Raw genomic sequence first — 46769 nt, forward strand, 5'->3', positions numbered from 1 at the left:
ATTTCATTATGCCTATTATTATTTTTAATAATAATATTCTCTTTTAAACTAATTTGTTTATTAGTAAAGCCATATTTTTTTTGAATAGAAGTAGTGAGTTCTGGTAAAATACATGCTTTTGATAAATCAGAACTATAAACTTTATCAATTTTTTCTTTTATCTCTTTTTCTTCTTTTTGTTTTTCTTCGCTTGAATCTTCATTATTAGTTTCTTTTTTATTTTCCTGTTTATTATCCTCTCCGCTTCCTTTTTTTGTAAACTTTCCGTCTTTATCTCTTTCATGTTCTTCTTCTTTGAAATTAGGCGACTGCCCACCTTCGGTGCTGGTATTATATCGTTCCAAAAGTCATATTCTAATTCTTTTAAGTTCTTATTTGGGTGCGGAATTGAGGCAAAGTTCATTAATCTGTTTTTTATTTCTTCTATTGTGTTTTGGTCTTGAGTTGTTATATACGATAATGAAACATTTATCCTACTTTCTAATTCTTTTTTGAAATCAGGCTTTAAATCTTCAATTTTATATTTCTGTAAAGTTGGGGCAACTCTGAACACGCCTTTTTTTATGAATTGATTATATTCATTTTTTAATTTAGAGCGTACTTCTTTATTGACACTTTTTAATACTTTATCATAATCCTTTTTTATGCCTTTATCTATTGCCCTGATAAGTGCCTCAATTTTTGTTTTTGATAAAATATCATTAATGCTAAATAAATTATCATCGAAAAATGACTTTAATATTCTTTTTGCTGTGTCAAATAAGCTAAGCATAACTACAGTATAAATCAAACAACAAAAAAAGATTTATACGATAGTTAGTTTATTAATGAATATTTTTAATTAATTATTTTTATTTTTTATCTTTACTTATTACAAAACTATGTTAAAATAAATTATAGCTAGGATGAACTGCAGAAAATCGCGCTCGCCTGCCGTGATATTTAGTATTTACTAAATTGATACGATGGAGGGATTCGGAATATCCGGCGCGCGTCCTCCCATTCTAGCTTTTATTATGTTTTTTAATTTTTCTATTTCTAGCATTATTATCAATTATATGATAATTGATAATTTCATAGTTTTCTTTTTCTTCAGATAATTCTAATAATACTATATCGCTATGTTCATTATCTGTTCTTGTTATGAAATTGTGATATGTGGGTTTGTCTGGATTCGCCTTTAATATCAATTCTGGTTTATATAAAGCATTTCCTATTATTCTTTTAGCTTTTTCTTCAGTAATATCGGGGTGGCTTGCCTTATTTTTTTCAATTATATTCTTTTTTAATAAAATAGGCTTATCTTCTAAACCTTGTTTTTTCAAAAAAGATTTTGGAAAGTTAGGCAGAGTATTATCTTTTGTCCAGTCGATTTTTTCAAGCTGTTCAATTTTTTCTTTTATTTGTTTTTCTTCGCTTGAATCTTCATTATTAGTTTCTTCTTTATTTTCCTGTTTATTATCTTCTCCGCTTCCTTTTTTTGTAAACTTTCCATCTTTATCTCTTTCATGTTCTTCTTCTTTGAAATTAGGCGACTGCCCGCTGTAAGCGTCAGTATCTGCTTTTATACCGCTGACACTTGGCGGTTTATTAAAATTTGCCTCATCTTCACTATTATTTTTACTATAATCAAACATTGCCTCATCATCTGCCGCATCTGTTCCGCCCATCCCGTCCATTCCTTGAGGCGGAGAGTCTAATTCCATTTCATTCTTAAATATTTCGCTTTCGTTTAGCTCTTCTTGTATGTCTGCTATATTTGCCCCTAATTGCTGAGCTTTAAGTAAATTATCAAGTTTTTTAGCATTATTGTCTTGAGTAACGCTTTCAGGTTCAGGAAATAAATTGCCGTATTCAAACTTGAAGTTTTCTGCCCAGCTTCTAAATATTTCGCTGTCTGTTTTGTCCTGATATTCGCTGTATTTATAACGCATATCATCAATAAAAGCACTGTCCCAAGCCTTGAGCATGACATAATAATCAGTAAGGTTGTATAAAGGAGTGAGTTTATTTTCTCTAAAACTTTCTATTATTGATATTTCTGTTTCTTTATCTTTATCTCCCTCGCTGAATCCGTTTGAAAGACTTTTATCAAATAGTATTGAGGCAGGCGTATCATTCAAGGCTTTTGTTATATCATCTTCAAGTTTATTAATGCTTTCTATAAGTCCACTTAAATTAGAAATAGGAAAATCTTCGATTGTGCTGTCAGCTGAAATAGATTTTTTAATGTTTTTTATTTGGTAAAGAATTGATATTCATTTTATATATGTTATAATTTTTTTATAGGGTAGGATTGCCGTCCCACCCCCATTTTTTGTTTTTTAATTACTATTTAAGTAAAGCTACTAATGCAGTAGTTAAGCTCGCAATCGCTATGATGAGTTCTGTTAAAGCTTTAATCATAGCGATTTTTTCTTGCTGTTTTTTAACCATCTTATTACCTCCAATTTATTATTATATTGAAATTATAAATCAAACAATAAAAAAAGATTTATACGATAGTTAGTTTATCGATGTTTTGGAATATTAAAAAGCCGACATCATTTTTAATGACATCGGCTTGTATTTTTTATTTGCTTTATTTATTTTCTTCCATACCTATTATTTTATCAAGTACGATTTTTTTTGAATATAAGCCAACACTCATATCATTTTCCTCAGCATATTTTTTTAAAAGCTAATTTTCTTCATCGCTTATTCTAAAAAATATAACATGAGTATTTTTTTTATTTTCTTTTTTCTTTCTACCAGCACCTTCTCTAGCACCGCCGTGAGTGTTTTTTACTTCATCGCCCATTTTATCACCCATATTAAAATAGATATTGAAAATATAAATAAAGATATAGAAAAAATTATTTTAGATAAATTATTAATTTTTTCTAATGTTTTTTCTTTCATAAAAAATTGACCTCCATAATGTTTTTATTATATTATAATGCGTCTGGATTTATAATATTACCAGTTAGTTTTAGTTATTAACAGATTTTAAGTATTATGTTTATTGCTATTAATAATCAATCGATAGCTTTAATAACTTTGTTAACATTGATTAAGATATTAAGCTAATCACTTTTTTATTTTTCACCATCTTTTTATCTTTTGATTGACTTATCATAAAAACTTTGTTAAACTAAATATAGAGTTAGTATGAATGGCAGAAAATTTGTCGCCCTCGACTGCCGCTTGCTTAATTTTAAGTACTGCGATGGAGGGAACGGGCGTCCTCCCTACTAACTCTTTTTTTATTTTATAAAAGTCTACTATTTTATAATTCTCTTTCTTATCTTTAATAGATATTAAAACTATATTTTTTCACTGTTTATTTTATCTAGTAATATTTTTTTAGCATATTGTCCTATACTTAAGTTATTTTCTTTTGCTATTTGCTCTATTTGTAAATATAGATCTTTATTTACTTTGAAAGAAATAGATTTAACAGGCTTTACTTTTTCTTCATCTGGAAGTTTCTTTCTTCCTGCACCTTTTCTTGCTCCGCCTCTCGCCATGATATATTATCCTCTAATTATGAAAGATATAGATAAAATTATAACTGATAAAGATAATATGATAAAACTAGCAAATTCTATATTTTTGATTGTTTTCTTGTTCATATATTGACCTCTAATTTAATATTTAATTTGTATAAGTGTTTAATAACTTCTAACATTTTTTACTGTTTAATAATTTTATAATTATTAAATCTCATATTAAAAAAATTATCCATTTTTTGACATAAATATAATCAAAGCTATTGAAGTAATGATTTGACTTGTAGAAAGAGTTATAACAGCAATTACTAAAGCTTTTAACAAAGAATCTTTATTCATAATTTACTCCTGATATTATTGTTTATATTTTTTTATAATCATTATCAAATTTATTATGCTTAAAAGTAAAGCATAAATTGATATTGTATATGTAATAATTTTTAACATTTTTACTCCTAAACTGTAATTATATATTATTTATTAATAAAGTTAATAGCATATTTTAAAAAAATAGAATAATGTTTATATGCATATATTAATGATTCTAAAATAATTGATAGTAGTCTGTAAGTATTGACATAAGTACAGCTTGCCTTTGGTGAGAATATGATCCTTTAAATTAATATATTAAGTATTATATATATTTTTTTAATTATTTATTGAAAAATATTAAATATTTTTTATATTTACAACAAATATCAGAAAAAATATTTTACTAAAGTGTCAATTTTGTATTTTTTAAAATAATTAATAAATTTTCAAAAATTATTTACTAAAAATGCATTTTATTGTATAATACTTGCAACAAATTTTTAATAAGGAGTAATATTCATGAAGGTTGAAGAATTAAAACATGAACAGCTTAAAGCTTGGATTAAAGAAGTAGCAGATATGTGTCAGCCAAAAGATATATATGTTTGTGACGGAACTAAAGAAGAATACGATAGCTGTATGAATGGTTTAGTAGAATTAGGTTTAGCAAAACCTTTAACTAAAAGACCACATAGCCATTCTTTTAGAAGTGACCCTTCTGACGTAGCACGTGTTGAAGATAGAACTTTTATAAGTTATCCTGATAAAGAAGATGCAGGCCCTACTAATCACTGGATGGCTCCAGATGAATTAAAAGGCACTATGAAAGAATTATATAAAGGTTGTATGAAAAATAGAACTATGTACGTAATTCCTTTCTCTATGGGTCCTGTTGGTTCTCCTATAGCTAAAATAGGTGTAGAAATCACTGACAGCCCTTACGTTGTATGTAACATGCATATAATGACTAGAGTTGGTACTAAAGTATTAGAAGTATTAGGTTCTAATGGTGAGTTCATACCTTGTTTACACTCTGTAGGTGCTCCACTTGCTGACGGTGAAAAAGATACTAAATGGCCATGTGCTCCAATAGAGAAAAAATATATTTCTCATTTCCCTAATGAAAACTTAATCTGGTCTTATGGTTCAGGTTACGGCGGAAACGCTTTACTTGGTAAAAAATGTTTCGCTTTACGTATCGCTTCTGCTATGGCTAGAAGAGAAGGTTGGATGGCAGAACACATGCTTATCTTACGCCTAACTAATCCAGAAGGTAAAAGATTCCATATCGCTGCTGCATTCCCAAGTGCTTGCGGTAAAACTAACCTTGCTATGTTACAGCCAACTATCCCTGGTTGGAAATGTGAAACTATAGGTGACGATATTGCTTGGATGAAAATAAATCCTGAAGACGGCAGACTTTATGCTATCAACCCAGAAGCTGGTTTCTTTGGTGTAGCTCCAGGAACTTCTTATGATTCTAACCCTATGGCTATGGAATCAATCAAAGAAAACACTATATTCACTAACTGTGTAGAAACAGATGACGGCGATGTATGGTGGGAAGGTATGGGAGAAGCTCCTAAACATGGTATAGACTGGAAAGGTAATGACTGGACTCCAGAAAGCGGTGAAAAAGGTGCTCACCCTAATGCTAGATTCACAGCTCCTGCTAGACAATGTCCTGTAATTTGTCCAGACTGGGAAGATCCTAAAGGTGTACCTATAGATATATTCATCTTCGGAGGAAGAAGAGCTTCAGTTATGCCATTAGTACATGAATCTTATAACTGGGATCATGGTGTATTTATGGGTTCTACTGCTGCTAGTGAAACTACTGCTGCTAATATCGGTGCAGTTGGTGCATTAAGATTTGACCCATTTGCTATGCTTCCATTTGCTGGTTACAATATGGGCGACTATATGAACCACTGGCTTGAAATGGGAGATAAATTAGGTGATAAAGCTCCTAGAATCTTCTATGTAAACTGGTTCAGAAAAGATGCTAATGGTAAATGGTTATGGCCTGGATTCGGTGATAACTCAAGAGTATTAAAATGGATGTGTGAAAGAGTTGAAGGTAAAATCGAAGCTGTTGACACTCCTATCGGAAGAATGCCTAAAGAAGGCGATTTAGACCTTAAAGGTTTAGATATTCCTGAAGCTGATTTCAAAGAGCTTATGAGAGTAGATGTTGAAGCTTGGAAAGATCAAGCTAATCAAATCGAAGCTCATTATGCTAAATTCGGTTCAAGATTACCAGAAAGACTTAAAAAACAATTAGAAGAATTAAGAGTTAGATTAAGCAAATAATTTTAGTTAATAGTTTTTCTTAGAAATATAGCCAATAGTTTAATTTAATATTAAGCTATTGGCTTTTTTATTGCTTTATATTAATTTAATATTCATTTTTATTAATTATAATTTTTTGTAATATATAAGTAATTTAGTTTTATTATAATTTGTATTTAGTTTATATGATCTGATTTAAGAAATATATTTTTTATATTATTAATTTTTTATGATAAACTATAAGTTTATAACTGATGAATTAAAATAAAAAATTAGTATATACCTAAACAACTATATTTTGTCAATTTTTATACTTTGTAAATCTAAATTATAATTTTTTATAATATCAAATATTATTTCATATTTGTTGGATATGTTTTACATATAAGATAAATTATTAATTTTTGTACAATAATAAGTAATCAACCGCACGTATAGAGGACTTTCGTCAATAATAAGTGATACCGTGCGGGAAGGTGCCGCAGCTCGCGGTTGACAAACTTAAAAGTTTTCAGTATATATAAAAATAGGCTTGAATTTATTATTAAAATCCAAGCCTATTTTAATTTATATTAAATTATAAAAACTATTCTAAATAACAGTGATGGAATCTGTGGAAACCTAAAGAGTCATAATATACACCTTTAAGTTTTGGAGATACTAAAAGAGGTTCTGTATAGTAATATATTGGTATTATAGCTTCCTCTTTCATTAACATTTCTTCTGCTTTATGCATAGTTTCCATTCTGAATTTCTGATCTCCTGAAAGCATAACTTGATTTATCATATCATCATAAGCTTTATTGCTGTAAACACTATAATTGTTTGGAGAATAACTTATACATAAAGTCATAAAGTTTATAGGATCATTGAAATCTCCGTTCCAACCGCCTCTAGCCATTGTTATATTTCTGTCATATCTAGTTTGTAGAAATACTGCCCATTCTTCTTGTGTTAAAGTAACATCAATACCTAAATTCTCTTTCCACATTTGCTGAACAGCTTCAAATATTTTTACATGAAGTCCTGGATCTGCTTTAAACTCCATAACAGGGAAACCGTTTCCATTAGGATATCCAGCTTCAGCCATTAATTTTTTAGCTTCTTCTACATTAGCTTTGTATCCTTCTTTACTTACATCTATATATTCACCGCCGTTTTCTCTGAAATCGCCATCATAATCTGATATACCATAAGGAACTAAAGCACCAGCAGGTTTTTCTCCGCCTCTTGTTATTTGATCAACTATATAGTTTCTATCAATTGCAAGAGATAATGCTCTTCTTACTCTTACATCTTTTAATATATCATTTGTTAAATTCAAACAATAGTAATATGATGATATTCTAGGCTTTATTACTATAAGTCCTTCATCTTGTAATGTTTTTATATCTTGTCTAGGGAATGATCTGGCAAAATGCAAAGTTCCAGCTTTTACACCAGCTACTGAAGCAGTTTCATTTTCCATAAGAACAAATGTAATTTTATCAGGTACAATAGTTTCTACATTCCAGTAGTTTGTATTTTTTACCATTATAAGGCTTTCATCTCTGTTTCTTTCTACAAGTTTGAAAGCACCATTTCCTATATAGCTTTCAGCATTTAAAGTCCATTGATCTCCATATTTTTCAATGATATCTTTTCTTAAAGGATAGAAAGTAGGGAAGCTTAAAAGTTCCAAGAAATATGCAGTAGGAGCTTCTAATTGAACTTCTAATGTGAAATCATCTATTGCTTTTATACCCAAATTTTCTTTAGGCATATCTCCGGCTGTTATAGCTTTAGCATTTTTTACAGGTTCATGCTGATATCCGTATTGACTTCCAGTTGCTGGATTTACTACTCTTTGCCAAGAATAAACGAAATCATTTGCTGTAACTATTTGACCATCAGTCCATTTAGCATTTGTTCTTAGTTTAAATGTATATGTAAGTCCATCATCACTTATTTCCCAGCTTTCAGCAACTCCTGGTATTAATTTGCCATTATCATCTTTTTCTACTAATCCTTCAAATGTATGAGTTAAATAAAATACTGCATCTGATGTTACATTTATACTAGGATCTATGGTATTTGGTTCAGGACCAGTGTTAATAAATATTGATATTCCATCTTCTTTTTTATTGTTGTTTGAACATGATATAACAAATAAAAAGATTAAAAAAGATATAATTATTTTATTTATTTTTGTCATCTTTCCTCCTAACGTTAATTAAAGAAATAACTTTGTAAAGTATTATTTTTAATAGTATACACTTTATATGGATTAAAGTCAATTTTATATTATGTTTTATAACAGTTTTTATTCTATTAGATAAGCTCTAGAAAAATCATGCTGACCCATAGAATCGTATATTACCCCTTTTAATTTAGGACATACTAATAAAGGTTCATTATAAAAATAAATAGGTATTATAGCCATATCTTGTATTAATAATTCTTCTGCTTTATGCATAGTCATCATTCTATGTGAAGAATCAGTAATTAAAGTAGCTGTTTTAATAAAATCGTCATACCTTACATTACTATATACACTATTGTTATTAGGAGAAGAACTTAAAAATATAGATAGAAAATTTATAGGGTCATTAAAGTCTCCATTCCAACCGCCGCTTGCTATGTCTATTCTTTTTGCGAATCTTTTCTTTACTAAATCCGACCATTCTAATTCTTCCATTTCAACATTTATGCCGAGATTTTCTTTCCACATTTTTTGAATAGCTTCAAATATATATTTATGTACTCCAAGTGTAGTTGTAAAAGTCAAAGTTGGGAAGTTGTTTCCATTTGGATAACCTGATAACATCATAAGCTTTTTAGCTTCTTTAACATTCTTTTCATAATTATCTTTAGTTATATCTATATAATCTCCGCCGTTTTCTCTAAAATCACCAAAGAATCCTGGTACTCCATAAGGAACTAATGCAGCTGCAGGTTTTTCTCCGCTTTTAGTTATGTTTTCAACTATATAATTCCTATCTATGGCAAGAGATAAAGCTTTTCTGACATTAACATCTGATAAAACACTATTTGTTACATTTACAAAATAGAAATAAGATGATATTCTAGGAACATTATGTATATATCCGTCTTTTTCTAATGATGAAATTTGATCTCTTGGGAAATTTCTTGAGAAGTGAAGAATACCTTTTTTTACAGAATCAAGAGAGTATTCATTATTATTTTTTAATATGAATTCTAATCTGCTAGGTACAACTTCAGAACTATTCCAATAAAATTCATTTTTTTCCATTATGATATATTCATTGAATTTTCTTTCAACAACTTTAAAAGGTCCATTTCCTATAAAAGTTAAAGGATTGTCTGTCCAACTTTCTCCAAATTTTGATATCATATCTTCTCTTAAAGGAGAGAATGTAGGATATGCTAAAATTTCTAAAAAGTAAGTTATAGGCATTTCTAATATAATTTCCAATGTATAGTCATCAATGGCTTCAACACCTAGAAATTTAGGTTCTAATTCTCCATTAAAAATAGCTTTTGTATTTTTTATAACATTATATTGATAAGCATATTTACTTCTTGTTTGAGGATCAAATAATCTTCTGAATGAATACACAAAGTCATTTGCAGTAATTCCTTTTCCATCACTCCAATAAGCATTATCTCTAAGATTAAAAGTATATACAAGACCATCACTGCTAATACTCCAGCTTTTTGCAACAGCTGGTATTATTTTACCATCTTTATCTTTTGTAACCAAACCTTCAAATATATGTTTGAAGTATATTAATGTATCTGATGTTACATTAACACTTGGATCTATTGTGTAAGGTTCTGAACCTATATTTATTTGTAAAGCGAAATATTGATTTGTATATTTATGCGGTACAGTTTCTTCTATTTCAGAACAGGATATGTTTAAGAAACATACAAAAATAAATAATAATATATAAAATTTATTCGACATTTTATTTTACCTAATTATATTGTTTTTCTTTGATTTGAGTATATATTTTATATGCTTTAATGTCAATTAATATTTTTTAGTATTTTATTCTCTAAGTTTGAAATATTCTATTATTTTTTTCAGTTCTTTTGATTCTTCTAAAAGAGATTTAGAAGTTTCAGCTGCCTGATTGACTATTTTATAATCTTTATCTTCTGTTTTTTCTCTAGTATTATCTTGATTATGATCATTTATTTGACCTACAATTTCAGACATATCATTAGATTTGCTTGAAACTTTATTTATCTTCCTTTTTACTGTATTAAATAAATCATTCAAATATTTTGCAATGTTATTAATACCTCTGCTCATGTCTCCAATTTCATCATTTAATTTTAAATAATTTTCAGATACACTCCAAGATATATCTCCAACTGTGATCTTTGTAAGATTATCATTTAATTCATTCATAGCTGACACAACATATTTATTTATTGTAGCAGGTACTATTATTACTATTAAAATGATTATAATAGAAATTATAACACCAATCATAATCATCATTTTATAATTATTTTTTAATATAATTCTAGCAGGCATAGCTATTTCAATACCCCAATAAATATTACCAAACATTTTTATTGGTTCTATTGAATAGAAATATTTATATGAATTTTTTTTATTATATGCTTCAAATATTACACTTTCATTAGAGTGTATTTTTTGTAATATATTTTCACTGCTATGCGGCTGATGTAAATTGGTAAAGTTTTCTCCTGTACAATCTTTATCTGTATTACAGAAAATAATTGTTCCTTTATCATCAAATAGGGTAGTAGTGAGATTGGTTTGTATAAAATTCATTGAATCTAAAGCTACATCTAAACTAGCTACTCCTATAATTTGATTGTTGCTTGACATTATAGGAATAGAATATGTGTACATTGCTACATACTTGCCTTGTATAGGATAAGAATATAAAGAAGTAATATAAGGTTTTCCAGTTTGTACAGGGACATTAAAATAATCTGATTGTAAATCTGACCTTTTTAGATTTGTCATTAATATATTATTATTTGAGTCTTTGCTTATATATATTCCAAGACGTCCGTTAATTCTTTTATATATAGGATCATCTTTATATAAATCATCATCATCTATTGCTTTAGGCAGAAATAGTATAGATATAGCAAATGAATTAGTACTCATCTTTTTAGAAAAATTATACATAAAATCTTCATATATTTCTCTTTTTCTAATATTGTAATTGTATAGCTGCTCTACAGAATATTTTAAATTATTAATATAATTTAATTCTGAATCTATTAAGTTTTTCATTTTTAATGATTCATTTTTTGATATTTGAGATATAGTAAATAAAGACATTTTTTTAGTTATATTATAAGTATAAATTATATTTATAATACCAAATACTAATATTATAGTTATTATTGGTATAATAATAAACATACTAATTTTTATATTTAAACTTACCTTGTTGTCCATACTAATACCTATATATAAATGTTATATATTATTTTTTTAATTTGAAATATTCTATTATTTTTTCCAGTTCGCTTGATTCTTCTAAAAGAGATTTAGAGGTTTCATTTGCCTGATTAACTATTTTATAATCTTTATCTGTAGATTTTTTTATTGCTTCATCTTTGTTATCTTCATTTATTTGTTCTAAAATTTCTGACATATCATTAGATTTGGTTGAAACTTTATTTATTTTTCTTTTTACATTGTTAAATAAATCATTCAAATATTTTACTGTATCATTAATACCTCTGCTCATATCTCCAATTTCGTCATTTAGTTTTAAATAATTTTCAGATACACTCCAAGATACATCTCCTTCTTTGATTTTGGAAATATTATTATTTAATTCATTCATAGCTGATACGACATGTTTATTTATCGTAAAAGGTACTATTATTATTATTAATACAATAATAGCTAATATTATAATCCACATCATTATTATAATTTTGTAATTAGTTAAAAATTCTGCTTTAGCGGATACAGCTAATTCTATTCCCCAATATACATCATCAAACATATGCAAAGGCATAAAAAGGTGAATATATTTACTTAAGTTTTTTTTGTTATATGATTCTTTTAATATAGTATTATTGGAGTATATAGTTTCAAATAAATCACTGCTTCCATATACATCAGATAAATTAGTAATATTTTCACCTACGCTATATCTGTCTGTAGCACAATAAATAATATCTCCTTTATTATTAAATAAAGAAACTGAGTATCCATTTGTATCATCATAAAATATAACATTGTCTAAAGATAAATTCAAAGAAGATACAGCAATCATTTCATTATCTTTAGAAAATATAGGTATTGAGTATGTGTACATAGGTTTATATTTTCCTTGTACAGGATAATATTTTAAAGTTGTAATATAAGGTTTCTTAGTTTGTATAGTAGTATCTAAATATGAATATTCTAAATCTGATTCTTCAAGATTAATTCTTGATATATTATCTTTTTCCATATCTTTAACTAAAGATATAGCCAATCTTCCATCAATATTTTTGTAAAGAGGATTATTGATATACATACTATCATTATCAATAGCATTAGTAAAGAATATTAAAGATACAGATACAGCATTAGTACTCATTTCTTGAGCAAACCTATTCATTAAATCTTCGTATACTTCTCTTTTTCTAACATCATAATTATATAAATTTTCTACAGAATATTTTATATTATTTAGGTAATTCAATTCAACATTTATTATACCTTCTATTTCATATACTTCTTTGGCAGACATTTGAGATATTGCAAATAATGCCATTTGTTTTGTTATATTACGTGCATAAATTGTATTTATAACACCAAATATCAATATTATAATTATTATTGGTATAATAATAAAAATGCTGATTTTTATATTTAAACTTACCTTATTACTCATATTACTCCTTTATACATTAGTTTCTTAATTTGAAATATTCTATAGCATCAATTAATTCATTAGCTTCATTTAATAGAGATTGAGAAGCAGCAGTAGCCTGTTCTACTAAAGCAGCATTTTTTTGAACAGATGAATCCATTTCATTTATAGCAATATTGACCTGTTCTATACCTTTTTGCTGTTCCTGTGAAGCTATATTAATTTTATCCATAATAATAGAAGCATTATCCATTTTTTGTGCAATATCGGAAAATATATCTTTAGAATTTCTTACACTTTCAGAAGCTAAGTTAGTTTTTTCATTACTATCTGCTATTAAAGCACTAATATTTTTTACTGATTCTTGAGTATTCTGTGCTAGGTTTCTTACCTCACTTGCTACTACTGCAAAACCGCGTCCCTGATCTCCGGCTCTTGCAGCCTCAACTGAAGCATTAAGTGCAAGTATATTAGTTTGGAAAGCAATATTTTCTATAAGTTTAGTGATATCCATTATTTTAGCACTAGCCTCATGAACATCGTCCATTTTTCTAACACTTTCTTCTACTATAGAACCAGCTTTATCTAAAAACTCTTTAGCATCTGATACTATAGATGTACTTTCTGATACGCTTTCAGTTGATTCTTTTATAGTGCCAGCCATTTCATTCATAGAAGCTGCAGTTTCTTCCAGACTAGATGCCTGGGATTCTGTTCTGTTTGCTAAATCATTATTACCAGCTAAAACTTGATTTGCAGCAGCAGAAACTTGCTGAGCAGAATTTTTTACTGTTAAAACTACTTTATTTAAATTACTAAGTATTTTATTACAGCTTTTGGCTATATCACCCCATTCATCGTTCATATTTAAGAATTTTTCTGATACAGTAAATGATATATCTCCGTTTGATATTTTTAACATATCTTGAGATAAACTGGAAATAATACTTACTACTTTATTTTTGATTATTATTGGTATTAAGATAGCAGATATTATAATTATTAGAAAAGATATTAAAATCATTGTGTTTCTCATCATATCGCTGTCTTTAAATATTTCTTTACTAGCGGCCATTATTTCAAGTATCCAATATTGTCCGTCAACAACTTCTAAAGGAATAAAATAATAAGTTGCATATCCTTTATAATAACTTGTATAATCTGAAAAATATACTGTTCTGTTTGCAAAAATATTTTCAGATACTTGGTGACTTTTATATAAAGGATATATATCATAAATATTTTTTCCTAAATTAAGTGTTTCTTCAGCATCATATAATAAATTACCAAAATGATCATATAATAAACCTTCAGAATTTTCAAAAGGTTTTATTGCTTTCATAGTTTCATTTAATGTTGTTATTTTTATATCTCCTGTTATTACACCTATAGGTTTGTTTTGATACATTATAGGCACTGCCCAGGTATACATTTGTATTTTATCATTATTTCCTATATCAAATTCATATATTCCAGACAAATACTCTTTTGCTTTTCTAATAGGTTCTGTATAATAATCAGCTTCTATATCCTGACGAGGAAGTGCTCTTTCTGTAATATTGTTAGCTGAAGACCTCGATATATAATATGTTTGCTGACCTTCTGTTAAAGGATAAATATTAATATAATCTGCATCATTACCTACAATATTTGGTTCAAATGTTAACATAACACCAACAACAGTGTTAGGAAGAACATTAAAGAAAGTTTTTACAGCATCCTCATAAGCTTTTCTATCTCTAACTCCAGAACTATACATGTTTTCTACTGTATATTTTAATCCAGTTATTTGATAAAGGCCTTCTTTTATAACTGCACTTAACTTATTTCTTTCGCCTTTTGCAGCTTCTTCTAAAATTTTGTATGATAACTTACTGCTTATACTTTGAACATAAATAATGTTGATTACATTTGATATAATCATCATTATTAATAATGGTATTAATATAACTAAACTAATTTTTACTTGAAGACTAACTCTCTTAAACATAATAAAACCTTCTATATAATTAATTTTTTAATTTAAAATATTCTATAGCTTTTAATAAATCTTTTGCTTCGCTTAATAAAGATTCTGATGCAGAAGTAGCTTCTGATACTAAAGCAGCATTTTTCTGTACAGATGCATCCATATTGTCAATTGCTATATTAACTTGATCAATACCTTTTTCCTGTTCTTGCGATGCAGTATTAATCTTGTCCATTATATTAGAAACACTGTCCATTTTTTCTAATATTTCATTGAATATGGTATGTGATTCCTGTACGCTGCTTGCCGCTAATTTTATTTTGTCATTACTATCTGTTATTAAGGAAGTAATGCTTTTTACTGATTCTTGTGTATTTTGTGCTAAATTTCTAATTTCACTAGCAACTACTGCGAAACCGCGTCCCTGATCACCAGCCCTTGCAGCCTCTACTGAAGCATTAAGAGCAAGTATATTAGTTTGGAAAGCAATATTTTCTATAAGCTTAGTGATATCCATTATTTTAGCACTGGATTCATGAACCGCATCCATTTTATTAACGCTGTCTTCTATTATGCCGCCTGCTTTATTTACACATTCTTTTACATTCATTACCATAGATGTGCTTTGAGCAACACCTTCAGCTGATTCTTTTATAGCACTAGCCATTTCATTCATAGAAGCTGCAGTTTCTTCCAGTCCAGATGCTTGGGTTTCTGTTCTTTGAGATAAATCATTATTACCTATCAAAACTTCATTTGCTGCATTTGAAACTTGTTCTGCTGAATTTTTTACTGTAGAAACAACATTTCCTAAATTCTTTAAAGTATTTTGTAATCCTCTTGCTATATCTCCCCATTCATCATTCAATTTTAAAAAGCTATTTGAAATACTGAAAGATATATCTCCGTTTGATATTTTAGTAATATCTCTTGCAGTAAACCCTATTAATTTTGTTACTTTTCTTTTTATTATTAGAGGAACTATTATAGAACTTATTATTACTATTAATGCTGATATCATAAACATTATATTTCTTATAATATTTGAATCTTTTAATATAATATCATTAGGAGCAGTTATTTTTAATCCCCAATAATTTCCTTTTGACATTTCTATAGGAGTAAATGAATATGTGTAGTATTTTTTCAATGTTCCGCTGAAATTTTCAAACAGCAGATTTTCTCCGCTTTTTATTTTATTGAATACATTATGTTCATTGTAGTACGGATATATTTCATCAAGCGTTTTAGATATATACTCACTTTTATCACTATCATATATTATAGTTCCTGCATTATCAAAAAATGTAATAGTTGTTCCTTCAAATGGTTTTATTGTTGATAATAAATCGTTAATGGAATTTATAAATACTTCTAAACATATCACACCTATAACTCGATTTTCTTTTTTTATTGGTACAGCCCAAGTATAAAGCAAATCTTTATCATTAACAGGGGATTTATATATATCAGATATATATATTTCTCCAGTACTTAAAGTTTTTGTATATGCTTCATTTTGGAAAATTCTAGTATCAAAATGTGAGGCTTGAATTTTAGAGTTATTATTTTTTGATAAGTAATAAGTGAAACGTCCATTTGCAGGACCGTATTTTTCTGAATTTGTATAATCTGAATCATTGCCAATTATATTAGGCTCAAATGCTATAAGTAAACCATTAACTTTTTGAGGCAGTTCATCAAAAAAACTATATAAAAGCCTCTCATAAAATGGCCTGCTTAAAGTACCGTCATTATAAAATCCTCTTACAACTCTCTCCAGTCCTATAAGAGAATATAAATCTTCTTTCATGTACGATAATAATTTGGCCGCTTCTCCTTTTGAGTTTTCTTCTAATATTCTATATGATAAATTCTTACTGGCTGATTTTACATATACAATATTTACTGCATTTGAAATAATAAGCATTATTAATAAAGGTATTAATATTGCTAAACTAATTTTTATTTGAAGTCTAAATTTTTTAATCATAATTAAGCCTAATATAATTGCTTTTTATTTTTTCACAATATTATACATTTTTTATTTGCAATTTCAATAATTAAAAAAAAATTTATTATTAAATAATAGTTTTGTTAATTTTTTTTATATTATTTGCCTTTTAGTAAAGATATTTTTATATTTTTTCAGTTCATTATTACTGTTTTTATATAAACAAATAATGAAATGAAAAAATATATTTTATATTAATTATTTTTTAAATTGAAATATGATATAGCTTTTAATAAATCATTAGCCTCACTTAATAAAGATTCTGATGCTGAAGTAGCCTCTGATACCAAAGCAGCGTTTTTCTGTACAGATGCATCCATATTATTAATAGCTATATTAACTTGATCAATACCTTTTTCTTGTTCTTGAGCAGCAGTATTGATTTTATCCATTATTGAAGCAGCATTATCCATTTTTTCTAATATTTCATTAAATATAGTTTTTGATTCCTGTACGCTGCTAGCTGCTAATTTTATTTTATCATTACTGTCTGTTATTAAAGAAGTAATATTTTTTACTGATTCTTGTGTATTTTGTGCTAAATTTCTTATTTCACTAGCAACTACTGCGAAACCGCGTCCTTGATCGCCAGCTCTTGCTGCCTCTACTGAAGCATTAAGAGCAAGTATATTAGTTTGGAAAGCAATATTTTCTATAAGTTTAGTGATATCCATTATTTTAGCACTAGCTTCATAAACATTATCCATCTTATGAACACTGTCTTCTATTATGACTCCTGCTTTATTGATATATTCTTTTGCATCTATTACTATAGAAGTACTTTGAGCAACACCTTCAGCTGATTCTTTTATAGCACTAGCCATTTCATTCATAGAAGCTGCTGTTTCCTCCAAACTAGATGCTTGAGATTCTGTTCTTTCTGATAAATCATTATTACCTATTAAAACTTCATTTGCTGCAGTTGTAACTTGTTCTGCTGAATGTCTTACTGTATTTATTACACTATTAAAATTATCCATAGCTTTTTTCCATCCTCTAGCTATGTCCCCCCATTCATCATTTTTCTTTTCAAAGCCTTGAGATATTTCTATAGTTAAATCTCCAGTAGACATGGCCATAATATCTTTAGCTAAAAGTATTATTATATTAGATACTTTCTTTCTTATTATTATAGGTGTGATAATTACAGAAACTATCAATATAAATATTAATATCCCTATCATTATATTTCTTATATTTGTTGTTTCTGCCTGTATAACTCTGCTTGGAGTAAGAATTTCTATTCCCCAATTATATCCTTCAAACATAGTTACAGGTGATATTACATAAGTTCCAACTTCATCAAATACTGTTGTGAAATGTTCAAAATTTAGTGATTTTCCTGCTCTTACATTTTCTATTATTTGGAAATTTTTATACCAATCATATACATTATAAGCATTCTCTCCTATACCATCTGATTTTCCGGCATTATATACCAAATTTCCAGCAGTATCGAATAAAATAACTTGACTTTCAGGATAAGGTTTTATTTTTGCTATAGAGGCTGCCAAACTTTCAGGAGATACATCGGCAACAACTACACCTATATTTTTGCCATTACTATCAAATATAGGAATACTCCAAGTATATATTTCTGTTTTTGTGTTTCCTATATTGTATAAATAAATAGGTGTTATATGCGGTTTTGATGTGTTTTTAGATACAGTAAAATACTCAGCATTTAAATCTGATGCTACAAATTTTTGCTGAAAAGCATTTCCATTATTTTTTGCAAAATATACCCCAAATTGTCCTGCTATATCAGCATAAAATTCATTATTGACGTAATTTGCATCGCTATCTAATAAGTCTTTATTAAATATACAACCCATAGCAACTATATTTGAATCTTCATTTTGTACATAATTGCTTATTACGCTTGAATATGTGTTTCTATCTCTTATACCTATACCATATAAATCTTCTAATGTAGATGCTAATTCTGATAAATAAACATATTCGATTTTTAATATATTTTGGCCTCTGTAAGATTCTGCTTCAACTGATTTTTTTAGATAGTCTAAAGATTTTTTTCTGTTTACATTATTTACTAAGATTATATTTACTATACTGGACACTATAATCATAGCAAAAAATATACTAAGTATTAATAAACTAATTTTAAATTGTAACCCTACTTTTTTAAACATAATAATGACTCCATAAAATCATAATTATTAAATTGTTTTTATATATTTTAATTATCAAGATGTTTTATATAGTCTTAAAATTATTTTTTGAATAAAATACTTTATACAATTTTCAGTTCTGTTACTTGAGGTTGGCTCCTAATTTGTATATTACCGCTCTATCACACTATTTCAACAATTATAAATTATGCTAGCATTAAAAATTAAAAAAGTCAATACGAAAACTCTTTGTATAATTGTAAATAGTAATTTTTTTACTATAAATGATAATTTGATATGTATTTTTAGCTTCTATTAATGTTTGAAGATCTAATTAACTTTTTAAATGATATAGTAAACATTGTTACAGTTGTACATACAGCGAGAAAATCTGCTATAGGTTCTGCCAACAGTACAGCAAAAACTTTATCTTCAAGAAATATTGGCAATATAAATATAAGAGGTATTAATAGTATTACCTTCCTTAATATGGCTAAAAAAGCTGATATTTTGGCATTTCCCAAAGCTACAAATGTTTGCTGACATGCAGTTTGAGCTCCGAATATTAAAGAACTGGCCATATATATTCTTAAAGCCCATATACTGTAATTGATTAATTCTTCATTGCTTGTAAATATTCTTACAAAAAGATATGGGAAAAATTCGGATATTACCCACATTAAAGTAGAAAAAGAAACACAGCTTATCAATAATATTTTGAAGGTATTTTTTACTCTGTCAAGATTATTAGCTCCATAATTATAACTAATGATAGGCTGAGCACCTTGAGTAAGTCCCATTATAGGAAGGAAAGAAAATTGCATTATACTGCTTAATATTGTCATAGCACCTACAGCCAAATCACCGCCATATTTTAATAGTGAAGTATTAAAGGATACGAATAAAACGCTTTCAGTAAATTGCATTATAAAAGGGGAGAAACCTAAAGCCAAACATGGAAGTATAACACTAGGGGATATTCTTAAATTTTTGAATTTTAATTTTAAAATAGTCCTTTTAGATGTCATGAATGAAAGTATCCATATACATGATATAGCCTGTGATATAATTGTGGCAAGAGCAGCACCTCTTACATCCATGTGAAATACGAATATGAATATAGGATCTAGTATTATATTAGTAATTGCTCCTATTAGTACAGTGAACATGCTTGTTTTTGCTTTTCCTTGTGCAGTTATAAAAGTATTAAGTCCCAAAGCTAATTGAACAAATATTGTTCCTATAGAATATATTCTTAAATATCTCAAGGCATAGATTATAGTGTTTTCACTAGCACCAAAAATCATAAGCAATGGTCTTGAAAATAGTAATAATATTATAGTCAAAGTAATTGATATAATGATTAATGTCATAGCACAGTTGCCGAGTATTTCTTCTGCCTTATCATAATCCTGCTTTCCCATCATAATTGATGCACGTGGAGAGCCGCCCATACTTATAAGATATGCAAATGCCGATACTGCCATTATAACCGGCATTGTTACTCCAACCCCAGTTAAAGCCATAGCACCAATATCTTGAATATGTCCTATATACATTCTGTCTACAACATTGTACAAAACATTTATTATTTGTGCTGCTATTGCAGGAAGTGCTAATTGAAATAATAATCTTCCAACAGGTTTATTGGATAAATCATTAGCCTTGCTATTTGTATCATTTAAGATTGCTTCATTTCCCATAAAAATCCCATATAATAATTCTTTAATATTTTTTATATAATAAACTTATTTATATTTTAGTCAAACTTATTACATCTAAATATTATTGACTTTAAAAATTAATGACTATATTATTAATTTAAAACTATAATTAGGATATCAAAATGAAAAAAATAGGCTTGATCTTTATTATTCTTTTTATCATTTTATGTGTTTCATGCTCCAATAATACTAATAATGGAACAAAAGTTCTCACAATAGTACATATGAATGATACTCATTCAAAAAACAGAGAGTTTATAAAAGTATCAAAAGAAGATGGTATTACTAATAGATACGGCGGTGCGGCAAGAAGAAAAACTTTTATTGATAATATAAAAAATGATAATAAAAATGTTATAGTTATGCATGCAGGCGATACTATTACAGGAAGTGTATTTTCTATAGTTTATCAGGGAATGGACGAAGTTGAACTTATGAATGACATTGGTGTTCAGGTATCAGCACTTGGAAATCATGAATTTGATTTTGGAATAGATCAGCTGAACAATATTATAAGCAATAGAAATTTCCCAACAATAGCATGCAATGTAAAAGTAATCGCTACAGGTGAAAATTATGTTCTTCCATATATAGTAACAAATATTAATGGAGTAAATACTGCAATAGTAGGAGTTTTACAAAGCGAGAAGATGAATATTACTCAGGGGCTTGATTATGTTGATATAGAAGAAGAGGTATCATCATTAAAAAATCTTTTAAAAGAAATTCCTTTAAATACCACTAATGATGTTACCATATTATTAAGCCATGCAGGATTCGATATTGATAAAAAAATAGCACAGGAGATTCCAAATACATTTAATATTATAGTAGGAGGTCATACTCATACAGTATTAGAAAAACCGGTTATTATAGGAAAGACGTCTATAGTTCAGGCTGGACAATACGGAGAGTATATAGGTACTATAGATATAATATTTAAAAATGGAAAATATGCTTATCCTGATTATAAACTTATAAGATTAGATGAAACTATAGAAGAAGACAAAACTATATTGGCAAAAATAGATGAAATGCAAAGCCAAGTTGATAAAGAGTTTAATATAGAAATAGCTTCTTTACCTTATGCTTTAACAGATGAGAATGTGAGAAATAAGTCTACAGCTTTGGGAAATTTCGTTTCTGATATAGTAGCATCATCTCAAAACAGCATCGATATAGCATTAATAAATTCTGGTTCTTTAAGAGGACAGCTTCCGGGCGGAAAAGTTACATTAGGAAATATTTATGAGTTTTTCCCATTCGATAATTTAATAATACTTACAACTTTAAGCGGAAAAGATTTAAAAAATATATTAGAGTTATCAGCTTCAAGAAAAGGGGAGGGAGCGTTTTTACAGATATCAAAAGACTGTATTATAAATTTTGACAGTAACGGAAAACTTTTAGAATCATACATAAAAGGCAAACCTATAAATGACAATGAAAAATATGTAGTTGCCGTTGCTGACTATATATTTAACGGAGGCGAAAAGTATATAGATTCAAACGGAAAGCCTTTGTTTCAATATGGAGAAAACATTATACATACAGGACTTGATATGAGAGATTTAATAATTAAAACTTTAAAAGAATATAAAAATATTCCTGAAACTTCTATTGATGACACAGAGCGTATAATATTTAATTAAAATTTTTTTATATATAATTAAAAGGGGCTGTAAAAAACAGTCCCTTTTATTTTTAGAAATATTTTTTATTAATCTATTTCTCTGATAACCTTAAAGAAATTATCTATAGTAGCCTGAGATATTATCTTTTTTTCATAATACTCTATTATATTATTTTTGAATAAACTAGAAGCAAGTGCATCTTTATGTTTTTTATCTATTCTAAAAAATTGCTTATCCATATTATCAAATAAATCTTCTATTGTAATAAAATTAGGGTTAATATCTTTAAGCTGAGTTATTCTCAAACTTGTTTCTTCTGCCAACTCTGCAAATTGATCTGCTGAAATATCGCTGTCAATTAATAGAGTAGGATTTTTTGATAATTGACATAAAGAATCTATTATATCTTTTTTTTGTCTTTCATCATTAGGTTTTCCAACTCCATTAATAGGCATAAAAGCGGTATTTATTTCTTTGTTTTCTATATGCTCCATTAATAATTTGAAAGCTGTAAGATAATTATAATCTGTAATGCCTTCAACATATATTATTCTAGTGTCTCTTGTAATATCTATATGTTTTACACCGAATGCATTGATAATTTTTTCTAATGAATCCACTTTTCCATAAGTAGCGGAGAAGTCATTTTCTATTTTTACGCCTATGCCATCTTGTTTTGGTTCCACTATTTTTAATTCATCTAAATGATTAATATCAGCAAAATAAGGATTTTGTATAGATGTTATTATAGTAATACCATTATCTTTTGCAAACTGTTTTAAAAATTTTCTAAGCTCTTTTATTAAAGGTACTGATAAATGCTGCTCAGGCTCATCAATTATTATTATATCTCCTTTTTTTAATTCATTAGGATTTATTGTATTAAAGAACAAGCTGAAAAACCAATTAAAGCCATCGGATTCATTTTCTAAATTTGTAAGCCCGTTTTTTGTTTCAAAATATATTTTTATAAAGTCTTTTTCTAGTGCTGCTTTGAATCTATATTCATTATTTGATTTATACATCTTATTGAATTTTTTTGATATAGTGCTGTCAAAAAGTTTATTTATTTCATTTTCTGTCTGTTTTGTGAAAGCAGTATCTGATAATATATTTTCATAATTGTTTATTAAGTTATTATACATATCCATATTACCTGCAGCTTTGAATAATGAACGTAGAAAATTAGATTTAGATATAATATTTCTTGGAGGATTACATATACGATTACCATCCCTATACATATAACATTCCACTGTAAGCTCACTGCTTTTTATATTTTCTTTATGGACATATATATTTATATCTTGACATTCAATTTCCATTAATATTTTTTTAAATTCTTCTATGTAATTTTGATTAGTCACAATTACATTAAAATTGAACTCATAATATCCAGAAATTTTATTTAGTTTATAGAATCTTGCATCAAGCAAGCTAATTAATAATTTTAATTTATCTGTATTTTCATTATATTTAGATAGTATATCCGTTATTTTTGATACAGCATAATTTAATATATCTTCATAAGTATATTTCTCTTTTGATTTATTATCAACTCCATAATTATTTTTATAAACATAGTATATTTCATTATATTCATATCTAATAAAACTATTACTATTATTAGGAAGTTTAAATGCCCAGTCTATTATTTTTAATAAATAATCTTTACTTAATATGGTATCAATATTAATGTTATTTTCTTCTAATTCCCATACAAGTTTATATTTGTTTTCATTTTTTATAATTTTATATTTACCTTTATATATAAGTCCGCTGTCTACTTCTAAAAATATTTCTAATTCTGGTTTGCAGTCTTTAAAGCCGTCTATTTTGGGATTATCCCTTTTATCATCTATGCCGCCTTTAAATGCTTTTTCTACTGCTGAAAGTATATTGCTTTTACCAGTGCCGTTTGCTCCTATAATGCTAATTAATGCACCCTGTTCTACATCTCCGTTAAGATATAATCTGCCGTATTTTACTTCATCTTCTCTGACTGCTGAATTATTTTCTTTATCTTTGTTTACTATTACAGGGTTAATGTTTCTGAAGTTTTTAATTGTTAAGTATCTTTTCATAAGTTTTCTCCTTTGATTTTATGTATTTATTATTTTGGGGGCTAGCCCCCAACGCCCCCACTTCTTTTGTTGGCACAAAGAAGCAAAAAGACTGCATTTTGACTAAAAAATATTATTTATTTCCATTTTTTATAAATTTTATATTATCATAATAAATAACTATTTGTCATAAAGCCAATTATTGATAAAAAATGTTATCTACTTTTATCTTTATTTGATAATCTCATTCTAAAGCCTTGAGATTTATATAAACTCATAAGAGGCGATATAAACTCATAATCTTCATCAGATAATTTTTTGTCCGAATCAGCAGAAAGTTTTTTACACTTCATCAAATAGTCCAATATAGGGTCAAAGAAATTATCTTCTGTAAGCATATATATAAAATCTTCTTTTGTTTTATTTTCTGTTTTTAATAATGATTTTATTTTCATTCTTTTGTCCTCCTCGCTATTATTTGTATTGCTGTTTTCAATAATATTATTCATTATATAATAAATAACATTACTGTTCCCTATATTTTTACTATTTTGTATATAGTCAAATAGATTTAATATTTTTGTGTCTATTGTGCCTCTGTTTCCTTCTTCGTACATATCTATATACTTATATAAAGTGGGTCTTGATATTTTTAAATATTCTGCCAAATCTGATATTCTTAAATCAAGATCTCTTATTTTATCTCTTAGTAATTTGTTTTCCATTTTAATTTATTCGCTTTATTTTTTATGATTATGTTTTTGATATATTTATAGTATAGTATGTTTACAGAAAATGTCAATTATAAATTTACAAAAAATGTAAAATTTTTAATTACAAAAAGTGTAAAGTGTATTTTGTGTTTTAATTAGGATAAATTTTATTAAATAGATTTTATTGTTAATTTTGAAATTGCGGTATTTATCGTTTCATTATATCAATGATACAATTTACTTTTTGTTAGTTATAAGATATTTAATGGGTGAGCCAAATATATTTATTCAAAGTATAATAAATTTTGATATTATTTAAAATTTATAATTATTATTCATTAATTCCGCCTGCAGTAATATTCGATATAATTTTTTTAGACAGTATTATATAAATTATAATAGTAGGTATCAAAACTATAACAACAGTAGCAAACATTCCTGAATAATCATTAGTATACTTCATAGATTGAATCATAGAAAAAAGCCCTATTGATAATGGTCTTAAATTAGTTTTATTTGCAAATATTAATGCTGTAAAATATTCATTCCATATTGAAATAAAATTAAATATAGATACAGTTACTATTCCTGGTGATGCCAATGGAAACATTATATTCCAAAAAGCTCTGAAAGGACTGCATCCATCTATAGCGGCAGCTTCTTCAAATGTATGCGATATATTTTTAAAAAATGATATAAGAAAGAAAATTGTAAAAGGTATATGCATAGCTATATAAACTAATATTAATATGAATCTATTGTTTATTAATTTTAAAGTTGCAGCTATTCCAAAAAGCGGAATAACTATCATTATGCCGGGAACTCCCATTGCTAATACAAAAATTTTCTTTAATACATTATTTAATTTAAAATCTATTCTTGCTATTGCATAAGCAGCAGGCGAACATAATATTACCAATCCTATTACAGAAGTTGATGAATAAATAATAGAATTAATAAAATATATTCCAACTCTGTTATTAACAAAAGCTTTATAATAATTTTTGAAATTTATTCCTGAAGCTAGAATTTTTCCGTCAAATATATCTGTTGTTGTAGATAATGAAGCTAAAAATATCCAGCCTATACATATAAATATTAATAAACACCAAGTGATCATTATCATGTATTTAATTATTAAAAATAACTTATTAATTACTATTTTTTTTTCTAAACGATTTAACATAATTATTTATTATTATCCCTAAAAAATAAATTTACAAGTAAAAAAGAAATCAATGCTATAATAGATAAAATAATACATATTGAAGCCCCCAATCCTGCATTTCTATCTGAAACTATTAAATTGGAACCGAATAATTGAAAATACATATATATTTTAGGAGTAATTGTTCCAGGTTCAGGATCTAAAGGCGAGAATATTTGAGACCATACAAACATTCCGAAAGCTTCTATACTCCAGATTACTATTGCACTTTTTATTGCATTTAATGTTAAAGGCAATGTAATTTTAAAAAATTTATCAAAAGAATTTGCACCGTCTATAGATGCAGAATCATATAATGCTATTGGTATAGATTCCATAGAAGCACAAAACATTACCATAAAATATCCAACATTAGAAAAAGAATATGCAATCAGTAATGAAATGAATATATAATTAGGAGAAGCCCATTTTATATCAGCCAAATTTTGAAGCCCTATTAAAGTAAAAAATGATTTTAAAAAACCATAATCAGGCTGATAAAAATAATAAATCCACATAGTAGCCAAAGCAACAGAAGATATTATATTAGGCAGATAAATTATTGTTTTAAAAAATGATTTTAATTTCATATCTTGAGCTGTAAGTATAGATGCGAAAAAAAGAGATATAGAAAAAACTATTAATCCGCCTACAAGCCATATAATAAAAACATTTTTTAATGATTTTAAAAATAGTTTACTTTGAAATAAAAATATAAAATTATCTATTCCTACGAATTTCCAGTTCATTATGCTGTCTGATATTGTTTCAACACAAAATAAACTCATGATACCAGTTCTAATTACAGGATACAAGAATGCTATTAGAAATATAATTATTGCTGGTAATACAAATATTACAGCTGTTATTTTTCTATATTTTTTATACATAATATTATACTCTAAAATAATTGACATGCTGTATTAATTAGCATTATAAATACTAAAAATATACAGCATATCTAATTTATTTAATTAATTATTTTTTATTTTATTTTTTCATTTCAGCAATAAATTCTTCTGCTGTTATTTGACCTGACATTAATTTTATAACATTAGCATTTATTATAGGAGTTTTTTCTGTATTAACATCTATTCCTCCATCTAAAGGATAATATTTACCTAATTTAGGGAATATTTCTTTAGTATCTTCAAGCTGTTTTGTCCAATATGTACTTGTGCTTGAAACAGGAAGAGCATAAGAACGTTTTGCTATTTCTTCGTCCCATTTTCCAGTAGTAAGATGTACTATAAGATCAAAAATTTCTTTTGGATATTTAGTATCTTTATTTATTTGGAATGACTGACTTCCATAATGCATATCATAAAGTCCGTCAGTGCCGCCTTCTACTGTAGGATAAGGGAAATGTCCCCATTCAAAATCTTCGCCTGCAGTTTCCATTACAAAATTAGGAACCCAAGTACCATTTAAGAACATTGCAGCTTCTCCTCTTGCTAATTCATGTCTTCCTGCAGGGAATTTATTTCCAGCAACTTTAGGAGATATATATCCTAATTCTACCATTTCCTGCCAATCTTTAGCTGCTTTTAATACTGTAGGATCATCCCATAAACCTTCTGTAACTACTTTTTGAACGAATTCTGTTCCTTTATATTTAGCCATATGGTATCCTAATAAAGCATTAATTTCAGCATCATCATCAGTAATAGGCGGTATTCCTAATGCTTTTATTTTAGCACAAGCATCTTTAAATTCCTGCCAAGTTTCTGGTACTTTTTCTATTCCTGCCTCTCTAAATATTTTTTTGTTATAATTAAATAAGAATACAAAAGGCTGATAAGGAATAGCATATAATGAACCATCTGAAGAAAAAGATCTTCCTAAATCTAGTAATGATTTTATAATAACATCTTCATAAGGTTTTCCGCCTGTAGTATCATAAACATTAGTGATATAGTCATCTAATTTTAATGCATATTTTCCCCAGTTTTTGGTTGTTCTTTCTATATTTTCATCCCAGAAATCTATAGTTTGACCATTGTCTAATGCAGGCTGAAGTGTTTTTCTTATTTCTCGGCCATTAAAATTTATCTCTACTTCTATATCAGGATGTTTTGCCATATAATCTTCAATGGCTGCTTTCACTGCTTGACCTTGAGATTCTGTTTCATTCCACATTGACCAATAAACAATTTTTTTCTTTTCTGAACCATTTCCGCCGGAACATGATGGCAAAAATAAAATTAAAGATAAAGATAGAATAAGTAAAATTCTTTTCATAATAAAATTATCCTCCAAAAATATTTTTTATTTTTTTATTATGATTATTATTTATATAATTTTATATAAATTTCTTCTGTATGTAATAAATTAATGATTTATTATATTATTGATGTTTGTAAAATAGATGACCCATCTATTGATTAGAAAATTTGAGGGAAATGGTATTTGTAAATGAAATAGTTTTTATTGATTTTTTCAAAAATTTTCATAAAAAATACCCTTAAGATTTTATTGGTATGCATCTTAAATTATTATCATTAAAAAGTCAATTACGATATAAAAAATTATATACAAAATATTAAATAATCATTATTTATTTTTTTATGAAAATATATTTTATTATAGTTTATAATATAAAATTAAAAATATTTATATTAAAAATAGTTTATCAATATTATTTGAATTTTATAAAATTAATTGTAAAAAATATTATGTTAAGTAAAATATCCTGATTGTTTTTTATTATTTTTTAATTTATAGTTTTATAATATATTTAATATTCTGTTATTATTAAACATTATATAGGAATTTTTAAAAAATATAATTTAGAGGAAATATGTCAGAAAATAAAACAGTAAGCAAAGAGAAAATAGCCAAATCATCATTAAAAATGTCATTAGTAACTACAGTAAGTAGGGTATTCGGACTTGTAAGAGATCAAATACAGGCTGCTCTGCTTGGAACTACATTTATAGCTGATGCTTTTGCAATAGGATTTATACTTCCTAATCTTTTAAGGCGTTTATTTGCCGAAGGTAATATGGTAGCTAGTTTTATACCAGTTTTTACTGAGCTTGAAAAAGAAAAGGGTATAGAAGAATCAAAAAAGTTTTTTAGAGCAATTTTTACATTATTAGGACTAATATTAATAGTAATTGTTGCTATTGGTATCATAATTTCTCCTTTATTGGTTAATATACTTTATAAATCTGGTAAGGATAATATAGAAGCATTAAAATTAGCTACTGATTTATCAAGAATAATGTTTCCTTATCTTCTATTTATATCTTTGGCAGCACTTATGCAGGGAGTACTCAATATAAGAGGATATTACTCCATATCAGCAGCAAGTCCTATACTTTTAAATACCGTAATTATATCTATGGCTCTATTTTTTAAATTCTTTTTGCCTGATTTCTTTAATAATATGGCTTATGTATTTGCATTTGCTGTTCTTTTAGGAGGGTTTGTACAATTTATATATCAAATGCCGTTTGTACATAAGCAAGGATTTACTTTTACGCCTAATTTTAATTTTAAAGACCCTTATGTTATAAGAATGATAAAATTATTTGCTCCCGGTATTTTTGGGGCTAGCATATATCAGATAAATTTATTAGTATCCACTGCTTTTGCCGGTGCCATTGGAGAGGGTAGGGTTTCTGCTGTTACTTTTGCTACAAGAATACATGAATTTGTTTTAGGTGTTTTTGCTGTTAGTGTGGCAACTGTTATGCTTCCTACTTTAAGTAAGTTAATAGCGGATAAGAAAAAAGATGAGGCTGTTGAAACTTTGGGTTATTCTCTTAGACTTGTTGCATTGGTTACTATTCCTGCAACTTTTGGTTTTGTGGTTCTTGGAAAGGAAATTGTAAGAATGATATTTGAATATGGGGCATTTTCTTCAAAATCTACATATTTAGTATCAAGTGCTTTAAGATATTTATCTATATCTTTATTCTTTGTGGCAAGCTACAGAATACTTGTACAGTCATTTTATGCTATGAAGGATATGAAAACACCAGTTTATATAGCCTTTTTTACCTTCATTATTAATGCTGTTAGTAATTATTTATGTGTTTATGTATTTAAATTCGATATTATAGGAATATCTATATCAAGTGTTATTGCAAATATTGTATCTTTTTGTATACTATATGTATTGCTTATGAAGAGAATGACTGTGAAATCGATAGTAAATAAGAAACTTGAAGTTGTAAAAACTTTGATATCCAGTTTGTTTATGGCAGGATCTGTTTATGGTGTGAAGTATTATTTATTATCAGGAACAGGAGATTCTAGGATATTTTTTATATTTAAGGTATTTATAGTAATATTATTAGGAGTTTTATCATATTCTATTATTAATTTAATATTAAAAAATGATGATTTTCTTTCTTTTGTTAATATGTTTAAAGGAAAATTATTTAGAAAGTTTATTAAAAAATAGTATATATCTCTCTCAATAATAAATTGTAAATATCCGATAAGTTAAGCAGTAATTTTTTTATAATATAAGGTTTTTTTTATGAGTCTAAAAAATAAAGTACTTTTACTTGTTATTATTGTTGTAATTTTGGCATTATCGCCTACGATTTTTATAAATACAAAAACTAATAAGGAAGCTTTATATAATTCTGCTATGAATGTTTCGCAGAACTATTTCTATGATGTAGGCTCAACATTTGAAAATATTTTTTCATCTACAAGTGTTGGTACAGTTTCTTTGGCAGATATAGCTACTGTGTCTTATGATTTATATTCTACCGGAACTGTTACTGATGTAGCTACTAACCTTAGAAAAATTATTTACAGATTCCATAAATCTCAAACAGCATTGCATCATGTTATAGCAAACGGTATATATTTTGAGCCGGATGTTATAGATAATAATCCTTATATGAGAGGACTTTATTCATTATATCTATATGATGTAGGCAATACTGGAGATATGCATCCTAAAATTGAAAATTCTACTGATAATTATGTTGAACATGAATTCTATTCTTTAGCACTTCCAAATAACTGGAACAGAGAATCTAAAAGACCTAGAAGTATTTATTATTCTTCACCTTATTTAAAGAATATTGATAAGCCTCAAAAAGTTATTTCTTTTTCTTCTCCTATTTATTCTAGTATAAATAATAATCTTATAGGAGTATCTTTATCAGATCTTTCTTTAGATATAGCTTATGAAATGCTTACTAATATAGTAAAAACAGGTCCTTTTAATACTGTAATTTTTGATTCAAGAAATAGAAAAATAGTTTATCATGATAATCCTAATTTTATACTTAGTAATTTAAAAGAAATAGAATGGATTGATACAATAGTAAATAATACAACATTCTATACAAATACAAGAGTAAGAGAAAATTATCAGGTTGGAGATCAGAATTATACATTATTCTTTAGACAATTTGATAATGGATTCTATAATATATTTATGTCCGTTCCTACAAGTTTCTTCTATAATGTTTTAGAGACAACTAATAATACTATATTCTTTATATTGATAGTGGCAGTAATTGTTATTATAGTTGTATTGAATATAACTATACCTATATCTTTAAAACCTTTAGATAAAATATCTCAGGAATTGGAATCCGGCGTATTTGACAATAATATATTTGTAAATGTAAGTAAAATTCATTCAAGAGATTCATTAGGAGATTTAAGTACTTGGATAAGAATATTCTTTGATATGGTTCAGCATGTATTTTCAAGTGTATCAAAAACTTTAAAGGTATCGAAAGAACAAAGCAATGCTTTGAAAGACAGAATGTCAAATATTACCGAAGCTGCTGGTGCTATGACAGAAAATGTTACTATGATAATAGATAATATATCATCTCAGCAAACAGAGTTTAAGCATGTAGAAAGCAGTAATTTGGAAATATATAAAATTATAGCTTCAAGTTTGGCTGAATTAGTTTCCATTGATGATATGACTAATAATCTTCAAAGTAAGATTGATGATCAGTCTGTAAGTTTGAATCAAATAAATTCTTTAACTATGAGTATGCAGAAGGATATGCAGGAAGTATCAATTTCAGTAGGAAAGGCTAAAGAAGAATCAGAACAGGTTGTTTCTTTGGCAGAAGATAGTAAAGAGAAAATAGTAAAAACAGAAAACATTACAAAATCATTGATATCTTCTATAAGAGGTATTACAGACTTCGTAAATTCAACTATAGATATATCTCAGCAAACTAACATGTTAGCGATGAATGCCGCTATTGAGGCTGCACATGCTGGAGAGCAAGGTAAAGGATTCGCAGTAGTTGCTGAAGAAATTAGAAAATTAGCTACTACTACAAATTTGCAGTCTGAAAAAGCTTGGAAAATATTAAGAGATATAGAAAAAGAAATGAATCTAATAATGTCAAGTATGACAGAGAGAATAATCACAACAGAAGATATGCTTGCTAAAATGCAAAACTTTGTTAATACTATGAACAGAGTAAAAAAAGTTGCTGATGAGAAATATGATTCAACAAAAGAGATTAGCGTTTCTATAGAAAGTTTGTATGATGCTGTTAAAGTAATTAAAGAACAATATACAGATTTACATGGAAGAATTTCTATAGCAAAAGATGATTTAGTAAACCTTTCTGATTTCTCTAAGAAAAATGATGAAGCTATGAAGCTTGTATCACAAAATACAGATGATATAGTTTCAAAAACTCAGGATATGGGAAATCAAATAGGACATGTATTTGATCTTATAAAAGAAATAGAACAGCTTTCTAATGTAGCAAGCGATTCAGTTGATATGTTAGAAAATGAAATGTCTAATTATGTTATAAAAGACTTTGAAGAGGTTATTAAAGAGAAAATAAAAATTATCAATGAAGGTGACAGAGCTTACGGAAGACAAGCATTCGTTCAAAGTATTTATAAATTTGTTGTAGCAACTTTTGGTAAAGAAAAATTCCAAAAATTGTTGGAACAAATGCCAGATGAATGCAGATATATATTTAAAGATATTACTAAAACTAAATTTAGAAAAAAATATCCTTTATCATCTTCATGTTTCATACCTATGACTTCTATAATGGACGAATTCTATGAAGGTTCAAGAGAGGGTATAAGAGAGAAAGCTAGATATGACTTTAAAAGATTTTCTTTCTTTACAAAATTACTTATTAAAGTTTCAAAAAGAAATACTTTAGCTGATATATTTATTAATTTCAATAAGAAGATGTTTAAAAATATTCATATAGAACCAGTTAAGGCTGAAAAGAAACGTATAATTTATCATTTACATTATTTCCCTAACTATGATTCTATGATAGAAACTTATTATGATGAAATAATAAAAAATATATTCAGATTCAAATATCCTAACGGTTCTAAAGTAAAAATGACTAAGTCTATAAGCAAAGGTTATATATATACTGAATATATTGTAACTTGGCAGTAATAAAAATATTATTTTTATAAATAAAAGCCTAAATCTGAAATATGATTTAGGCTTTTTTATTGCTAATGGCTTTTTTATTTTTTCCGATAAAAATAATAGTATATAAAAATTTATTATTAGGATAAATTATGAATATAACAGATAAATATAATTTAAGCATGGGAAGTGCTAATTTAACTAGATTAGAAAATACTAAAAAACAGTATTCAAATGCTAAATTTTCTATAGAAGAACCAACAGAAAATAATAATAATATTGCATCAAAATATGACAAAGAATTTGAAAAAAATCGTCTTAGAAAAGTTTCTGAAGATTTTGAAGCTTTGATGATTAATCAGATGCTAAAAGAAATGAGAAAAACTGTTGATAAAAGCGGTTTAATAGACGGCGGTATGGCAGAGCAAATTTTTGAAGATATGCTTTATGATGAATATGCTAAAGAATTTTCAAAAACAAAAACTTTTGGTCTTGCTGATATCATATATAATCAAATGGAAAAATATGTTTAATAAATATATTAATGTTATTTCTTTTTATGTAATTAATACTTTTACATAAAAAGAAATAATGTTTTATTAAAATCATTTATCAATTTTTTAATATGATAAAAATATTAAAACTCATATTAATATCTTTTCTTACCATTTTTATAATTTATGACAGTAATACACATATAAAAATATATGACATACCAATAGGTGAATTATGTCTTATAAGAAAGACTACTGGTTTTCCTTGTCCTGCTTGCGGTATGACCAGAGCTCATATTGAATTAATGAAATTAAATTTTAAAAAAGCTTTTTATTATCACCCTTTATTTATTCTTCCAACTATTATTTTTGCAATTGCTATATTTAGAAATAAATTTAAAATAGCTGATTATATATACAATAATAATTATATAACAATTACTATTTTAATAATATTTATTATTGTATATATAGTAAGATTTGTATTATTATTTCCTAATCAAGAACCTTTTACATATAATTATAATAGTGACTTTTATAAAATATTAAAAATCTTGAAAAATATTATATAATTGTTTTCTTTTTTATATAATTAATAAATTAGGATTTTATATTATAGAATATAATTCCGCTAATATTGATCAAATATTATTTTTTCAAAATCATATTTGTTTGGTTTAAGTTTATGTATTATTTAAACTATAATTGAGGTTGTAATAAAAAAACAGGAATATAAAGATGAGAAATATATTATTAATATTATTATGTGTTTTTTTATATTCCCCTCTTTATCCTCAAGAGGAAATGCAATCTGCTCATAAAGAAAAACAGCTTCTTGTAGACAGAGTATTTATTATAAGAAAAACTCAGATAAAATCATCTAAAGCTAAGAATATCGCTGAATTAATTAAAGAGTATGCCAATATAGATATTAATAATAAAACAGTCTATTCTCAATCAACTTTCATATTGAACGGTGAAATATTAAATAATGAAGAAAAAAGAGTTTATTTATTTTTATATGATAAAAAGAATATAGATTCAATAGATATTAATTATTATGTTTTAAGCGGAACAATAGTATATAATATTTTGAGTAAGAAATTTGCTAAATCTGAAGAAATTTTATATGTGAACTTATTGAAAGATGTGAAAATGGAAGCAGATAAAACCATCAAATATAAAAAAACACAAACTAATGAAAGCAAATCATCTGGTAAAATGAATTTGCTTGAATATAATTTAAAAAATCAAAATAATAGTTCTTTAAAATTTAATTTAGATACTTCCGGAGAAGAAAGAGGTTTCAGCAGTAAAAAAAGTACATCAGCCGATTTCAGGTCCTACGTTAACGGAAACGTTAATTTTAATATAAGTCCAATAAAACAGATTAGTTTAACAGGAAAATATTTTGTTAATATGCAAACAGATATTGCATTGCTTGGAAAAAGTTATACTAATAGCATAAAAAATCAAAATCTCTATCAAGGCGGAAATATTGGTTTATCATTAAAGCCTCATGATATTATTACTGTTGAAGCTATATATTTTATAAGTGCCAAAAAAGATTTACTTACAAATAATAATCAGTACTTAACAACTCAGGGAAGTAAAACAAGTATAATATTCAATATACCTATAAAAGAAATTAACTCTACTATAAAAATAAAGGGTAATTATTCTTATTTAGTCGGTCAGAATTTATATAATGTAAGTGTTCAAAATAATAGTTTGCCTGGTTTGCCAAGACATCAATTCAATACATCATTAGAATACATATATAGTAAGAGTAGTGATTTAGAGGCGAGTGTACTCTTTAATGTACAATATATAGGAGATAAATATAATAATACTACAAAATCAGAAGTAGATAAATCCTATACCACTTTTGATGTAATAAGTTCTTTTGTATTTAAAAAAGATGTGTCTTTAAGGTTTGGCGTAAAAAATATATTAGATGTTAAATATGAAACTATCAAAGGATATCCTATATCAAGCAGAGAATATTTTGTAAATGTTTCTGCCAAATTACGATAATAATTAAGTTATGATTTAATATTTATTAATCTATAAAAAATATTTATGGAAATATTATGAAAAAAACATTTCTTATTATCGACGCATTCGGTATACTTTACAGATACCATTTTATTTTTTTGAAAAGACCTCTATTAAATTCTAAGGGACAGAATGTTTCATCTATCAATGGTTTTATGAGAACTTATTTTTCGCTTATAAATACATATCCTGCTGAATATGTTGCTATAGCTTTGGACAGTTCAAGAAAAACTTTCAGAAATGAAATATATAAAGAGTATAAAGAGAATAGAGAGAGCATGCCTGATGATTTAAGAAGCCAAATACCTATACTTTATAATCTTATAGATGCTTTAGGTATATCAAGGATAGTTCTTGAAAATTATGAGGCTGATGATATAGTTGGAACTATTGCTGAGAGAAATAAAAAAGAGAATATAAAAACTATAATTTATTCCCCGGATAAAGATATACTTCAGCTTGTTGATGAAAATGTTATTGTTGTGGCAAGCAATAAAGATAATGAGCTTATGGAATATAACTCAGATATGGTAAAGGAAAAAAGAGGAGTTTATCCGAATCAAATAATAGATTTACTTTCTCTTATGGGAGATGCTTCAGATAATATACCAGGTGTTAAAGGGGTAGGTGAGAAAACAGCATTAAAACTTCTTGAAGAATATAAAAGTTTAGATGGTATATATGAGAATATTGACTCTATTAAGGGTAAGATTCAGGAAAAATTGCTTGGGTCAAAAGATATGGCATATATGAGCTATAAACTTGCTACCATTGAGAGAAATATAGAAGGTTTTAACTTAGATTATGATGAAATAGCAAGCAATAAAATAAATATTGATGAAGTTAATAAAATATTAGATGAATTAGAATTAAAACAAATAAGAGATAAAATCAATTCATATATATACGGTTCTTCTAAAAAAGAAGATAAAGTAAAAATCTCTGATGAAAAGGTAAATAATAATGATGCTGCAAAAGAAGAAAGTCCTATACTTAGTGCTAAAGATAATAAAGCAAGTTATTATTTAATAGAGAATGAAACAGAATTAGAAAATCTTTTAAATGATATTAAGAGTAAAAAACTTGTATGTATAGATTTTGAAACTACAGGATTAGATGTATTTAAAGATACTATTATAGGAATTTCTTTTTCTATAAGATCTTCAGAGGCATTTTATTTAGATTTAAGCGGCAGAACAAATATTGATAAAGAAAAATGTATGAATCTTGTATTTGATACTTTGGCCAGTGAAGACATAAAGGTTATAGGTCATAATCTTAAATATGAATACAAGATGATGAGAGCTATAGGTAAAAGTTTAGGTAATATGTACTTTGATACTATGGTTGCTGCATATTTGATTAATCCTACAAGAGGAAGATATAATATGGACGATTTAGCTATAGCCTATCTTTCATACAATACTATCAAATACGCTGATTTAACTGATAATGCTAAAAAGACATTATTAGATGCACCTTTAAAAGATGTTGTTGAATATGCTTGTGAAGATGCTGATGTAACATTTAGATTTTATGAATGTTTTGCACCGCTTTTAAAAACTCATAATCTTGAAGAATTATTTTTTAATATAGAAATGCCTTTAGTTAGCGTACTTGCTGATATGGAATTTGACGGTGTTTATATAAGCAGCGAAAGAATGAAAGCTTTATCAGATGAGTATAGTTTACTTTTAGAAAAGACAAAAGAGAAAATATATAAGGAAGCTGGAGAAGAATTTAATTTGCAGTCTCCAAAACAGCTTGAATATATATTATTTGATAAAATGGGAATACCTCCAACTAAAAAAACTAAAACAGGTTTCTCAACTGATGAAGAAGTATTAACTGATCTTTCACAAAAACATAAAATAGCTGAATACATGCTTACATATAGAAAATATGCAAAATTAAAAAATACTTATCTTGATGTATTCCCAACTTTAATAAATGAAAAAACAGGAAGAATACATGCTTCATTCAATCAAACTGTAACAGCAACAGGACGTTTATCATCATCAGAGCCTAATTTACAGAATATTCCAGTAAGAGGAGAAGAGGGAAGAGAAATAAGAAATACATTCATAGCAGAAAAAGGAAATTTGCTTATAGCTGCTGACTATTCTCAAATAGAATTGAGATTATTAGCTCATTTCAGTAATGATCCAGTATTAGTTGAAGCATTCAAAAATAATGATGATATTCACAGAAAAACAGCAATGAAAATATATTCTGTAAGCAAAGAGCATGTAACTCCTTCAATGAGAAATATTGCTAAGATAATAAACTTCTCTATCATTTACGGTAAAACAGCATTCGGACTTTCAAAAGAACTTGGAATAAAGAGAAAAGAAGCTGAAGATTTTATAAAAGGATATTTTGCAACATATTCTAAAGTAAAGCCTTTCTGCGAGGAAGTTGTTGAGGAAGTAAGAAATAAAGGCTTTGTAAGAACTATGTGCGGAAGAATTAGGGATTTATCAAAGACTATAAATTCTTCAAATGCTATGGCGAGAAATGAAGCTGAAAGAATGGCTTTAAATACCCTTATTCAGGGAAGTGCAGCTGACATGATAAAAGTAGCTATGATTGCCATACATAAAGAGTTTAAAAACCATTTAAAAACAGCAAAAATAGTTATGCAAGTTCATGACGAATTAGTAGTTGAAGTTTCAGAGTCAGAAGCAGACAAAGCTATGACTATAATGAAAGAGATAATGGAGCATTCAGTAAAAACTAATGTGCCTATAACTGTTGATATACATAAAGGAAACAGCTGGGGAGAGGTTCATTAATATTTGAATTTTTAAAAGAAAAAGAGTATTTTATTTTTATATATAAAAACTCTTTTTCTTAAATAAAAATTAATAAATCATTGTTATATATTTATTATTTTTGATGTGCTTTATAAAAAACAATAAAAAATAAATCTATTATGTTTCAATAGTTTTTGTAATATTTATATTATTCTTTAGTATATACATAAACAACTATATTTTGTCAAAAATAATTTTTTTAATTTAAAATATTTGCAGGGCTTTGCCCCGCACCCCACTTCTTTTGTTTCCACAAAGAAGCAAAAAGGCTATATTTGAGCTTAATTTTAATAATTTATATTACATGTAAAACAAAGTTAATATTATTTAGTACTAATTTTACATTTGCACTTTTTGCAACTTTTTGCGGCGGGAAAAAGTTGAATAAAAAAAATTACAAAGTTAAAAATTTTTAGTATATATAATAATTTTATTATTTGGAGTTTGTGAATGAGAATAATTGAAATTGTTGATTATGATCCTAATTGGAAGAATTTATATATAGAGGAAGAATCAAAAATAAAAAATATTATTAATGATATACTCATAAGCATTCATCATATAGGAAGCACATCAATAGAAAATTTAAAAGCAAAACCTATTATAGATATATTGGCTGTAGTTTATGATATAAATAAAGTTGATTGTTATAATGATGATTTTGCTAATATCGGATATAAAGCTATGGGGGAAAATGGAATAGCAAAGAGAAGATTTTTTATGAAAGATTATATTGATGATAATGGTACCAAAAAAAGATTTTCTCATATACATATATTTGATATTAATAATAAGTTTGATATTGAAAGACATTTAGCTTTCAGAGATTTTGTAAGATCTAATAAAAATATTGCTGAAGAATATGTTAAAATAAAATTGGAAGCTTTGAAAAATTGTAATAATGATATTGAATTATATTGTAATTATAAAGATAAATTTATAAAAGACATAGAAAAAATGGCATTAGAATTTTATAGAAAGAATTGATAAATATTATGAGATACTGCTTTATTAAATTTCTTATTAATGACAGAGAATCTTTTTCCAGAATGAAAGATTTATTTTTATATATTAAATCTCTTAAAGATGAAGAACTTCAAATACCAGACCTTTATAAGGATAATAATATTTTAAATTTCTATACTGATAAAGAGCTTAATATTTTTTCATCTGGTGACAGGTGGGATTATGAAGACATATTTGATTGTATAGGCAATGGAGAATATTATTTTGAAGAAATTAAAGAAATAGAAAATAATACAGCATTCTTATATTTTAATCCCGTTAGTTATCCTTATGGAGGAGTTGAGCCTATAATAGAGTTTGTATTGTCTTTTTCAATGAAAATTATATCTGTTGATAATGGATATATGCCTGAATATGATTATGAATGATTTTTTTATATAAAAATTAATTAATTATATAAGAATTACAGTATTATTGTGGTAATTTTATTGTTTGAGTTTATGTGATAAAATGTTAACATAAACGTAAACATATAATATACATAAATCTTATAAAATTAATAATTTTTTAATAGGGCATAATTTTAATTAATCATGCCCTATCATTATATTAATTATTATTTTTTATCCTCTTTTGCCGCCCATATCCATATATTGACTGTACATAGGTGATGGAAGTCCGAAACCTCCTGCTACAGGCATAGTTTCTCCAGTTATAAATGATGAATTATCGCTTGCAAAGAATAACACAGCATTTGCTATATCTTCAGGAGTTGCCGGTCTGTTTAATGGTACATTTTTCAAAAACATCTTTAGAAAATCTTCGGACATATTTTCCATTGCTGCATCAGTTGCTACAAATCCAGGAAGTACGGCATTGCATCTTATATTATTTCTTGCATACTGCACTGCAATGTTTTTAGTAAGGAAGTTTATTGCAGATTTTGATATGCCATAAGCTAGTCTTGACATATCAGGGAATATTCCGCCTACAGAAGATATATTAATAATGCTTCCGCCTCCTGTTTTTAACATTTGAGAAACAGCTGCTTTTGAAGGTAAATAAACACTTTTCAAATTTTCATTAACTATTTTGAAGAATGCTTCAGTGTCGCCATTAACTAAATCAAAATCTTTATTAGTGTCAGTAGTACCGAAGTTGTTTACAAGTATATCGATTCTATTTTCTTTTTTTACAACATCTTCAATCATAGAAGTAAAAGTTTCTTCTTTTGTAGCATCAAAATATACAACGTCAGCATCGCCTCCGTTTTTTATGATTTTTTCTGCTACTTCTTTTCCTGCTTCAAGTCTTCTTACAGCCAAATAAACTTTAGCTCCATTTTCAGCAAGTTTTTCTGAACAGGCTAATCCTATACCTCTTGTAGATGAAGTTACTAATGCTATTTTTTTATCTAAAAGTTTCATTACTGTATCCTCCTTAATTATAGTATATTAAATAAAATTAATATTGCTATAATTAATCAAAATTATTTTGAATATATAGTTCTATATTTTATAAAAAACACTATAACAATAATAAATGTTAAAGCTTCTGTAATAGGCATAACATACCATATAGTTTCTTTTATAAACAATAAAGGAAGTACAAATATTAATATCCCGCTTATGATTAATCCTCTTGATATAGCAACTATAAAAGAACATGCAGGCTTCATTATGGACTGAAAATAATATGTTGAATATACATTAAAAGGCAAAATTAAAAATGATATGAAATAAGCTCTCATAATGTTTTTTGATATAGACATTGCTTCTTCGGAAGGTTTCATAAATGCTTTCATTAGGAAGTCAGTATTAAAGTATGTAAATAAAGTAGATACTATACTTAATATTAAAGCCGTTATTATACTGCATTTTAATGCTGATTTTATTCTATCCATTTTGTCAGCCCCTAAATTTATTGATATTATAGGCTGAGATGCTTGTCCTATTGCATAAGCTGATGACTGAACTAATATATTAATATTTATTATAACAGAATAAACAGCCAAAGCAGGAGCACCAAAATATTTCATTATTTGATTATTGAACATTAAGGCTAATATTCCCATTGCTATATCTATAAAGAATGTAGAAAATCCAATTGATATTATATTGTTTGATAATGATAAAAAATTATTTATTTTGGTAAATTGTAATGTATTTTTCTTTGTAAATAAATGTGATATTAAAATAGAAGCAGTAATTATTTGTCCTATAGCAGTTGCAAGACCAGCACCAAATATACCCATATCGCATACAAATACAAAGAAGTAATCACCAAATACATTAAATATTCCTCCAGCCATAACACCTGCTGTAGCTTTTATAGGGGCATTGTCATTTCTTAAATATGAAGCGAAAAATTGACTGAAAGCAAATAATGGAAGAATAATTTTTATTGGAAGGAAATATTTTTTAGCTAAATTTAATAATACCTCATCGGCACCAAGAAAATAAAGTATATTATCTTCAAATAATAATGTAAATATCCAAACTATAGTAATTATAATAGATAAACCTATAAAAGATACTGTGAAAAATACATTGGATTTTTGATATTCTCCAGATCCTCTCGCTTTACTGAAAAGTACAGAACCTCCTATACCAAATAATAGGCCTATACTATAAATTACATTCCATATAGGGGCAAATACGGCTAATGCAGCAGCTCCATTATCTCCTTCGTATTGACCAACCATAGCAACATCAACTATAGAATAAATTGCAACAATTAAAGCACTTCCAAAACTTGCAGATAAATATTTCAAAAATATTTTTTTTACATCTGTTTTTAACATATCCATAAATAATACTCCTAAAAACTTTAAAAACAAAAAAGGCTGGACAAGAAATCTAATAATTAGACATCTTATCCAACCTTTGGTATTTTTATTTCCAATAAGTCCTCCGATGAACTTGCGAAATATTATAGTATAAATGGCGTAAAAGTCAAATTTTGTACTAATATTTTTGTTAAAATATCATAAATAGTAACTTTTATTGTATAAGTAATGAAAATTGTTTATTGATATTTTTTATATAATATATTATATTAGTATAGTATAAAGTGTATTATTATAGAAATAAGAAGATAGAAAGTATGAAAAAGTTTTTATTTGTATTTATTTTAATGTTAATACTATCTGCATTAGCTTATTCTTTTCCATATAAGATGTATACAGGTATGACAGGAGCTTTACGTCTTGGAGGAACGGTTTATTTAAATAATGATAGAATAGGTACAAAGAAATATACTTTATCAAGTCCTATTATGATAAATTTTGGTATACTCAGAAATTTTGATATATTTGCAAGAGTTTTACCTATTACATATATTCCGGAAGTAGGCGTTGGTGTTGAAGGAGAGCCTCAATTCTCTATAATGCCAAGATTCCAATTTTTCAATGGTTTTATAGGTGCTATTGAAGTATTATTTCCCGGATCATCTAAACAGAAATTCGGACTTAATCCTCAAATTCACTATTTAATAGGTTTGGGCGACTTCCTTACTATGTATGCCAATTTTGAACTTCCTATGTATTTTAATGATCCTAGAGGAGTAGTTGAATCTATCAGACTTAAAACTGCTTTGGGAGTATATCCGGGTTCATTATTTGGTTTCTCACTTGCCGGTATATATTTAGAATATCATATAGCTTATGATTTTTATAATAGTGCGTTTTTATATCTTAATCATTTAGGATTGGGTATTTATTTAGTATTGAATAGCGATGCCAGTCTTTCATTGAATTTTACTCCATATTTGGAACAGCTAGCAAGCGGATTCTACTTTGGTATAGGAGCTTCTTTATCATATACCTTTGACTTTAATAGATTCATAAGATAATTAGTATTGACTTTTTTTAAGTTTTTATATAATCTACATTGATGATTAAATATTATATATTTTTATTTTTAATGATTACAAGTATGCTATATCCTATTGTTATAGTAGAAGAAAAAGTAAACAAGAAAAGTTTATATATGTGGCAGAATTTAGAATATTCTTTGTATTATACAGGGGATGCAGGAAAGTTTAAAGCTTCTGGTATAAATGAGAATGCTATAAGCGATTTTGAAGTTATTAATAAAAGAATAGAAACAGAAACTATACATAAAGATAGTGAAATTGCTACAATGAATTATAAAATTACATATACTTTAAAGCCTCTTAGAAAAGGAAAATTAAAAATACCGGAATTAGAAGCTACATACTATAATATAGAAAGAGGAAATAGTTTAGTACCTGAAGAACAATTAATTAAAGAATATAATATAAGAGTTTTTAGTTCTTGGTTTATAATAGTTATGGTAGGGCAATGGGTAATAATACTTCTTATTGCATTTTTGATTTATAAGTTTATAAGAGATCAATATAAATGGAATAAAAAAGCTTTTGATAGTAAAAAAATAAATTAATAATAAATTGAGATTAAAGGAAAGTTGGTATGGTAGAAAATAATTCTTTGCAGGCTATTTCTGAAGCCTCTAAAATGGCACTTGATGTTGTTCAAGCTATAAAAAATGAAATAAAGAAAGTTATTATCGGTCAGGAAAATATGATAGATAAACTTCTTTTGGGTATAATATGTGATGGTCATGTTCTTTTAGAAGGTGTTCCAGGACTTGCTAAAACTTTAACAGTTAAATCTTTGGCAAGCACAATAGATGCAACATACAAAAGAATACAGTTTACTCCGGATTTGCTTCCTGCTGATATAGTTGGAACTGAAATCTATGATATAAAAAATTCTGTTTTTGTGCCTAAACAAGGTCCTATATTTTCTAATATAATATTGGCCGATGAGATAAACCGTTCTCCAGCTAAAGTTCAATCAGCATTATTGGAGGCTATGGGAGAACATCAGGTTACTATAGGCGATACAACTTATCAGCTTCCAGATGTTTTCTTGGTTCTTGCAACTCAAAACCCTATAGAACAGGAAGGTACTTATCCTTTACCGGAAGCTCAAGTTGATAGATTTATGTTAAAGGTTATAGTAAAATATCCTACAAAAAGCGAAGAAAAAACTATTATTAAAAATATGTCATCTTCAAAACCTGAAGAATTAAAGCCTATAACTACTATAGAAACTATAGAGAAATTAAGAAAATTAGCAGTTCAAATACATATAGAAGAAAGACTTTTGGATTATATAGTAAATATTATAGATGCTACTAGAAATCCTAAAGAGTATAATTTACAAGGAGAATATATAGAATACGGAGCTTCACCAAGAGCTGGTATATATTTAACTAAAGCAGCAAAAGCAAATGCTATGATGCAGGGAAGAGGTTTTGTAATGCCTGAAGATATAAGGGCTGTTGCTTATGAGATATTAAGACATAGAATAAGCGTGAGTTATGAGGCTCAGGCTGAAAATATTAACAGCGATATGATAATAGAGAATTTATTAGCTAGTATAAATGTGCCTTAAAAAATAATCAATTGTTTTTTTAATAAAAGCCTATATATAAATTATTTTATATATAGGCTTCATTTTTAGGTATATCTTATTAAGACATGTTAAATTTTTAAAAGTGTACAATTAAAATTTATAAATAACATTCAATATTTATTTCTTTTATAATATCATTATCTATATAATATATAATTCCAAATTTGTCGCTGAAATAAGTTTTATTACTTGGCATTGTGCAAATATTTTTTAATGTATTATTATTTAGATTATATATATTGATATTATTGTTTTTTGAATCTAATGCTATTAAATTATCTTTATAATAATATAATTTTCCATGTACTTCATTATATTCATCTAAACTGAATAAATTAGTATTAATTGATTTATAGCTTTCTAAATATTTGTATTCATTATTGTTGCTGTCATCTATTTTTATATCATCTATATTATAGAACATTAATTGATTATAAATAAAATCTTCATCATTAAAATTTGTATTATCACAAGCCAAAACAATTTTTTTATCATCTATAAAAGCAACAGGCCTGTCCCAATTATAACCGCTTATATATTCATTAACAACATCTACTTGACATTTCTCATATTCTTTTAAAAATTCATCGATATTAAAATAACTTATACAGTCAACAGGATTCCATATCCAGCCATTAGAAAGAAAATGTTTATAATCTTTAGATACTAATAAATTGCTGTGAAAATAATCTATTGAAAATTTTTCTTCATCTCTATTTGTATCAGTTATCATTTTCTTTGTTTTTAAATTCATTATATCAAGAGTATTCCATTTTGTTTGTGTAATAAGATGTATTTCATTATTAATAATACAAAATTCATTTGAATAGCTTGATACATCAGAATGATAATCTTCTCTTTTTAAATTTATAGTTTCTAATGTTTCTATATTTACTACTGAAGAATTTAATCCTTTTTCTTCAGTGATGCAAATATAAGGATGCATTAATTTTAAAACTATCATTTCTTTTTTAGAATTTATATTTTCTAGTTTTATTAATTCATCATATTTATTTTCTTTTTTATTGTATTTTATGAGAGTAGAATCGTCTGTGAATAAAAAGTATTCATCTATGTTGTTATCGTTTAGTATTATAGTGTTTATCATAATTTTTTAGCTTTATAATTTTTTAATATTATATAATATATACCTAAACAAATATATTTTGTCAATTTTCAAACAGATGAAAGTTCTCTGCTAATGCTATTGATAATTCACGT

At 26.7% G+C, this 46769-nt stretch carries 32 protein-coding genes; 13 read left to right on the plus strand and 19 right to left on the minus strand.

Features of this window, described 5'->3' with window-relative positions; genetic code table 11:
- The 3 genes from Q0K52_RS06355 to Q0K52_RS06365 all read right to left on the minus strand — a co-directional run.
- Positions 1 to 344, minus strand: a 344-nt coding sequence (locus tag Q0K52_RS06355; RefSeq protein WP_297297638.1) for a hypothetical protein, incomplete at its 3' end; no start/stop codon positions are given.
- A 660-nt stretch (positions 345 to 1004) separates the two neighbouring features.
- A complete protein-coding gene (locus Q0K52_RS06360) occupies positions 1005 to 2123 on the minus strand; it encodes a hypothetical protein (RefSeq protein WP_297297640.1) in 1119 nt (372 codons plus the stop codon).
- A gap of 1182 nt (positions 2124 to 3305) precedes the next feature.
- Positions 3306 to 3509: a hypothetical protein gene (locus Q0K52_RS06365; protein ID WP_297297642.1), complete on the minus strand. Its 204-nt coding sequence runs from the start codon at positions 3507 to 3509 to the stop codon at positions 3306 to 3308.
- Positions 3510 to 4322: 813 nt separating this feature from the next.
- Here Q0K52_RS06365 and Q0K52_RS06370 point away from each other — a divergent pair.
- Positions 4323 to 6116, plus strand: a complete 1794-nt coding sequence (locus Q0K52_RS06370) for a phosphoenolpyruvate carboxykinase (GTP) (RefSeq protein WP_297297644.1) — start codon at positions 4323 to 4325, stop codon at positions 6114 to 6116.
- Between the two features lie 565 nt (positions 6117 to 6681).
- Here the strand turns inward: Q0K52_RS06370 and Q0K52_RS06375 are convergent.
- The 8 genes from Q0K52_RS06375 to Q0K52_RS06410 form a co-directional block, all read right to left on the minus strand.
- Positions 6682 to 8280 carry a peptide ABC transporter substrate-binding protein gene (locus tag Q0K52_RS06375; protein WP_297297716.1) on the minus strand — a complete coding sequence of 533 codons (1599 nt, stop codon included), beginning with the start codon at positions 8278 to 8280 and terminating at the stop codon, positions 6682 to 6684.
- A gap of 117 nt (positions 8281 to 8397) precedes the next feature.
- Positions 8398 to 10026 (minus strand): peptide ABC transporter substrate-binding protein, encoded by a 1629-nt coding sequence (locus Q0K52_RS06380; RefSeq protein ID WP_297297646.1) that lies wholly within the window; start codon positions 10024 to 10026, stop codon positions 8398 to 8400.
- Between the two features lie 84 nt (positions 10027 to 10110).
- A complete protein-coding gene (locus Q0K52_RS06385; RefSeq protein ID WP_297297648.1) occupies positions 10111 to 11511 on the minus strand; it encodes a cache domain-containing protein in 1401 nt (466 codons plus the stop codon).
- Between the two features lie 28 nt (positions 11512 to 11539).
- The gene (locus Q0K52_RS06390) at positions 11540 to 12949 is read right to left on the minus strand and encodes a methyl-accepting chemotaxis protein (RefSeq protein ID WP_297297650.1); all 1410 of its coding nucleotides are present in this window, start codon (positions 12947 to 12949) and stop codon (positions 11540 to 11542) included.
- 16 nt (positions 12950 to 12965) lie between these two features.
- Entirely contained in the window at positions 12966 to 14918 is a 1953-nt protein-coding gene (locus Q0K52_RS06395) for a methyl-accepting chemotaxis protein (protein ID WP_297297653.1), read from the minus strand.
- A 19-nt stretch (positions 14919 to 14937) separates the two neighbouring features.
- A complete protein-coding gene (locus Q0K52_RS06400; RefSeq protein WP_297297655.1) occupies positions 14938 to 16890 on the minus strand; it encodes a methyl-accepting chemotaxis protein in 1953 nt (650 codons plus the stop codon).
- 215 nt (positions 16891 to 17105) lie between these two features.
- Entirely contained in the window at positions 17106 to 19064 is a 1959-nt protein-coding gene (locus tag Q0K52_RS06405; RefSeq protein ID WP_297297657.1) for a methyl-accepting chemotaxis protein, read from the minus strand.
- Between the two features lie 284 nt (positions 19065 to 19348).
- Complete coding sequence (locus Q0K52_RS06410) at positions 19349 to 20746, minus strand: MATE family efflux transporter (protein ID WP_297297659.1); 1398 nt, start codon at positions 20744 to 20746, stop codon at positions 19349 to 19351.
- 143 nt (positions 20747 to 20889) lie between these two features.
- On the opposite strand from Q0K52_RS06410, the gene Q0K52_RS06415 reads away from it, so the two are divergent.
- Complete coding sequence (locus Q0K52_RS06415) at positions 20890 to 22419, plus strand: bifunctional UDP-sugar hydrolase/5'-nucleotidase (RefSeq protein ID WP_297297661.1); 1530 nt, start codon at positions 20890 to 20892, stop codon at positions 22417 to 22419.
- A 68-nt stretch (positions 22420 to 22487) separates the two neighbouring features.
- On the opposite strand, the gene Q0K52_RS06420 is transcribed toward Q0K52_RS06415, so the two are convergent.
- The 5 genes from Q0K52_RS06420 to Q0K52_RS06440 form a co-directional block, all read right to left on the minus strand.
- Complete coding sequence (locus Q0K52_RS06420; protein ID WP_297297663.1) at positions 22488 to 24485, minus strand: AAA family ATPase; 1998 nt, start codon at positions 24483 to 24485, stop codon at positions 22488 to 22490.
- A gap of 194 nt (positions 24486 to 24679) precedes the next feature.
- A complete protein-coding gene (locus Q0K52_RS06425; RefSeq protein WP_297297665.1) occupies positions 24680 to 25189 on the minus strand; it encodes a hypothetical protein in 510 nt (169 codons plus the stop codon).
- A gap of 319 nt (positions 25190 to 25508) precedes the next feature.
- Positions 25509 to 26363, minus strand: coding sequence for a carbohydrate ABC transporter permease (locus Q0K52_RS06430; protein ID WP_297297667.1), 855 nt, complete (start codon positions 26361 to 26363; stop codon positions 25509 to 25511).
- A 2-nt stretch (positions 26364 to 26365) separates the two neighbouring features.
- The gene (locus Q0K52_RS06435) at positions 26366 to 27274 is read right to left on the minus strand and encodes a carbohydrate ABC transporter permease (protein ID WP_297297669.1); all 909 of its coding nucleotides are present in this window, start codon (positions 27272 to 27274) and stop codon (positions 26366 to 26368) included.
- Positions 27275 to 27374: 100 nt separating this feature from the next.
- Positions 27375 to 28625: an ABC transporter substrate-binding protein gene (locus Q0K52_RS06440; RefSeq protein ID WP_297297671.1), complete on the minus strand. Its 1251-nt coding sequence runs from the start codon at positions 28623 to 28625 to the stop codon at positions 27375 to 27377.
- 559 nt (positions 28626 to 29184) lie between these two features.
- On the opposite strand from Q0K52_RS06440, the gene murJ reads away from it, so the two are divergent.
- The 8 genes from murJ (at position 29185) to Q0K52_RS06480 (ending at position 40512) form a co-directional block, all read left to right on the plus strand.
- Positions 29185 to 30798, plus strand: a complete 1614-nt coding sequence (gene murJ / locus Q0K52_RS06445) for a murein biosynthesis integral membrane protein MurJ (protein ID WP_297297673.1) — start codon at positions 29185 to 29187, stop codon at positions 30796 to 30798.
- A gap of 78 nt (positions 30799 to 30876) precedes the next feature.
- Positions 30877 to 33774, plus strand: coding sequence for a methyl-accepting chemotaxis protein (locus tag Q0K52_RS06450; RefSeq protein ID WP_297297674.1), 2898 nt, complete (start codon positions 30877 to 30879; stop codon positions 33772 to 33774).
- 128 nt (positions 33775 to 33902) lie between these two features.
- Positions 33903 to 34283 (plus strand): rod-binding protein, encoded by a 381-nt coding sequence (locus tag Q0K52_RS06455; protein WP_297297676.1) that lies wholly within the window; start codon positions 33903 to 33905, stop codon positions 34281 to 34283.
- Positions 34284 to 34375: 92 nt separating this feature from the next.
- The gene (locus tag Q0K52_RS06460) at positions 34376 to 34816 is read left to right on the plus strand and encodes a DUF2752 domain-containing protein (RefSeq protein WP_297297678.1); all 441 of its coding nucleotides are present in this window, start codon (positions 34376 to 34378) and stop codon (positions 34814 to 34816) included.
- Positions 34817 to 34982: 166 nt separating this feature from the next.
- Positions 34983 to 36281, plus strand: a complete 1299-nt coding sequence (locus tag Q0K52_RS06465) for a TonB-dependent receptor (protein ID WP_297297680.1) — start codon at positions 34983 to 34985, stop codon at positions 36279 to 36281.
- Positions 36282 to 36337: 56 nt separating this feature from the next.
- Positions 36338 to 39097 (plus strand): DNA polymerase I, encoded by a 2760-nt coding sequence (polA, locus tag Q0K52_RS06470; RefSeq protein ID WP_297297682.1) that lies wholly within the window; start codon positions 36338 to 36340, stop codon positions 39095 to 39097.
- A 471-nt stretch (positions 39098 to 39568) separates the two neighbouring features.
- Complete coding sequence (locus Q0K52_RS06475; RefSeq protein WP_297297684.1) at positions 39569 to 40105, plus strand: GrpB family protein; 537 nt, start codon at positions 39569 to 39571, stop codon at positions 40103 to 40105.
- Positions 40106 to 40113: 8 nt separating this feature from the next.
- A complete protein-coding gene (locus Q0K52_RS06480; RefSeq protein WP_297297702.1) occupies positions 40114 to 40512 on the plus strand; it encodes a hypothetical protein in 399 nt (132 codons plus the stop codon).
- Positions 40513 to 40707: 195 nt separating this feature from the next.
- On the opposite strand, the gene Q0K52_RS06485 is transcribed toward Q0K52_RS06480, so the two are convergent.
- The gene (locus Q0K52_RS06485) at positions 40708 to 41511 is read right to left on the minus strand and encodes an SDR family NAD(P)-dependent oxidoreductase (RefSeq protein WP_297297704.1); all 804 of its coding nucleotides are present in this window, start codon (positions 41509 to 41511) and stop codon (positions 40708 to 40710) included.
- A 62-nt stretch (positions 41512 to 41573) separates the two neighbouring features.
- On the minus strand, positions 41574 to 42893 hold the full coding sequence (locus Q0K52_RS06490; RefSeq protein WP_297297706.1) for an MATE family efflux transporter: 1320 nt from the start codon (positions 42891 to 42893) through the stop codon (positions 41574 to 41576).
- 296 nt (positions 42894 to 43189) lie between these two features.
- Here Q0K52_RS06490 and Q0K52_RS06495 point away from each other — a divergent pair, with 296 nt between their 5' ends.
- The 3 genes from Q0K52_RS06495 to Q0K52_RS06505 all read left to right on the plus strand — a co-directional run bounded on the left by Q0K52_RS06495 (position 43190) and on the right by Q0K52_RS06505 (position 45527).
- Positions 43190 to 43936 (plus strand): hypothetical protein, encoded by a 747-nt coding sequence (locus tag Q0K52_RS06495; RefSeq protein ID WP_297297708.1) that lies wholly within the window; start codon positions 43190 to 43192, stop codon positions 43934 to 43936.
- A gap of 83 nt (positions 43937 to 44019) precedes the next feature.
- Positions 44020 to 44508 (plus strand): BatD family protein, encoded by a 489-nt coding sequence (locus Q0K52_RS06500; protein ID WP_297297710.1) that lies wholly within the window; start codon positions 44020 to 44022, stop codon positions 44506 to 44508.
- A gap of 74 nt (positions 44509 to 44582) precedes the next feature.
- The gene (locus Q0K52_RS06505; protein WP_367270978.1) at positions 44583 to 45527 is read left to right on the plus strand and encodes an AAA family ATPase; all 945 of its coding nucleotides are present in this window, start codon (positions 44583 to 44585) and stop codon (positions 45525 to 45527) included.
- 118 nt (positions 45528 to 45645) lie between these two features.
- On the opposite strand, the gene Q0K52_RS06510 is transcribed toward Q0K52_RS06505, so the two are convergent.
- Positions 45646 to 46656, minus strand: a complete 1011-nt coding sequence (locus Q0K52_RS06510) for a hypothetical protein (RefSeq protein ID WP_297297714.1) — start codon at positions 46654 to 46656, stop codon at positions 45646 to 45648.
- Between the last annotated feature and the right edge of the window lie 113 nt (positions 46657 to 46769).

The organism is uncultured Brachyspira sp. (genome assembly GCF_944390845.1).
In the GTDB taxonomy this organism is placed as follows: Bacteria; Spirochaetota; Brachyspiria; order Brachyspirales; family Brachyspiraceae; genus Brachyspira; species Brachyspira pulli.

Excerpts from the sequence above, each read along its gene's own strand:
- Q0K52_RS06390 (WP_297297650.1), bottom strand. The coding sequence starts at position 12,949 with ATGAGTAATAAGGTAAGTTTAAATATAAAAATCAGCATTTTTATTATT.
- Q0K52_RS06415 (WP_297297661.1), top strand. The coding sequence starts at position 20,890 with ATGAAAAAAATAGGCTTGATCTTTATTATTCTTTTTATCATTTTATGT.
- polA (WP_297297682.1), top strand. The coding sequence starts at position 36,338 with ATGAAAAAAACATTTCTTATTATCGACGCATTCGGTATACTTTACAGA.
- Q0K52_RS06450 (WP_297297674.1), top strand. The coding sequence starts at position 30,877 with ATGAGTCTAAAAAATAAAGTACTTTTACTTGTTATTATTGTTGTAATT.
- Q0K52_RS06365 (WP_297297642.1), bottom strand. The coding sequence starts at position 3,509 with ATGGCGAGAGGCGGAGCAAGAAAAGGTGCAGGAAGAAAGAAACTTCCA.
- Q0K52_RS06485 (WP_297297704.1), bottom strand. The coding sequence starts at position 41,511 with ATGAAACTTTTAGATAAAAAAATAGCATTAGTAACTTCATCTACAAGA.
- Q0K52_RS06475 (WP_297297684.1), top strand. The coding sequence starts at position 39,569 with ATGAGAATAATTGAAATTGTTGATTATGATCCTAATTGGAAGAATTTA.
- Q0K52_RS06425 (WP_297297665.1), bottom strand. The coding sequence starts at position 25,189 with ATGGAAAACAAATTACTAAGAGATAAAATAAGAGATCTTGATTTAAGA.
- Q0K52_RS06490 (WP_297297706.1), bottom strand. The coding sequence starts at position 42,893 with ATGGATATGTTAAAAACAGATGTAAAAAAAATATTTTTGAAATATTTA.
- Q0K52_RS06510 (WP_297297714.1), bottom strand. The coding sequence starts at position 46,656 with ATGATAAACACTATAATACTAAACGATAACAACATAGATGAATACTTT.
- Q0K52_RS06440 (WP_297297671.1), bottom strand. The coding sequence starts at position 28,625 with ATGAAAAGAATTTTACTTATTCTATCTTTATCTTTAATTTTATTTTTG.
- Q0K52_RS06480 (WP_297297702.1), top strand. The coding sequence starts at position 40,114 with ATGAGATACTGCTTTATTAAATTTCTTATTAATGACAGAGAATCTTTT.
- Q0K52_RS06405 (WP_297297657.1), bottom strand. The coding sequence starts at position 19,064 with ATGTTTAAAAAAGTAGGGTTACAATTTAAAATTAGTTTATTAATACTT.
- Q0K52_RS06380 (WP_297297646.1), bottom strand. The coding sequence starts at position 10,026 with ATGTCGAATAAATTTTATATATTATTATTTATTTTTGTATGTTTCTTA.
- Q0K52_RS06460 (WP_297297678.1), top strand. The coding sequence starts at position 34,376 with ATGATAAAAATATTAAAACTCATATTAATATCTTTTCTTACCATTTTT.
- Q0K52_RS06455 (WP_297297676.1), top strand. The coding sequence starts at position 33,903 with ATGAATATAACAGATAAATATAATTTAAGCATGGGAAGTGCTAATTTA.
- Q0K52_RS06420 (WP_297297663.1), bottom strand. The coding sequence starts at position 24,485 with ATGAAAAGATACTTAACAATTAAAAACTTCAGAAACATTAACCCTGTA.
- Q0K52_RS06505 (WP_367270978.1), top strand. The coding sequence starts at position 44,583 with ATGGCACTTGATGTTGTTCAAGCTATAAAAAATGAAATAAAGAAAGTT.
- Q0K52_RS06395 (WP_297297653.1), bottom strand. The coding sequence starts at position 14,918 with ATGTTTAAGAGAGTTAGTCTTCAAGTAAAAATTAGTTTAGTTATATTA.
- Q0K52_RS06465 (WP_297297680.1), top strand. The coding sequence starts at position 34,983 with ATGAGAAATATATTATTAATATTATTATGTGTTTTTTTATATTCCCCT.
- Q0K52_RS06385 (WP_297297648.1), bottom strand. The coding sequence starts at position 11,511 with ATGGACAACAAGGTAAGTTTAAATATAAAAATTAGTATGTTTATTATT.
- murJ (WP_297297673.1), top strand. The coding sequence starts at position 29,185 with ATGTCAGAAAATAAAACAGTAAGCAAAGAGAAAATAGCCAAATCATCA.
- Q0K52_RS06410 (WP_297297659.1), bottom strand. The coding sequence starts at position 20,746 with ATGGGAAATGAAGCAATCTTAAATGATACAAATAGCAAGGCTAATGAT.
- Q0K52_RS06495 (WP_297297708.1), top strand. The coding sequence starts at position 43,190 with ATGAAAAAGTTTTTATTTGTATTTATTTTAATGTTAATACTATCTGCA.
- Q0K52_RS06400 (WP_297297655.1), bottom strand. The coding sequence starts at position 16,890 with ATGATTAAAAAATTTAGACTTCAAATAAAAATTAGTTTAGCAATATTA.
- Q0K52_RS06435 (WP_297297669.1), bottom strand. The coding sequence starts at position 27,274 with ATGTATAAAAAATATAGAAAAATAACAGCTGTAATATTTGTATTACCA.
- Q0K52_RS06370 (WP_297297644.1), top strand. The coding sequence starts at position 4,323 with ATGAAGGTTGAAGAATTAAAACATGAACAGCTTAAAGCTTGGATTAAA.
- Q0K52_RS06500 (WP_297297710.1), top strand. The coding sequence starts at position 44,020 with ATGCTATATCCTATTGTTATAGTAGAAGAAAAAGTAAACAAGAAAAGT.
- Q0K52_RS06430 (WP_297297667.1), bottom strand. The coding sequence starts at position 26,363 with ATGTTAAATCGTTTAGAAAAAAAAATAGTAATTAATAAGTTATTTTTA.